General features: G+C 67.9%; 50 protein-coding genes and 7 pseudogenes (1 of these 57 running past the window's edge). 23 read left to right on the top strand and 34 right to left on the bottom strand.

The genetic code is table 11. The annotated features are described in order from the left end of the window. Positions 1–522, top strand: the 3' portion of a protein-coding gene (locus tag AB0412_RS30745; protein WP_366405860.1) for a replication-relaxation family protein. 345 nt of this gene lie to the left of the window's left edge; the window shows 522 of its 867 coding nt (coding positions 346–867); its start codon lies off the left edge, out of view; its stop codon occupies positions 520–522. Positions 523–744: 222 nt separating this feature from the next. On the opposite strand, the gene AB0412_RS30740 is transcribed toward AB0412_RS30745, so the two are convergent. The 5 genes from AB0412_RS30740 to AB0412_RS30720 all read right to left on the bottom strand — a co-directional run bounded on the left by AB0412_RS30740 (position 745) and on the right by AB0412_RS30720 (position 4996). Then, a complete protein-coding gene (locus AB0412_RS30740) occupies positions 745–1608 on the bottom strand; it encodes an ATP/GTP-binding protein (protein ID WP_366405859.1) in 864 nt (287 codons plus the stop codon). Continuing rightward, on the bottom strand, positions 1602–2153 hold the full coding sequence (locus AB0412_RS30735) for a hypothetical protein (RefSeq protein WP_366405894.1): 552 nt from the start codon (positions 2151–2153) through the stop codon (positions 1602–1604). Before AB0412_RS30735 ends, AB0412_RS30740 begins: the two co-directional genes overlap by 7 nt. Before the next feature lie 801 nt (positions 2154–2954). Beyond that, positions 2955–3350 carry an ATP-binding protein gene (locus tag AB0412_RS30730; RefSeq protein WP_366405858.1) on the bottom strand — a complete coding sequence of 132 codons (396 nt, stop codon included), beginning with the start codon at positions 3348–3350 and terminating at the stop codon, positions 2955–2957. 195 nt (positions 3351–3545) lie between these two features. Beyond that, the gene (locus AB0412_RS30725) at positions 3546–4415 is read right to left on the bottom strand and encodes an integrase core domain-containing protein (protein ID WP_366405857.1); all 870 of its coding nucleotides are present in this window, start codon (positions 4413–4415) and stop codon (positions 3546–3548) included. Beyond that, positions 4397–4996 carry a helix-turn-helix domain-containing protein gene (locus AB0412_RS30720; protein WP_366405856.1) on the bottom strand — a complete coding sequence of 200 codons (600 nt, stop codon included), beginning with the start codon at positions 4994–4996 and terminating at the stop codon, positions 4397–4399. Before AB0412_RS30720 ends, AB0412_RS30725 begins: the two co-directional genes overlap by 19 nt. 915 nt (positions 4997–5911) lie before the next feature. On the opposite strand from AB0412_RS30720, the gene AB0412_RS30715 reads away from it, so the two are divergent. After that, complete coding sequence (locus AB0412_RS30715) at positions 5912–6613, top strand: restriction endonuclease (protein WP_366405855.1); 702 nt, start codon at positions 5912–5914, stop codon at positions 6611–6613. Between the two features lie 1315 nt (positions 6614–7928). On the opposite strand, the pseudogene AB0412_RS30710 reads toward AB0412_RS30715, so the two are convergent. From AB0412_RS30710 to AB0412_RS30665, 10 genes and pseudogenes are all read right to left on the bottom strand, one after another. After that, positions 7929–7997, bottom strand: a pseudogene (locus tag AB0412_RS30710) (hypothetical protein); the annotation flags it as partial. Next, complete coding sequence (locus AB0412_RS30705; protein ID WP_366405854.1) at positions 7972–8220, bottom strand: hypothetical protein; 249 nt, start codon at positions 8218–8220, stop codon at positions 7972–7974. The gene AB0412_RS30705 and the pseudogene AB0412_RS30710, both read right to left, overlap by 26 nt. Before the next feature lie 1728 nt (positions 8221–9948). Continuing rightward, a pseudogene (locus AB0412_RS30700) lies at positions 9949–10218 on the bottom strand (serine hydrolase); the annotation flags it as partial. Next, on the bottom strand, positions 10109–10477 hold the full coding sequence (locus tag AB0412_RS30695; protein ID WP_366405853.1) for a hypothetical protein: 369 nt from the start codon (positions 10475–10477) through the stop codon (positions 10109–10111). The pseudogene AB0412_RS30700 and the gene AB0412_RS30695, both read right to left, overlap by 110 nt. Positions 10478–10737: 260 nt before the next feature. Next, the gene (locus AB0412_RS30690) at positions 10738–11535 is read right to left on the bottom strand and encodes an aminoglycoside phosphotransferase (RefSeq protein WP_366405852.1); all 798 of its coding nucleotides are present in this window, start codon (positions 11533–11535) and stop codon (positions 10738–10740) included. Between the two features lie 87 nt (positions 11536–11622). Next, positions 11623–11835, bottom strand: coding sequence for a hypothetical protein (locus AB0412_RS30685; protein ID WP_366405851.1), 213 nt, complete (start codon positions 11833–11835; stop codon positions 11623–11625). Beyond that, a complete protein-coding gene (locus tag AB0412_RS30680) occupies positions 11832–12950 on the bottom strand; it encodes a radical SAM protein (protein WP_366405850.1) in 1119 nt (372 codons plus the stop codon). Before AB0412_RS30680 ends, AB0412_RS30685 begins: the two co-directional genes overlap by 4 nt. Before the next feature lie 132 nt (positions 12951–13082). Continuing rightward, a complete protein-coding gene (locus AB0412_RS30675; RefSeq protein ID WP_366405849.1) occupies positions 13083–13481 on the bottom strand; it encodes a hypothetical protein in 399 nt (132 codons plus the stop codon). A gap of 321 nt (positions 13482–13802) precedes the next feature. Continuing rightward, positions 13803–14210 (bottom strand): DUF6415 family natural product biosynthesis protein, encoded by a 408-nt coding sequence (locus AB0412_RS30670; RefSeq protein ID WP_366405848.1) that lies wholly within the window; start codon positions 14208–14210, stop codon positions 13803–13805. Then, positions 14207–14551, bottom strand: coding sequence for an ATP-binding protein (locus tag AB0412_RS30665; RefSeq protein WP_366405893.1), 345 nt, complete (start codon positions 14549–14551; stop codon positions 14207–14209). The genes AB0412_RS30670 and AB0412_RS30665 overlap by 4 nt, the downstream gene beginning before the upstream one ends. A gap of 407 nt (positions 14552–14958) precedes the next feature. Between AB0412_RS30665 and AB0412_RS30660 the strand changes: the two genes are divergently transcribed. Together AB0412_RS30660 and AB0412_RS30655 are read left to right on the top strand one after the other, a co-directional pair. Next, positions 14959–16317: a hypothetical protein gene (locus AB0412_RS30660; RefSeq protein ID WP_366405847.1), complete on the top strand. Its 1359-nt coding sequence runs from the start codon at positions 14959–14961 to the stop codon at positions 16315–16317. A gap of 10 nt (positions 16318–16327) precedes the next feature. Further along, positions 16328–16897: a GNAT family protein gene (locus AB0412_RS30655; protein WP_366405846.1), complete on the top strand. Its 570-nt coding sequence runs from the start codon at positions 16328–16330 to the stop codon at positions 16895–16897. Here the strand turns inward: AB0412_RS30655 and AB0412_RS30650 are convergent. Beyond that, positions 16894–17316, bottom strand: a complete 423-nt coding sequence (locus AB0412_RS30650; RefSeq protein ID WP_366405845.1) for a hypothetical protein — start codon at positions 17314–17316, stop codon at positions 16894–16896. The genes AB0412_RS30655 and AB0412_RS30650 overlap by 4 nt on opposite strands. A gap of 1239 nt (positions 17317–18555) precedes the next feature. Between AB0412_RS30650 and AB0412_RS30645 the strand changes: the two are divergent. After that, positions 18556–18801, top strand: a pseudogene (locus AB0412_RS30645) (ATP-binding protein); the annotation flags it as partial. Between the two features lie 64 nt (positions 18802–18865). On the opposite strand, the gene AB0412_RS30640 reads toward AB0412_RS30645, so the two are convergent. Further along, positions 18866–19429: a cysteine hydrolase gene (locus tag AB0412_RS30640; protein WP_366405844.1), complete on the bottom strand. Its 564-nt coding sequence runs from the start codon at positions 19427–19429 to the stop codon at positions 18866–18868. A 343-nt stretch (positions 19430–19772) separates the two neighbouring features. Between AB0412_RS30640 and AB0412_RS30635 the strand changes: the two genes are divergently transcribed. After that, the gene (locus AB0412_RS30635; protein WP_366405843.1) at positions 19773–20963 is read left to right on the top strand and encodes an IS110 family transposase; all 1191 of its coding nucleotides are present in this window, start codon (positions 19773–19775) and stop codon (positions 20961–20963) included. 490 nt (positions 20964–21453) lie between these two features. Here the strand turns inward: AB0412_RS30635 and AB0412_RS30630 are convergent, their stop codons facing one another. The 6 genes and pseudogenes from AB0412_RS30630 to AB0412_RS30605 form a co-directional block, all read right to left on the bottom strand. Then, positions 21454–21963, bottom strand: coding sequence for a hypothetical protein (locus AB0412_RS30630; protein WP_366405842.1), 510 nt, complete (start codon positions 21961–21963; stop codon positions 21454–21456). 86 nt (positions 21964–22049) lie between these two features. After that, on the bottom strand, positions 22050–22298 hold the full coding sequence (locus AB0412_RS30625) for a transposase (RefSeq protein ID WP_366405896.1): 249 nt from the start codon (positions 22296–22298) through the stop codon (positions 22050–22052). 755 nt (positions 22299–23053) lie between these two features. After that, a pseudogene (locus tag AB0412_RS30620) lies at positions 23054–23122 on the bottom strand (hypothetical protein); the annotation flags it as partial. Positions 23123–23363: 241 nt separating this feature from the next. Beyond that, positions 23364–23519, bottom strand: a pseudogene (locus AB0412_RS30615) (transposase family protein); the annotation flags it as partial. Between the two features lie 87 nt (positions 23520–23606). Next, positions 23607–24176, bottom strand: coding sequence for a GNAT family N-acetyltransferase (locus AB0412_RS30610; protein ID WP_366405841.1), 570 nt, complete (start codon positions 24174–24176; stop codon positions 23607–23609). 10 nt (positions 24177–24186) lie between these two features. Beyond that, a complete protein-coding gene (locus tag AB0412_RS30605) occupies positions 24187–24447 on the bottom strand; it encodes a hypothetical protein (RefSeq protein WP_366405840.1) in 261 nt (86 codons plus the stop codon). A gap of 275 nt (positions 24448–24722) precedes the next feature. Here AB0412_RS30605 and AB0412_RS30600 point away from each other — a divergent pair, with 275 nt between their 5' ends. From AB0412_RS30600 to AB0412_RS30590, 3 genes are all read left to right on the top strand, one after another. Beyond that, positions 24723–24860 carry a hypothetical protein gene (locus AB0412_RS30600; RefSeq protein ID WP_366405839.1) on the top strand — a complete coding sequence of 46 codons (138 nt, stop codon included), beginning with the start codon at positions 24723–24725 and terminating at the stop codon, positions 24858–24860. Positions 24861–24872: 12 nt separating this feature from the next. Then, a complete protein-coding gene (locus tag AB0412_RS30595; RefSeq protein WP_366405838.1) occupies positions 24873–25406 on the top strand; it encodes a helix-turn-helix transcriptional regulator in 534 nt (177 codons plus the stop codon). Between the two features lie 822 nt (positions 25407–26228). Further along, complete coding sequence (locus AB0412_RS30590) at positions 26229–26702, top strand: diadenosine tetraphosphate hydrolase (protein WP_366405837.1); 474 nt, start codon at positions 26229–26231, stop codon at positions 26700–26702. Between the two features lie 162 nt (positions 26703–26864). On the opposite strand, the gene AB0412_RS30585 is transcribed toward AB0412_RS30590, so the two are convergent. Then, positions 26865–27407 carry a hypothetical protein gene (locus AB0412_RS30585; RefSeq protein ID WP_366405836.1) on the bottom strand — a complete coding sequence of 181 codons (543 nt, stop codon included), beginning with the start codon at positions 27405–27407 and terminating at the stop codon, positions 26865–26867. Positions 27408–28081: 674 nt separating this feature from the next. Between AB0412_RS30585 and AB0412_RS30580 the strand changes: the two are divergent. The 3 genes and pseudogenes from AB0412_RS30580 to AB0412_RS30570 form a co-directional block, all read left to right on the top strand. Then, a pseudogene (locus AB0412_RS30580) lies at positions 28082–28797 on the top strand (transposase); the annotation flags it as partial. A gap of 56 nt (positions 28798–28853) precedes the next feature. Further along, positions 28854–29707: pseudogene (locus tag AB0412_RS30575) on the top strand (IS5 family transposase). A gap of 205 nt (positions 29708–29912) precedes the next feature. Continuing rightward, on the top strand, positions 29913–30476 hold the full coding sequence (locus AB0412_RS30570) for a DinB family protein (RefSeq protein WP_366405835.1): 564 nt from the start codon (positions 29913–29915) through the stop codon (positions 30474–30476). Positions 30477–30618: 142 nt separating this feature from the next. On the opposite strand, the gene AB0412_RS30565 is transcribed toward AB0412_RS30570, so the two are convergent. The 3 genes from AB0412_RS30565 to AB0412_RS30555 form a co-directional block, all read right to left on the bottom strand. Continuing rightward, positions 30619–30936 (bottom strand): hypothetical protein, encoded by a 318-nt coding sequence (locus AB0412_RS30565; RefSeq protein WP_366405834.1) that lies wholly within the window; start codon positions 30934–30936, stop codon positions 30619–30621. A gap of 50 nt (positions 30937–30986) precedes the next feature. Continuing rightward, positions 30987–32462 (bottom strand): NF041680 family putative transposase, encoded by a 1476-nt coding sequence (locus AB0412_RS30560; RefSeq protein ID WP_366405892.1) that lies wholly within the window; start codon positions 32460–32462, stop codon positions 30987–30989. A 144-nt stretch (positions 32463–32606) separates the two neighbouring features. Next, a complete protein-coding gene (locus AB0412_RS30555) occupies positions 32607–32930 on the bottom strand; it encodes a hypothetical protein (protein WP_366405833.1) in 324 nt (107 codons plus the stop codon). 180 nt (positions 32931–33110) lie between these two features. Here AB0412_RS30555 and AB0412_RS30550 point away from each other — a divergent pair, with 180 nt between their 5' ends. The 3 genes from AB0412_RS30550 to AB0412_RS30540 all read left to right on the top strand — a co-directional run bounded on the left by AB0412_RS30550 (position 33111) and on the right by AB0412_RS30540 (position 36257). Further along, positions 33111–33824: a hypothetical protein gene (locus AB0412_RS30550; RefSeq protein ID WP_366405832.1), complete on the top strand. Its 714-nt coding sequence runs from the start codon at positions 33111–33113 to the stop codon at positions 33822–33824. Continuing rightward, positions 33817–34674 (top strand): hypothetical protein, encoded by an 858-nt coding sequence (locus AB0412_RS30545; protein WP_366405831.1) that lies wholly within the window; start codon positions 33817–33819, stop codon positions 34672–34674. The genes AB0412_RS30550 and AB0412_RS30545 overlap by 8 nt, the downstream gene beginning before the upstream one ends. Positions 34675–35615: 941 nt before the next feature. Then, a complete protein-coding gene (locus AB0412_RS30540) occupies positions 35616–36257 on the top strand; it encodes a hypothetical protein (protein WP_366405830.1) in 642 nt (213 codons plus the stop codon). A gap of 319 nt (positions 36258–36576) precedes the next feature. Here AB0412_RS30540 and AB0412_RS30535 read toward each other — a convergent pair whose 3' ends face one another. Beyond that, positions 36577–39930, bottom strand: a complete 3354-nt coding sequence (locus AB0412_RS30535) for a CHAT domain-containing protein (protein WP_366405829.1) — start codon at positions 39928–39930, stop codon at positions 36577–36579. A gap of 333 nt (positions 39931–40263) precedes the next feature. Here AB0412_RS30535 and AB0412_RS30530 point away from each other — a divergent pair, with 333 nt between their 5' ends. The 3 genes from AB0412_RS30530 to AB0412_RS30520 are packed head-to-tail and all read left to right on the top strand — an operon-like array spanning position 40264 to position 44817. Further along, positions 40264–42363, top strand: a complete 2100-nt coding sequence (locus tag AB0412_RS30530) for a hypothetical protein (protein ID WP_366405828.1) — start codon at positions 40264–40266, stop codon at positions 42361–42363. Beyond that, complete coding sequence (locus tag AB0412_RS30525) at positions 42347–44263, top strand: hypothetical protein (protein WP_366405827.1); 1917 nt, start codon at positions 42347–42349, stop codon at positions 44261–44263. Before AB0412_RS30530 ends, AB0412_RS30525 begins: the two co-directional genes overlap by 17 nt. Continuing rightward, complete coding sequence (locus AB0412_RS30520) at positions 44260–44817, top strand: hypothetical protein (RefSeq protein WP_366405826.1); 558 nt, start codon at positions 44260–44262, stop codon at positions 44815–44817. Before AB0412_RS30525 ends, AB0412_RS30520 begins: the two co-directional genes overlap by 4 nt. Before the next feature lie 720 nt (positions 44818–45537). On the opposite strand, the gene AB0412_RS30515 is transcribed toward AB0412_RS30520, so the two are convergent. The 3 genes from AB0412_RS30515 to AB0412_RS30505 are packed head-to-tail and all read right to left on the bottom strand — an operon-like array spanning position 45538 to position 48940. Then, complete coding sequence (locus AB0412_RS30515) at positions 45538–46065, bottom strand: hypothetical protein (protein ID WP_366405825.1); 528 nt, start codon at positions 46063–46065, stop codon at positions 45538–45540. Continuing rightward, positions 46062–48251, bottom strand: a complete 2190-nt coding sequence (locus tag AB0412_RS30510; RefSeq protein ID WP_366405824.1) for a hypothetical protein — start codon at positions 48249–48251, stop codon at positions 46062–46064. The genes AB0412_RS30515 and AB0412_RS30510 overlap by 4 nt, the downstream gene beginning before the upstream one ends. Next, on the bottom strand, positions 48248–48940 hold the full coding sequence (locus AB0412_RS30505) for a hypothetical protein (protein WP_366405823.1): 693 nt from the start codon (positions 48938–48940) through the stop codon (positions 48248–48250). Before AB0412_RS30505 ends, AB0412_RS30510 begins: the two co-directional genes overlap by 4 nt. A 72-nt stretch (positions 48941–49012) precedes the next feature. Between AB0412_RS30505 and AB0412_RS30500 the strand changes: the two genes are divergently transcribed. From AB0412_RS30500 to AB0412_RS30485, 4 genes are all read left to right on the top strand, one after another. Further along, on the top strand, positions 49013–49771 hold the full coding sequence (locus AB0412_RS30500) for a hypothetical protein (RefSeq protein WP_366405822.1): 759 nt from the start codon (positions 49013–49015) through the stop codon (positions 49769–49771). Positions 49772–49974: 203 nt separating this feature from the next. Beyond that, positions 49975–51237 carry an acyltransferase gene (locus AB0412_RS30495; protein WP_366405821.1) on the top strand — a complete coding sequence of 421 codons (1263 nt, stop codon included), beginning with the start codon at positions 49975–49977 and terminating at the stop codon, positions 51235–51237. Positions 51238–51834: 597 nt separating this feature from the next. Then, on the top strand, positions 51835–52425 hold the full coding sequence (locus AB0412_RS30490; RefSeq protein WP_366405820.1) for an RICIN domain-containing protein: 591 nt from the start codon (positions 51835–51837) through the stop codon (positions 52423–52425). A gap of 1018 nt (positions 52426–53443) precedes the next feature. Next, complete coding sequence (locus AB0412_RS30485) at positions 53444–53914, top strand: RICIN domain-containing protein (protein WP_366405819.1); 471 nt, start codon at positions 53444–53446, stop codon at positions 53912–53914. A 307-nt stretch (positions 53915–54221) separates the two neighbouring features. Here AB0412_RS30485 and AB0412_RS30480 read toward each other — a convergent pair whose 3' ends face one another. The 3 genes from AB0412_RS30480 to AB0412_RS30470 all read right to left on the bottom strand — a co-directional run bounded on the left by AB0412_RS30480 (position 54222) and on the right by AB0412_RS30470 (position 56632). Next, positions 54222–55187: a hypothetical protein gene (locus tag AB0412_RS30480; protein WP_366405818.1), complete on the bottom strand. Its 966-nt coding sequence runs from the start codon at positions 55185–55187 to the stop codon at positions 54222–54224. Then, positions 55184–55717, bottom strand: coding sequence for a hypothetical protein (locus tag AB0412_RS30475; RefSeq protein WP_366405817.1), 534 nt, complete (start codon positions 55715–55717; stop codon positions 55184–55186). The genes AB0412_RS30480 and AB0412_RS30475 overlap by 4 nt, the downstream gene beginning before the upstream one ends. 160 nt (positions 55718–55877) lie before the next feature. After that, positions 55878–56632 (bottom strand): IS5 family transposase gene (locus tag AB0412_RS30470; protein ID WP_366405891.1). Its coding sequence is split into 2 segments (ribosomal slippage): positions 55878–56353 and positions 56353–56632, totalling 756 coding nucleotides; the frame shifts between segments, so codons are not numbered across the junction. 24 nt (positions 56633–56656) lie between these two features. Between AB0412_RS30470 and AB0412_RS30465 the strand changes: the two genes are divergently transcribed. Continuing rightward, positions 56657–57079 carry a hypothetical protein gene (locus tag AB0412_RS30465; protein WP_366405816.1) on the top strand — a complete coding sequence of 141 codons (423 nt, stop codon included), beginning with the start codon at positions 56657–56659 and terminating at the stop codon, positions 57077–57079. The last annotated feature ends 49 nt before the right edge of the window (positions 57080–57128 follow it).

Genomic DNA, 57128 nt, shown 5'->3' with positions numbered 1-57128 from the left:
CGCCGTGGTGACGAGCACGGCTACCTGGACTGGACGCCCGAGGTCTCCCATCCGCTCAGCGACGGCGGGAAGATCATCGCGGACGCGTTGATGCACTACACCCTCACCGGTGACGATCAGCGCAGGAAGCTGCGTGCCTTCGTCGAGGTCGACCGGACCACCATGAGCAGCGAGCGGCTGGCGGCGAAGCTGATCGAGTACGCGCGGCTGTGGTCGTACGAGCCGCAGCTCGCCGGCCGTCAGCGGTCACGGCAGCCGACCGGCACGGGGATGGTCTGGTTGCGCTGGTATCCAGTATTTCCGCGGATTCTCTTCGTCCTGACCGGAGCCTCCCCGCACGTCCTGCACCACCGGATCAGCGACCTGCAAGCGATGACCGCCCAGCATCCGCTCGTGGCCGCCCTCGCCACGGAGGTACCCATGGGCGCCGTCACCCTGGAACACCTCGAACAACGCGGCCCCACCGACACCGTGTGGACACCCCTCACCGGCGGCGAACCCCGCCCATGGACCGAGCTCTGACACGGGCCGGTGCCTCGGAGACACAGCGAGGCCCCGCCCATCCGCCACGGGGAAAGCAGATGAGCGGGGCCGGTCAGGGGGTCGTCAGGCCTTCGGCCAGGTGATCTCTTGACCTTGAGGGTGACGATGACGCTGAAGCGGCTCGAGGGCCGGCGAGCCGCCTGCCGGGGACGTGCTGTCCAGGGCCCACGAGACAGGCTGCTTTTGCTCAAGGCGGAAGGGTTAGTTGAGGACTTGGACTTCGCCGACGCGGACGCCGACGGTGCTGCTGCGGGTCTCGGTGAACTCGCCGGAGTCGGTGCCGCCTGCGGCGACCTCCCAGGTGATCGTCCAGGTCGAGGTGGCGGTCAGCGGATACCGCTCGCCGGGCCGGCCGCTGCTGGCCTGGGTGTAGCGGTGCCCGCAGTCAGGGGAGTCGGCGATGCCCGTGCTCTCCCGGTAGGGGGTGCCGGGTCCGGTACAGGTGAGGGTGGTGCCGTCCCCCAGGTCCCAGCTGATCGAGGTGACCTTGGCGGTCGCGGTCACCGTGACGTCGCCCGCGGTCGCCGTCGCGGTGGCGGGCCCGTAGGTGGTCGGGCCCTGGCGGACCCACAGCCACATTGGCACCCCGACGGTGTACCGGCCATCCGCGCGCGGCGAGGCGATGTCCGGGCCCGTCAGCTTCATGGCATCCACCGCGCGCTGGGCGAGAACCTCCGGATCGATGGCGGGCTGAGCGGGCGCCTGCCCGCCGTCGGGGATCCACACCACGCCGATCCGGCCCGTGGCCGGGCACATGACCCGGTAGATCGCCCCTTTGCCGCCCTGCTTCCTGCCCTCCCGCACGGCGAGGTTCGTGTCCGGGGGCTGCGGGTTGAGCTTGGTGTAGGTGCACTTCGGTCCGTCCGAGGCTCCAGGGCGCGCCGCACTGGCTGTCCCGTTGCCGTCAGGCCCCTTCCTGCCGGGGGTCGAGGTGCTGTCCTTCGCGCACACCCGGACGTACAGCGACGTGCCCCGGCAGAGGCCGGTGCCGGAGTCGGCGGCGTGCGCGGCGGGGGTGAGGATGCCTGCGAGGACGGCCGCGGCCGCCGCTGCTCGTCTCAGCATGAGCCGCCGCCTTGCGGGTTGATGTCGGTCACCAGCCAGCGGCCGTCCCAGCGCTCTGCCTTGGCGGTGGCGATGTAGCGCAGCGGCTGCTCGGACGGCAGCGGGATCACCTTCTTCGCCTTCACGTCGTACGTCTGATACGTGGACAGGTCAACGCAGTCCGACAAGGTCGCTTTCGGTGTCGCGGCTTCCATGTCGAGGTCGGTGACCTTCGCATCGTGGCCTATCTCACCGCGCACGACCGTCCCGGCTTCCTTCATCCGGTACAGGTCCAGCTCGATCTTCGACAGAGCGTCCAAAGTGGCGTACTTGCGCAGGGCCGTTCCTTTCGCGGACGCCTGCCGGTATGCCTTGGCCTGCTCCGTCGTCATGCCGTCGTAGGCGGCCAGCACTGCCGCCTTCACCGCCGCGTCCGGGTCCGCCGGCGCCGACGTCGATGCGCGACTCGTCGGCTGCGCAGACGGCGACGCAGCAGCGCCGCCATGGTCGGCGTCCCGGCTGTTACTGCCGCCGGAACCGCACCCCGCGACAACCATCACGAGCATCACTGCGCAGACGCAAACGGCGCCTGTCCTCGGTGTGCTGGCCCTGCGCAACTCTTCCCCCTGTGCGACGACGTCACGGTGACCGTCACCGTAACCGCACACACACCCGCTGCCACAGACGATTCGACGCCAAACACTGGGCCCGACCACGCCCCTCCCCCACCCCCACCATGGCCGCTTTGCGCCCGACCATCAGCCCGACCATCGCAGGTCACAGCACTACGCAGACCATCCGGCCGAAAACCGCGCAACCAACCACCGCACTGCGCACCCGCCCCAGCCACACAGGCCGCCCAGCAGCCCGCGCACAACGACGCACCACCCCGGCCGGCGCGCACCACCGAGCACGTCGGCAGGCCCGTGCGCGCGCTACGCACCACAATGGTCACAGACGCGAATACACAGATTCGATTGCGCACCAGACCAGTGCGCAACCACCACCCCACCGCATCCCAGGGCAGCGGACGAGGCCGTGACCACGCACGCCCACCACCCCTCCCCCACCCAAAACGCCCTCGCAGCCATCAACGCGATACCGAAGGCGGATCGGGGCTGCCTGACCGGCACCTGATGTGTGGGTGTGGAACGCGTACGCGGAGATCGTGCCGCACCTCAAGGACGCGGATGTCATCTAACAGCAGCGGCTCTTCTCTCTCCCTCTGTCCGGCGTGGCGTCGAGTCCCAGTGGCCGGTACGGCGGCCCGGCTGGTTCGCCGTTCAAGGTCAATTTCTACGGCTGCTACGCGCTGAGTTTCGCCCGCCTGGGCATCAGGCCCCCCCCCCGCGACCGTTCGAGGATCATCACGTTTGGGTACCGCGAGTCACCATCTGCCCCGAAGCCACGGCCAGCACGACCCAGGCGGCCTTGGTTCCGCGGTCCGTCACCTGGAATCCCCACTGCCCCTGAGTCAACTCGTTCACGATGTGCAGGCCCCGACCTCGCTCCGTGAGCAGCGAGCTCGCTCCCCCCGTCGTGGCGGCTGCCCATGAGGGCGCGGCCGCGAGGTAGAGGTCCGTGGGGAGGAGAGGATCCCCGTCGTGGATCTCGCAGATGTACCTCTCGGCGGCCGAGCGCAGGTACACCTCATAGGGGCCGCACGCGTGTTCGTGCGCGTTCGCCACGAGTTCCGAAACCGCCAGGACTCCGTCACTGATGGCGTCACCGGCCAAGCACGTCTTTCCCGGACGGATTCGCACCCCCGTACGAACGCATCGGCTCGTCGTCCGTGACCACGACCAGCCGCAGCCGGGGCTCCCCGTCCCTGCCCACGCAGTCACCGTACGACCAGCCGCATGGCGCCCGAGGAAACAGGCCCTGGTGCCTCGAGGCGGGTCCGCGGCGCTCACGCAGATCTGCAGCAGGAACTTTCCTGGTTGGGCATATGACGAAGCTCACAGGACGACACAATGCTGCTGCAGGAGGTGCCCGTCGAGACGGAGGGTGATCGTGCGGCCGGCGAGGGCGAATCCGACCTGGTAGCGCCCTCCGGCCAGACAGACGATCCCGTCGCGCATGACCTTGCGGTCGACCTCGACCGGTTCGCCGGCCGCGAGGACGGCCTTTCCGCTGCGGGCTCTGGGCAGGGCGGCGGCTGCAGGTTCAGGGCCAGCCGGGCGGGCGCCATAGCGCATAGCCAGGTAGGCGATGTCCTCCGGCCGCAGCCGGGACGGGACCGTGGTGATGAGGTGCCCGTCGAGGAGGAAGTGGACGCTGCGGTGGTTCGCCCAGACGGTCAGCGTCCTGCCAGCCAGCGCCTGGTGGATGCCGACTCGCTGCCTGCCTGTCACCAGGGTGATCTCACCGCTGGACGGCACCCGCACTGCGAACTCGATCGCGGTCCCCTGCGGCGGCAGGACCGGTGGCTCGACAACCTCGATGGACAACTCCCGCTGTGCCACTACCTGTTCAGGATGCTCGTCATCGCGGCCGACGACGGCGTGGGGCCGGAAGAGACTGACGGGGGTGGCCATGTGCAGGGCCTGATGTGGGCGCTGGTGGTTATAGGCATGCACCCAGCCGTCGATCGCTTCCTGGGCCGCGGCCAGCGACTCGAACGGCACCACGTGATCGAGGAACTCCTCGCGCAGGGTGCGATGGAAACGCTCGATCTTGCCTGTCGTGGTGGGCGAGCGGGGCTTGGTCAGCCGCTGCGTGATGCCGTTCTCCCGGCAGATCCGCTCGAATAGCACCTCCACTGGCTGCGGACGGGTATGACGGCCGGTGAACTGCTTGCCGTTGTCCGTCAGGACCTCGAAGGGCACCCGTAGCGGCGCATCGCGGCGGTGAAGGCCGAGCACACCGCGCGGGCACTGGGCACGGCCACGACGGAGGCGATCACGACGAACCGGGAGTGGTCGCCGATGCCGGTGACCATCTTGCACTCCCGGCCGTCGGCCAGCGGAACCCCGCCGACCAGGTCCATCTGCCACAGGTGCATGGGCGCTTCGCGCTGCCACCGGCGGTACTTGCGGGGATGTTGCTGTTCCTGGGCGCGGACCAGGCCGTTGCGGGACAGCACCCGGTGGACCGTGGCCCGCGACGGCGCGGACCCGAGCCCGCGGTCGGCCAGCTCGTGGGAGAACCGACGTGCACCCCACCGGGGATGCCGGCGGCGCAGTTCGCAAATCTCGGTTTCCACCTCGGCCGACAGGCGGGTGGGGCTGTTCCGCGGGCGCCGGGAGCGGTCCAGACCGGGCATGCCCTCCTGCTCGAACCGCCGCCGCCAGCTGTGCAACGTCTGGCGCGAGGTGCCGTACCGGGCCGCGACCTCACCGACCGGAGACCCACCGAGCACCTCGCGGACAGCCCGGTAGCGGTACTCAGCCAACTGCTGTACATCCACGACTACTTACGGAAGCACCCCTACCCCACCGAGGGCCGCGAGATCACGGACGTTCAGCCGAACGTGTCAACCATGTCCAGAGCACAAACGGTCAAGCATCTCCTGAGACCTCACACCGACACCCCGCAACGGTGGGAGCAACGGTCGGGCCCCCTGCCGAAGCAACTCGCGGCCGTCCCCGGCCGACCCTGCTGTCATCTACCGCCCGGAAGCGGGCCGGGTCGGCGGCCGGGAAGTGGGGCTGAGACAGGAGCGGCGCTGACGCAGTCATCGGTTAGTGGTACTCGGCCAGTCCAGGCGTAACCCCGGTGGCCACTGGGGGCCTTCGCTGGCCCCCAGACCCCCGCTGGCCCGGCGTCCTGTAGCGCGGACCGGGTATCGCCTGGCGGACCGCCGTCCGCGCTGCAGAACACCGGGAAGGTGCTCACCCGTGTTAGGCGGTGGGCATGGCGGAGGCGGGCCGGAGGTGCGGGGGCGGAGCCCCCGCAGTCCTGACGTGCTGGCTGTGACCTGGCCTGTTCAACCCTTCCTTGATCGCTGCGAGCGGTGCTGTGCTGACCTGTTGTCAGTGCCTCCTGCCAACATGGCTGGTTGCGTGGGGAGTTGTTACGAGGGGGAGGCTTGTATGCCTTGGGTGCGGCCGTACGTTCGCTCTGATGGGACACCGGTGCGTGGACACTCGCGGTGGGCTCCGGGTGCACGGCGAGAGATGACGATCTTTGCCTTATTCGCGTTAGCCGTGGTGGCGATAGGCAACGGAAGCGCTTCGGCGGGAAGCGGTTCGGGTGCGACTCCGCGGCCTCAGTCGACGGTGCAGTACCCGATCAGGTTCGACGATGTTCCGGCGCTGCGGGCGCCGAAGCCGCAGCCCACGGTGTCGTATCCGATCCGCTTTCCGTCGCCGGAGGGGCATCGGTGACCCGGCGGCGGCCGCCGGCGCGGCGGCGCACGAGGCGGCCCGGCAGGAGGCAGCAGCAGAGGGATGTGCAGTTGATCGCCGTGGCTGTGGTGGCGGCGGCCGTGGTCAGCCTGGTGGTGATGGTGGTCAACTGGCTGCTGGCGCACTGGTGGGTGCTGGTCGTCGGTGCAGTGCTCGCCGTGCTGGCGGGGGGCGGCTGGCTCTACAACAGGCAGCAGCAAAAGCGTTGGGAGGCGGTGCGGGCGCGGGGTCTGCGCTATGGGCTGCCGCAGCTGGACGCGCTGCACCACACCAGGTTCGAGGACGCGGTGCGGGACCTGATGCGCCGGGACGGCTGCGGGGACGCCGTTCGGGTCGGCGGGCGCGGGGATCTGGGTGCGGACGTGACGGCCACGGACCCGTTCGGGCGGCGCTGGGTGATCCAGTGCAAGCACCGCCGCGACGGTGCCCGGGGCTCGGCAGTGGGCACGCCGGACCTGCAGGTGCTCAACGGGACCGCTCGGCAGGTGCACGGGGCGGACGTGGCGGTGCTGGTGACGAACGGGCGGGTGACCGCTCCGGCCGTGGTGTTCGCCCGGCAGCAGCGGCTGCATGTGGTGGACCGGCAGACGCTCGGCGTGTGGGCGTCGGGCTCGCGGCCGTTGTGGGAGCTGCTGCGAGCGGTGCCGCCCCCGCGGCGCGCCACACCTTTGAGTTGAAAGAGGCCCGTCTGTCGGCCTGGGTGGACGGACCGAGGCCCGTGGTTGAGGGGAACCCGGCAAATTTGCCGGGTTCCCCTAACGGTGCGGGTTCGTCGTGGATGATCTCCGCGTTGATGATGTCGTCAGCTGGGGCGCCCATCTTGGCGAGGATGCGGGACGGCCCTTGCGGAGTCGTTCGAATAGAACAGTGCCGGTCAGGGTCCGTCAGCTCCTCGTGCCGCTGCCCGACGATTCTCAAGTGCCGCACCGGTACCTCTGCGGTTACCTTCCGGGCCCACACACGCTCGTACTCCACTTGGTGGATGCCTCCTCTTTGGTAGCCCCCGCTGGAGATGACGATCCTGTCGAGCGTGGTTTCGACCTTGAGCCTTCGGCCGTGTCCCCAGGAGCCCACCCGGTAGCCATTGCCGCCGCAGGGCACGATGCCCTTTGGTGAAGGCACGGTTCTGGCTGTAGCAACAGCGGGGCGGTCCAGGACGCTGGCGAGAGGTACACCAGTCCCCATCGGCTTAGGGTGCAGAGCAGCCGACCGCGCACTCACGAATCCCAAGTACTGGTCGGGCAGCAGCATCCCCTCCAGCTCCTTGTCCCACATGTATCGGGTTTCAGCGTGCCCACCGCTGACGGACCAGGACCTCAGCTGAGCGTTGAAGTCGTCGGGTGACTGGAAGGACCGCCCGACGAAGAACTTCTCTTCAAGATCGCAACGCGCGTCCTGAAGTTCGGGAATCCGTGCTTCGGACGTGAACGACTGTCCTCTGAACTGGAGACAACGCTCATACGGCTCGAGCACCTGCCAGTGGGAGGCCGTGAGTGCGTTCTCCTCCCACACGAAACTCCAGGGCATTCGGCCCCAGCCGGCCAGCAATGTCCACTGCCCCAGCCACAGGTCTGCGAAGTCATGGCTTGGGACCATCACGGCGTGAACGGCCCGCGAGTACGGGAAGACCATCACCAGCACGGGGAGGCGAAGCCGCTGGCCGAACCCGACCGGCAGCGCGGGCGGTCGCCAGATCCCACACAGCACCTCTCGCCCCGGCGGTTGCCTCTCCCGAAGCGGTTCCGGTTCGACCTCAGGCACCGATGGACGAAGCTTGGCCACGTGCCGACGCAGCAACGACAGCGAGTACGGCCAGTCGATCACATCGGCAATCGTCGGCACCGACACCGCAGGATATTCACGCAGCAAACCGGTGATATCCGGGATGAAGGGAAGGACAACGGAGCCGGCCGACGCGCGCTCGTACCGCGGCGGCGCGTCGCTACGCAGGGCCCGCCGGACGGTGTTCGGTGCCACACCGACGGTCCGGGCGATCCGCTTGATCGAAGTTCCCGCCTGATGGAGCGCACGAATCTCAGCCCACGTCTCGCCCGTTATCACCGGATCCGGCACCTCCCTCTTCGAGAGCAGCGGGTGCGGACGCGGGAGGGTTCGAAGTGAACGACTCCCGCCATGCTGCACGGATCTTGCCGATGGCCGTGATGACGGGCACGACCGACAGCATCAGGTCGGCCACTGCCTCCATGATGCGCTTGCTCGCGACCAACACAGCGGCCAGAGCTGTCACCAGGCCCGCGATCAACACAATGGATTCGGCGCTCATCGCCCACCCCTCCGCCCGCAGGTGTCGCTGACGGACGGGGAGATGCGCTTTGCTGGGGTCATGGAGCCCTTCCCGGTTTCCGGGGGTCCGCTCCCTCGCCAGTCTGTGGCGCAGCGTCGAGGCGAGCGGACCCTGTCAAACAGTGCTGGTGGGCCCCGGACATGCCGATGGCCCCTCGTGCTCCGCGCATACGTCTCCATTTGCGCGGAGCACGAGGGGCCATCTCGTCTCCAACCGCGAATTCTGTCAGCAGCTCCGGCATGCCCCCAACAGATGCGCTACACGAAAGTTGAACCCCCCTGACTGTCCCAGGTACCTGAGACAGTTGGCGGCACTCAGTGCCGCGGATAGAGGTGTCGCGGCATCCCGGCCTCGGGCCATCAGTAGCCACGCTGAGTGGGCTGAAGAGGCAGTCGTGACCGATCCGGTCTTCCGCATCTGCCACAGCCGGCGCAGTCTGCGCTCGTCCGTCGTCTCCTTGGCATCAGCCACGACCGCTCCAAAGTGAGTCAGCGTTTTGATCCGTTCTGGTGGACAAAGCCACACGTCAGAAGAGGACAGGGGGAACACCGGAGGGAGCCCCGGTGCTGGAGCTGGAGCTTCGCCCTGGACACTGCCCAGAAGGCCGACGTCCGGCTGTGCTCGCTCTGCGGTGACGCTCACGAGTCGGAGCCGCTGCAGCACGGCTTCGGCGCAGAGCGCTGACCATGCCATGCGAGCGCCCACGTACGAAGCCTCACATGCGCCTCACGGGCGATCTTGCCCTCACCAGCATCCCAACTGCTTCATCTCCAACGCATCTGAGGCGTCGGGGCCTCAGACACGCCGAGAGGCCCCGCCCATCCGCCACCTCGATCTTCGACAGAGCGTCCAAAGTGGCGTACCTGCGCAGAGCCGTTCCCTTCGCGGACGCCTGCCGGTAAGCCTTGGCCTGCTCCGTCGTCATGCCGTCGTAGGCGGCCAGCACTGCCGCCTTCACCGCCGCGTCCGGGTCCGCCGGCGCCGACGTCGATGCGCGACTCGTCGGCTGCGCAGACGGCGACGCAGCAGCGCCGCCATGGTCGGCGTCCCGGCTGTTACTGCCGCCGGAACCGCACCCCGCGACAACCATCACGAGCATCACTGCGCAGACGCAAACAACACCTGTCCTCGGTGTGCTGGCCCTGCGCAACTCTTCCCCCTGTGCGACGACGTCACGGTGACCGTCACCGCAACCGCAAGCACCCGCTGCCACAGACGATTCAACGGCAAACCCCGCCCCCGACCACACCCCTCCCCCACCCCCACCAGGACCACCACGACCCCGACCATCAGCCCGACCACCGCAGGTCACAGCACTACGCAGACCATCCGGCCGAAAACCGCGCAACCAACCACCGCACTGCGCACCCGCCCCAGCCACACAGGCCGCCCCGCACCCGCGCACAACGACGCACCACCCCGGCCGGCGCGCACCACCGAGCACGTCAGCAGGCCCGTGCGCGCGCTGCGCACCACAATGGTCACAGACGCGAATACGCAGACGCGATTGCGCACCAGACCAGTGCGCAACCACCACCCCACCGCATCCCAGGGCAGCGGACGAGGCCGTGACCACGCACGCCCACCACCCCTCCCCCACCCAAGACATCACCGCGGCCCTCAAGCCGACGCCGACCCCGGATGCAGGCGTTCTTGGACGGTGGACAGCTGAGGCGAGTAGTTCCCGTCCACGACGTGGAGCCGCCGTTAGGTAAAGGCGAGTTCGCGGAAGCTGTTGCGGATGTCCGTCAGCGGCTGGCGGTCGCGGGTGTAGTAGAGCTTGTTGGTGAGCAGGACGGCCCACTGGTTCTTTGCGGGAGAGATCCACATGCCGGTGCCGGTGAACCCGTAATGCACCCAGATGTCGTCATCGTCGCTGGTACCAGGCGCCGGGTACCAGAACAGGCCCCGCTCGGGCTGCAGACCACCGGTGTGGATGGTCAGCGAGCAGGAGGTCCACTCGGCACCGAATCCGGCTGCGGCCGCCGGGGACGACGCGGGCGTTCTTCGGGGGAACGGGGGTCTTCTGTTTGGCGCGGGTGCTCTGGTCTCCGCCGATGAGGTGCCGGTTGTCGAGCTTCGCGGCGCAGTCCTCGCCAGCGACCTCGTCGTAGGGGCGGCGGCACCCCTTGTAGACCTCGAGCGCTTCGATGCGCTGATCCTCAGTTTCCTTGAAGCTGCCTCGGTAGTCGGCCATCTTCGCGATCTCCGGGATGTCCTCTGTCACGGTGGCCACGTGGGATAGGTCCGGCTTCTTCTCCTCGGCGGGCGGTACAGGCGGCCCCTCGGGGTCCCGACTCCACCAGGGTCTTGGTCTCGGCCGTGGGCGGCGCGCTCTCCGGGGCAAGCCAGGAGAACAGAGACTCCTGCAGGTGTGACCTGCCGGTCTCGGGTGAAAGGGGAGCAGTCGCGGTAGTCACCGTTCCTCCGGAGGGCTGCGGGGTTGACGTAAAGCGCAACCCCCTTCACAGCCCAAACGTCAACGGCTCAGTTCTGTTACATCTGCCGCACGTAGTCGGCGAATGCGATGGCGTGGCGTGCCATGTCTGACTTCCAGGGCGCTGAGTCCGTGCGGGCGATCTCCGCCCACAGGGCGGCGTTCGCGGCGGTGAAGGCTCGTACGGCGTCTGCGGGAGCATTGCGCCAAGAGGGGATCTGGCTGGCTACGGCCTCCGCTGAAGCGTGGGTGTGCCCGGCTTCGAGGAGACGGAGGATGAGCACGGCGGGGTCGATCCAGGCCGCGCCGCGGGTCGGCCACGCCCAGTCGATGATGTGCGCTTGATCGTCGACGAGCACGTTGTGCGGTGCGAGGTCGGTGTGGAGAAGGGTCGGCCCTGTGAAGAGAGCGGCGGTGCCGTCGGGGGCGTAGGCAGCCCAGCGCTGTTCGGCCGCCTTGATGGCGATGCCTTTCGGCGCGTCGACATCCTGCAGGTCCCTGATGGCTTCCATGACCAGTGGTAGATCTGCGGAGCCGGGGGAATAGTCGGCGTGCCGGCCCTCGAGAACCTCGTACCCCAGGAGGTCCCAGCCGCCGACTTCGATGTGCCAGAACAGGCGAGGGCACGCGGAGGGAAGGTATGGGTTGATCGCGGCCTCACGCCGCTGGGCCGGGGCCTGGGGGTGATCGACAGGGATGCCTTTCACGAACAGGGTGCCGTGCTCGGTGTCGATGAACGCTGCGATGCCGGAATTCAGCCCTGCCTCAGCGGTGCGGGCGGCGTGTACGGGCCCGGTCTTGTCGCTGATTGCTTGACGTACGTCGGCGGGGAGTTCGTGGAAGTTGCGGCGGGGCATGGACAAGGCGCTGTTCCTCGGGGGTGGAGAGGCGGGCTGCCCCGGCCAGGGTACGGCCGGGGCAGCAGATGAGCGGGGGTTTGTGGACTAGTAGGGGTTGTCGTCGCTGGCCGAGCAGTTGCAGCCGGCGGATTCGGCGACGTCGGCGTCCAGGTCGGTGATGATCAGGAACTCGCCGTCAGCGACCTGGGGCGGGTTGATCGGCAGCGGAAGGGCCCCGGTGGTCTCCGCCGGCGGGCGAAGGCCGATGGTCACCGGCACCGGTTCCGGCCGGGTGAGGGTTGCGTTCGCGTGCGTCATGCTCCGTAACCTCCGTGTTGGCAGTAGAGCGATCGGTTGTCCCCCGCCTCCTGGTAGAGCTTGGCCAGTGGCCGGCAGGTCCTGCAGGTGCCCACCTTGGTGCAGCCGGAGCATCCACCGGTGCGGAGCTGAAGGGACTCAGCGATGCCGCTGAGTCGGGATAGGGCGTCTAGGCCCTCCGTCATGAGGTTCACGCTCGGGTCTCGGCCGATCTTGCAGATCGAGGCGATACCGTGCGGGTCGACGTGGAAGAACGTGTGTCCGGCGTTACACCCGGTGAAGATGCGGCGCGGGCGGATGTACTTCTGGGCCTGCGAGACGAGCGGAGTCACCTCTCCGTTGATGGTCGGGGACATGTTGGTGAAGACCTGGTACGGAAACCCCCAGCGGTCTTCGGCCAGGCGGACCATGTCGTCGACCTCGTGTGCGTTCTCCTCGGCGACGACGATGTTCAGCCGAACGGGCAGGCCAGCTCCCCGGGAGGCGTCGAGGCCCCGGGTGAACCGGTCGAAGGCGCCGCGGTTGCGCGTAACCGCGTCATAGGTCTCCCCGGTCGCCCCGTAGAGGCTCACCGTGAGCCGGTAGGGCCGCAGCCGCGCGAACAATTCCTGCATGCGCGGCTTGTGGAGCTGGCTGCCGTTTGTGGAGATCTGGATCATCATGCCGAGTCCGGTCGCGTACTCATAAGCGGCTGCGAACTCGCGGTCGATGAGAGCCTCGCCCCCGGTGATCTGCAGCCACAGCACGCCAGCGTCCCGCAGCATCGTGAGCAGACGAACCTTGTCGTCCCACGGCAAGCCCTCGAACCGCTTCTCCCCGAGGTAGCAGAAACCGCAGTCGTGGTCACAGCCGAGGTTGATCTCCCACGACGCCTTCCCGTAGCCGTACGGCGAGGGATCGCGAACCAGGACGGCATCCCCAAGGCTGCCGGAAGGCAGGGGCATCTTCCAGGCGGCCTCTGTCGCCTCACCCAGCCAGGGAGGAGCTGGCCGCCCATCGGTGACGGCTGCGCGCAGCTCCTCGTAGCGAGTCTCCGGGATGCCGATGCCCTTGGCGTGGCCAGGCCGGAGGACGAGGTACTGCCCCAGAAACGGACTGGCGATCAGTTTGTGCACGTTGCCTCCAGAGGTAGAGGGAAGCCCGGCGCGGGGTGACTGCACCGTGGGGGAACGGTCGGAGTGGACCCCGCGCCGGGGGTTGTGCTGCCCGAGAGCCAGAGCCGATTGGCGCCGGGCCGCCGGGCAGGTCTACGCGGCGAAGTCCAGCTCATGCAGCAGCTCCTCCAGGCTGAGGACGCGGAAAGAGCTGAGTCGGCGGATGAGCTGCGACGCCAGGAGTGTGCGCACATTGGGATGGCTGAACGGCAGCGCCACGTTCGGCTTGGCGACGACGTGCACTTCGCCTTGGGCGTTGAGGCCGTAGATCGTGCCGTGCACCCCGTACAGGGGAGCGCTCCGGGCCAGGAAGACCATCGGGTTCTTCTCCAGGTGGGGGCAGAGCGCGGCGGCCGTGCGCGCGTGCTTGGCGCACACGGGGGGCTGGTTGGTGATGACCGTGGGCTGTGTGGGGTCTTCGTCCTTCGGCCCGGCGAGGAAGATGCAGCCGAGCGAGGTACGCGCGGGCTCCGCACAGACCTGGCAGCGCATGGCCTGCATCGTTCAGCATCTGCCGGTAGGGGTGCATGAGCTTCCACTGCGGTACGCCCGTCGGCATCCGTCGCGCGTCCGAGGGGTTGAAGCCGCAGCGGGCCCACAGGATGCCGCGCAGGGGCCGGTCCCGGGGGTCCTCGTCGCGGTAGTACAGCCGGAGTCCAGAGGGATGCGTGTAGATGACGAGGTTGTCCGGGGCGGCTTCCTCTCCCACCCGTTGGGTGACGAAGGGGACGAGGCCGGGCTCGGGCACGGTACGCACGGAACGGTTCTTCTCCATCGGCGGTCTGTACGGGCTGTAGGGCAGCGGGGGCACGATCACGCCGCCTCCTTGACGCACTTGATGGCGGTCAGCCGCTCGAGAAGTTCGTTGACGGACCAGGCCATCCGGCGCAGGTGCCCCACGGCCGCCATGTGATCGCCCGGCATCTCCGCGGCGCGCACATCCCGGGCCTGGTGCACGAGCCGGTCAGCCTCCGGGTCGCTCTGGCCGGCCTCCTGGGCGACGGCGATGGCCACGAGCCTCATCAGGTGGCCGCGGAGGCGCTGGGCGTGGTCGGCGAGTTCGTCTTCGCTCGGTACGACGTCGTCCAGCACGGCGCCGACGTCCTCGAGCAGGGCGTCGTCGTCGTACGGCGTCCACTGCCGGATCTTGTCCACGACGGCGGCCAGCTCCGCCGTGTCGAGCGGCGGCGCCCATGCCGGGGCGTGGGCTAAGGCGGTCACCGCTGACTCTCCCCGGGGACCGGGAGCGTGCACCAGGTCTCCGCGCCGGCGTCACTGATTCCCCACTCTCCGCCACATCCTTTGGCGAGGGCGTCGACGAGCAGCAGGCCACGGCCGGACTCGGCGGTGTCCGTGGGGTGCTGGGGGGTGAAGCCGCCCGGCATGCCGTCGCGCACCAGGACGCGCAGGGCCCCGTCCTCCACGGTGATGTTCAGGCTGATCTCGGTGGTGCCGCTGTGCTGGAGGGCGTTGGTCAGCAACTCCGAGACGATCAGCATCACTTCGTCCGTCATAGCCTCGAGGCCGCAGTAGCGGAGCCGCGCGGCCGCGATGCGACGCATGATGCCGACCCGGCAGGCGTCCTCTCGGCAGGGCGGTAAGCCGCTACGTGGGGCCGAGACCTTGAAGCGCTCGCTCATCACATCCCCGCCGCGGCGGGTGACCGCGCGAGGCGTCCGTACGGCTGTCGTCGTCATCAGATCCTCTGGGGTGGGTAGGCCGGCCGGACGGTGGCCGCAACTCTGGGCTGAGCCGCCCCTGATCCGCGCTTCGTACGCGTCTGGGCACTCTCTGCTAGGGCTGACACGAGCGTTGCAACAGAGCTGCGACGGCTCTACCCCCAACTCGACCCCTGCTTGGGATCGAGAGATTGACGACTTCCTCGGAATTCCCCCGGATCAGCCCCGGGGCCGCTAAGTACATGAGGAAGAGGGCAAGTTGAAGTCAACAGCGTCCTACCGTCGAGGCAGTGACGGGCGAGTCGGATGGAGGCAACGCCGTGTTGTTCTTCCGCTACCTCCTCGGAGAACGCGGCATCAGGAACCCCGACGACTTCCTTCCGCCATATCGGAAAGCAGCCGCACGGCTTGGCTTACCGAACGCGGAGCCAGCCCCCAAGACCGTTGAGGGATGGTTCTACGAAGGGAGAAGGCCGCAGCGAGCGTTTCGCCCGGTCATCGTCGAGATGCTGGGCTACAGCATCGACGACCTGTGGACCGAAGTGCCCGAGGGCTCCACACCGCGCTTCGTTCCACTGGCCGGCCCGTCACCAACTGCACACCACGCCGATGAAGGCGTGGACCTGAACGAGATGAAAAGGACGGGCGCGATGGCTGTGCAACGCGCGAAGGACTTCCTCCTGGGGAAAGACCGCGAGACGGTCGGTGAGGACACTCTCGGCCTGCTCGATGACGAGGTGGCCCGCCTGGTGGCGGCCTACCCGCGGGAGCCCCTGGCAGCGATCTGGGAGGACCTTCTCACCACCCAGGACCAGGTGTTCCGGCTCCTGGAGGGCGGCCGGGTCAGGCCGTCCCAGCTACGTGACCTGAACGTCAAGGCGTCCGTCCTGTCGTTCCTGGTGGCGAAGGGCTTCAACGACATGGAGGCGCCGCACCAGGCCATGACGATGACCCGCGTGGCAGCGTCCTGCGCCCGCGACGCCGAGCATCCCGGTCTGATGGCGCTGACCGACGGCCTCAAGTCACTGATCGCCTACTGGGCGGAGAGGCCCGACGACGCTTACCACTACGCAAGCAAGGGCGCCGACCTCTCGAGGGACCTGCGTGGGACTGTGGGCCTGTGGCTGCTCGGGCTGCAGGCCCGTGCCGCCGCCGTGCTCGGTGACGAAGAAGCGGTACGCGTCGCCAACAGGGAGGCCACCGACCGGCGGGAGCACGTCGTCCTGGACGACCTGGACCAGCTCGGTGGTCTGCTGACCTACTCGTGGGAGAAACAGCTCTACTACACGGTGGAAGCTGAGACGCTTCTGGGTCACGGTGACGCCCAGCTCGCGGTACAGGCTGAGCAAGCCGTGGCGGGATTTAACGATCCGGCGTCGCCTCACTGGGCGTTCGGTGATCTCGCCGGCTCGCAGTGTGATCTCGCGCTGGCCCGCCTGTTCAGCGGTGACGTGGACGGGGCAGCCGAGGCCGTCCGGCCCGTGCTGGACCTGCCGGTCTCACACCGGAACCACGGCATCGTGGTGTCCGCGATGCGCGTCCGCCAGGCCCTGATGCGCGGCCCGGCCAGCACCGCTGTCGTCGCACGGGATCTGCGAGCGGAGATCGAAGCCTTCCCGGCGAGTCGGCCGGCTCTGCCCCGCGGGTAGAGTCCGGAACATGTACCCGGTCAAGCGCTCCAGTTCACGACTCGGTCTCCGCGAGCTGACTGCTGAGGACGTCGACGCCGTCCATGCCATCTACGGCAGCCGGGAGGCGACAGAGCACCTGTCGTTCGAGCCACGCACCCATGAACAGGTGGCGCAGATCATCGACCGGTCCACGGCCTCCGCCACGGTCGCCTCCCGTATCGAGTACGCCCTCGCGGTCTTCGAGCGCACCACGGATGCCGTGATCGGCTTCGGGCGCCTCGCCCTCGATCCGCACCAGCAGCGCGGAGCCACCATCGGCTTCGCGCTGCGTCCAGATGCCTGGGGAATCGGATACGGCCGCGAAACCGTCAGCCTTCTGCTCGCCTTGGGCTTCGAGGACCTGGGTCTCCACCGCATATGGGGGGCCCGTTCCCCCCTCAACGAGGCATCGGCGAAGACGATGGCCGCCGTCGGCATGGTTGAAGAAGGCGTGATCCGCGAGCACGTCCTCAAGGCCGGCCGGTGGCGTGACTCAGTCGTGCACGCCATTCTCGAGCGGGAGTGGCTGGCCCTCTCACCGAGCAACAGCCACCCCTAAGAGATCGGGTGGACGTCGAGCCAGTCGGACAGCTTGTGAGCGGAGCCGAAGACGTCGTCCCGGTTGGTCGACTCCAGGAGCGTTGCGGCGCCGTCCGGGGCGCCCTGGTCGTCGCCGACCTTGATGCCCTTCTCGATGGTGTCGATCAGGGTGTACGCCTCGGTCCAGAAGTCGGCGCCCACGGACTTCTCAGCGTCCATCGCCTTCCGCAAGTCGCGGGCCGGTTCCATGAGCGTCACCATCGGGTCCCAGCACGTACCGGCCGCCTGGTCGGGGCATCCGCCGTTCGTGTCGTGCTGAGTGACTGCGTCCTGGAACGTCGTGGCGGCTTCCTCCACACTCACCGTCTTCGCCCTCGCGGCCGCCATCGGCTTCCCGCTGGCCTCGTCGTCCGAGCTGCTGCGCGGGCGGCGCGGCATCTGCGGTCACCCAGGCGATCGGTAGCGGGGAGGCGAGTGCGCGCAGCACTATGGCCCTGGCCGGCTCTGGTTTGGTGGCGAAGGCCCGTTCGTCGGGGATCTTGGCGTGGCTGAGCCAGGTGAACGGGGCTATCCAGGAGGGCTCCGACGCCGTGATCACACCAGCCACACCAAGATCATCCCAGGCCGGTTAGGGTGCCTTCTCCCAGCCGACGTACTGGAGACGGGATGATGGAGCAAGACGAGGCCCTGCAACTCGCATGGCATTTCTCGCGCACAGCCAACGCGATGACGAGCCGCCTCTCGCCATCGACGCAGAGCGGGCCCGTGAGATCAACGGGCTCCTGATCGTGCCCTACAACTCTGTGCACTACCTCGCCTCGCGTGATGCGAGAGAGCAACTGCTGGACTGCTGGCCCATCCTCGTCGACCTAGAACACGGAGACGCGCGATTCGGGACCCTGGACGAGCGACATCTGTGGAGGAACCCCAGCGCCTGAGGGCTGTCCCGCAACCACAGTTACGGGACAGCCCTTAGTTCATCGATCCGCCAGCCAACGATCCCGGATGACCCAGCTAGGCCTTCGACATCAATCTTGATCCGTGCCGGGGCATCGGTAATGCGTTGACGGGCTGGGACACTGTCACACGCCACGGTCTGACGCACGGGACTCTTTCCCGTCACCGTGAGACGGACCTCCCCTGCTCCCGAGCAGGAAATTGACAGCGTGTAGGATCCGCCCTTCGACAGAACTGAGCTGTTGTGGATTCCATCGCTCACTCGCTCTAGTCCTGACGCTACGAACAGGTCACCCGTGTCGTCCTCGTCCTTCTCCCCGATCCCCAGTGCCTTTTCCACCCGCTGCTCCAGAACCTTCTCCTGGTCAGTCGTAGCAGAGGATGAAGGGCTCGGCTTGGGGTCCGTCGACGGACTTCTCCTGCTCTCGGAGTCGCTGCTGCATCCAGCGATGAGGGCAGTGGACAGAATCGAGACGAGTAGGGCGGCACCACGGCGTGTCAGCCGTGAGTAGTGGATCACGACCGAGTTTCCCAGTAGCGCCATCCGACCTCTTTCGTAGGCATCTTCGCGGTACCTGATCCCAGCTTCTTCTTGCCGCAGCGGTCGGCACTCGTTTCCCACTTGGTCCAGTTGGTCATATAGCCCCACGAACCGTACTGCACGTGCCCGTAGCGTCCGCTCTTGATCTCTTGGGAGTATCTGTGCCCGACCGTGACGCCGAGCTGGACCGCAGGGGCGCTGAGCTGCTGTTCCAGGTGCTGACCGAACGCGAGGAGAAGAACAGCGTCGCCATCGCCTCGAGGGAGAGTTTCAGTGGCTGGACCCAGACCTTCACTGATCCGCGGCTCTGCGCGGCCATCGTCGACCGGCTCACCTTCGGCGGCAGCCTCATCCAGACCGGCACCGAATCCTACCGCCTGGCCCTCACCCAGGCCCGGGCAGCAGCGCAGAACGCCGCCGGCTGACCTCCCCCGGCCTATCGGAGCGATGCCGGCTTGCCCCACTCGCGAGGGTCCGGGCGGCGTTCCGCTAGTGCGGTGCGATGGCTTTGACCCAGTCCTCGACCGCGAGGACATCTGCCCACTGCGGGAACAGCTTCTCGGTGAGCATCCGGTGCACCTCGGGGTCGGTGTCGAGGCAGGCATCCGCCAGGACGGTGAGGCCGAAGTCCAGGTCGATGGCGTGCCACAGGGTGGACAGCACTACAGCGCTGGTGGCGATGCCGGTGAGAACAAGGCTGTCGATATCGCGAGCCCTGAGTACCAAGTCGAGGTCGCTGCCCGAGAACGCGCTCCCCCGCCTCTTGGTGACCACGACGTCGCCCTGCTGGGGCGCGACGTCGCCATGGATCGCGGTGCCAGGGGCTCCCTCGGTGAACAGGCCGGCCCGCACAGCGTTTGTCATCACCTTGTTGCGGGGGCTGACTTCTGGATCGCCCGGCCGTAACCCGAGCACCACGTAGATCACGGTGATACCTGCAGCCCGGGCACCGTCGATCGCCCTTCGCAAGCGCGGCAGATATCCGGAACCGTCATCGGCGATGGCCACGACGTCCCGTTGGACGTCCATCACCAGAAGTGCGCTGTTTGCCATGCCTGCCGTCCCTTCCCCGTCGGGACAAGTCTGGTGGATCAACCGAGCTGCGGTGGAGGTTTCGGAGATCTTCGCAGCGTCGCGCCGCAGTGCCCCCACGACCGGCGTCAGTTCTCCCTACGTTGTCCTGCGGGACGCGGTGGGCCCTTCGTATGGTTCACCCACCCAGGGGCGTCGGGTGTGGGTATCAGTTCTCTGCCATGTGTGGCCATCGATGATTGGCCGCCCGACGCCCCACGACGACTCGGCTGCCAATTAGGAATTGCGAATGATCGCTCGTAGGGAATCGACAGCGAGGTCGTCCGTCGGGAGGAACCAGCAGCACACCGCACGGAGGCATCACTTGGCCGCGATATGGGCCGGCATCGACGCTGGCAAGACCCATCACCACTGCGTCGCGATCGACGAGAGCGGCCGTCGGCTGCTGTCCCGACGCGTCGCCAACGACGAGCCCGAACTCCTCCAACTTCTCGCCGACGTCCTGGCCTTGGGTGACGAGGTGACCTGGGGCATTGACCTGGCCGACGGTGGTGCCGCCCTGGTCATCGCCGTCCTCCTCAACCACGGCCAGCCGGTGCTCTACATCTCCGGCCGGGCCATCCACCGCGCCTCCGAGGGCTACCGCGGTGAGGGAAAGACCGACGCCAAGGACGCCGCCGTCATCGCCGATCAAGCCCGCGTCAGACGCGACCTGCACCCCCTACGCGCCGGCGACGAGACCGTCATCGACCTCAAGATCCTCACTGGCCGCCGCGCGGATCTGGTTTCCGACCGCACCCGCATCGTCAACCGACTCCGCGCCCAACTCACCGGCATCTTCCCCGGCCTGGAGCGAGCCCTGGACCTCACCAACACCGGGCCGCTCACCCTGCTGACCGGCTACCAGACCCCGGCGGCCATCCGCCGCATCGGCACCACGCGGCTGGAGACCTGGCTGCGCAACCGCAAGGTCCAGCGCGCCGACCAGCTCGCCGCGACAGCCCTCCTGGCCGCCGAACAGCAGCACACCAGCCTCCCCGGGGAGAAGCTGACCGCCCAGCTAGTGCACACGCTGGCGAAGGAGGTGATGGACCTCAACCAGCAGGTTGCCAAGGTCGACAAACTCATCGAGGCCCGGTTTCGCGAGCACCGCGACTTCGAAGTGATCACCAGCATGCCTGGTCTGGGCGTCATCCTCGGTGCCGAGTTCCTGGCTGCCACAGGCGGTGACATGGCGGTCTTCGGCACTCCCGACCGGCTCGCTGGCTTCGGGGGCGTCGCTCCGGCCCCACGGGACTCCGGCAAGATCAGCGGAAACCTGCGACGTCCTCAGCGATACAACCGCAGACTCCAGCGGGTCTTCTACACCTCTGCGCTGTTCAGCATCCGCCACAGCGAGGAGTCCCGCCGATATTACGACCGCAAACGAGCCGAGGGTAAACGCCACACGCAGGCCGTCCTCGCCCTGGCCCGTCGCCGCGTCAATGTCCTGTGGGCGCTCCTCCGCGATGGACGGTGCTTCGAACTCACACCGCCGACCACCCTCGCAGCTTGACAGACCGCATTAGGAATCACCGACATTCTCTTGCCCTGCGATCACCAAGTGCTCCCCGAACTCGGTGACAAACGGTGTCGCACGTCAGTCACGAAGCCAGCCTAATCCGTAGTCATGAGCGCTCCGTAGGAGCATGGGCTTCTCGGAGCGTTCGAGTACCAGACCGTGACATCCAAGTGCAGCCGGGCCGTGGAGGCCTCAACGTAGATCGGTGCGCGGTCTGGTGCGAATGGTGGTGGCGGTCACGTGGGCGCCGGGCGGATGCCTCACGACCGCCGAGCCTCGACGCCTAGCAGGACCAGGCCATGCGTGCCCGCTACCAGCGCGAGCACCACGTGGCGAGCTATCACAGGCAGTCTCCCTTTCGGCGCCGCGGGGTCAGGGGGTTCAGCCGGGCCACGGTTCTGGCTCAGGTCTTGTGGTGCGACCACGTTGAGTGACCGGATCACCTTGCGGCTGACCGATCCCGATGGCGCGAAGGAGCCCCGGGTTAGTCTCCCGCCTGGGCCGCAGACCTCTTGCTGAGGAACTGCTTCGCTGCCTCAACCGCTTCTCCGTTGAGTTCCTCGACGGTGACTCCCCAGCTCTCCTCCCAGCCGACTAGGTTGTGCGCGCAGTTCACAAGGGGTTCTAGCTCTTCGGGGTAGCCGAGGTCATAGGCGATGTCTGCCCAGATGAGGTGAGTGCCGACGGCGGGATCCAGGGATCCGTCGACGATCTGACCGGCGATCCAGTAGGCCATCGCCCACTTTGCGGCACGAGGGTCCGCGGGCGGCTGGAAGTGCAGTCCCAGCTCCTCCAGTACTTGGTCGAAGAGCTCCGGCGCTTCCGGCTCTTCGCTCCGGAGGAGTCCAGCCAGCATGGCCAGGGACGGGCTCTCGACCCCAGCAATCAGCGCGTCCAGACCTGCCTGAATAAGCCTGTCCGATCCGACATGCCTGCCGAATACCCTCTCACGCGCGATGTGTCTGAACTGATCGAGGGCGTCGTCGCCGGTCATCAAGGTCTTCTCCGTCGGCTTCTGGGAGGGGAAGGCTTACACATCCGCCACCGCCGCTGCCATCGAGTTCTTCCCGTCGTCGGCGATCACGACATGAGGACACGCTTCCACAGGAGGGCGAAGCCTGCGCGGCCGAACATCTGCGGCTTGAGCATCTTGACCCGGTTGACGTGGCCTTCGACGACGCCGGAGTTCCAGGGCAGAGTCAGGCCGGCGATGACGGCGTCGCGATCTCGGTCGATGCCTGCGGCGAGGGTGTGGAGGCTGGGCAGGTCGTCCTGCCGGACGGCGTCGAGCCAGTCCGGCAGGCGCTCGCCCTGGCGCTCGGTGAGCATGGCCGCGAAGAGCGGACATGCCCGGTGAGGGCGTCCAGTTCGGGGCAGTGGGCCCGGACGGTTTTGAGCTGGAGCCGTTCGGACTCGGTGAGGGTGTCCGGGTGGCGGAGGGTCCATCCGGAGACGGCCCGGGGCGAAGACGGCCGGGCGGTAACCGGCCGCGGTGAGGTGCGCTTGTCGTGCAGGTAGGCGCGGACGCGCTGGTAGCTGCCCTGGTAGCCAAGCGGCACGATCTCCTCCCACAGCTTCCAGGCGTTGGTGTAGCCCTCGCTCCAGCGGTCGTCCAGGAGAACTTGTAGTCGTCGAGGACGGAGGGCCGGTTCTGCCACTGACCGGTGAACAGCTCCTCCGGGCTTGCGGCGTCGGCGAACTGCTTGACCGTGCGGTAGGTCATCCTGGGCTGCCGCTGGATGGAGCGCCGACTGTGTCCTGCCGTCAGCAGGGCGTGGACGGCGGCGTGCCGGAACCCGGGTCCGGTCGGCGAACCGGTGCCCCGCGCGGCCAAGGCGAAGCGGACGGGTCCGCGGCTGGGACCGCCTCGGGTCCAGGTTCAGAAGGTGTGGGGCCAGAGCCCGGAGGCAGCGCTCAGGTTGCGCCAGAGGTGCCACCGGTCCGCGACCTGGACAGCCTGCGGTGCACCGGTGGTGGCGCCCTCGGCGAAGAACGGTGCCCCGTCCCGGCACACGGACGCCGGGCCGCTGGGCGAGCCAGGCGGCCAGGCTCGATGCCTCCCGGTCCGGGAGGAGATCGATCGGGCGGCGGGTTTCGACGTCGACCAGGACGGTGCCGTAGTGGCGGCCCTTGCGGGTGGCGTACTCGTCCACGCCGACCACCCGCGGCGCGGGCGCTTCGGGCTCGGGAAGGGCGTCGATCAGGCAGGACGGTGCCCCGGCTCACGGACACGCCGAGGATGGCAGTCGGCCGGGCGCCGGCCCGGTCGGCTAGGGCGAGACCGACCGAGGCCAGTGTCGAGCGCAGCCGCTCGGTGCGCTGACCGTGCCGACGGGTCAGGCCGGGTATCTGCTCCACAAAGGTCCGTCGCGAGCCCAAGGTGTTCCGGCACCGGAACCGCCGAACCCGGAGCCGGAGTATGACGCTTCGTCCGGCGCTCGGTACGTCGGCGGGAAACCGCAGGTAGCAGCTGTGGACCCGGAGCGACCAGGCCCCGCACCCCGGACAGACGGCGCCAGCCGTGGTGCAATGCGCATCGACGCGCACCATCTCGGTGTTCAACGTCCCGCAGCCGGACGCACGCCCGGCGTGACAGGCGGAGGACCGCCGCGCTCTCGCGATGACACGGCCAGGCCGTCAGGCCAGATCCTGCACGTGCAAGAGCAGTAGGTCGAACTCTGGTCCCTCGGGGGTGTTGCGGTACGGCCCTGCGTACCTGTAGCCGAGCCGGGCGTAGAGGTCCTGGCCGCGCCGGTTGGAAGGAAGTGCGAGTAGTGAAGACCACGTCGGGTTGACGGCCTGGAGCAGGGCGGTGTATAGCCGCGTGCCAATGCCCCGGGACTGCCATGGCGGGCGGACGGCCAGTTCACACAGGCCCATCAGCCGTTCGGTGCGGGCGCCTTCCGGGACCTGGTCGACGAGGGGACCGAACCAGTAGTCGGGCGAACAGGGGAATACGTAGCCGAAGCCGACGGCGCTGCCGCTGGCGTACGCGATGACCAGGACGAAGCCGGGGTGCTTGAGGTGGCCGGTAACCTGGCGATGGAGCGCGGGCACCGACAGGCCCAGCGCTTCCGCGCCTGGGTTGTCGACCAGCTCCGGATGACTGTCGGCCCAGATGTCGGCAAGGGTGTCGATCAGCGGTGGGACCTGGCCGGGCCCGTACGTGCGGATCACCACGTCGGTGCGGGTGCGCGGGGTGGTCACCGTCTCCTCCTCAGCTGACGCCGGCGATGGTGCGGTACTCCTCCAGCCAGTCCGCGACCGCCGGGACGGACGCGTGCCGTTGCAGAGCGCTCGAGACGTTGTGCAGCTGCTGCAGCAGCCGGTCGGAGCGCACGTCCGGAAGGTACGCCAGGACGCGCCCGGCGGCCTCGGCTGCGGCCTCCGGCTCCGGACGTTCCCTGATGGCATGCTGGATGGCGACGTCGGCGGTGTACAGGGCGCGGTTGCGTGCGAACTGGTCGCCGTGCAGCAACACCGCTTGTTCGGCCCCGGCTGCGGCCCTCTTACACGAGCGGCGACGCCAATCGCCCTTGCATATAAGGGATTTGCAGCCAGTAGCAGTTCACCCGCCCTGGTCCGCTGCTTTGGTACCGGGGCCGGCGAGAGGACCTTCGCATGTCGAGCAACAGCCCCCGTGTGCCGCGATGCGGGGCCGGCCGAACAGATGCTCCGTCCCGGTTTGGCGCGCCGCAGGCCTTTACCGCCGTCTCGTTCCCCGCCCTCGGTGCCGCCCTGCACATCACCGGGATGCCGCTCGAGGACATCTTCCTGCTCCTCGCGGGGTGTGGCGCTCTGGGCGCCGCGGCGGTCGTCGCCGTAGGGGACGGCTGGCGTCGCCTGGGCGGCTTGGCCGCTGCGGTGCTGCGTGCCACGGCCGGGAAGTAGGCGGCAAGCAGGATGGGGCGCAGTGAGAAGCCCGTTGATCACAGTCGTCCGGCACGTGGTCGGCTCGCTGAGCACCTGCGTGGATGGCGGCACTCGGCCGGGATGACGTACGAGACGCTGTCCCGCCGCACGGGGCTGTCGCCTGCCACGCTGAAGCGGGCGGCCTCTGGTGGTGCGGTGCCCCGGCGCACCACGGTCGAGGCCTACGTCGAAGGCTGCGGCGGCGGGCAGGAGGCGGTGCGGGCCGCGGACGAGCTGTGGCGCCAGACGCGCGTCGAGGAACGTGCTCGGCTGGCGCAGCTGCGGGCACCCCGACCGGAACTCATCCGTGACGAAGGGGACTTGAGCCGGACGCTGGAAGTGGTGTGGGAGCAGGCCGGAGCACCGAGCCTGCGGGAGATCAAGGACCGCTCGGAGAACCCGCTGGCGCTGCCGGTCAGCAGCGCGGCCCGTATCGTCAAACGCGACGCCATCCCCGCCGATGAGCAGCAACCGCAGGCTTTCCTGACCGGCTGTGGCGTTCCGCCCGAGCGGCACACGCCGTGACTGACCGCCTTCACGAAAATCACCCGCCGCTCCGCTGCGGCCGCAGCCGGCGAGCTGCCGGATGAGTGGAGCCGGCTTCGGAGCCAGGCCGCGCTGCGACGGCTGCCGCGGGAGACGTCCCGGCTGGTGAGTGGTCCGCCGACGGCGCAGCACGCGCACGCCACGCGCTCGGGCGACCGGCAGTGGATGCACTTCCTGTCACTGCTCGAGTCGACGATGGGACAGATCGCGGCCGGCGGGGTGCACAGCTACCTTGCCTCGCAAGCCACCCGAAACGGCAAAAGTACAACGGAGTTGGAGCCCTGGCAGCCCGACTACCTGGTGCACCACAACGGCAGGCACATGGTGATCGAAGTCAAGAGCACGTCCAATCCACCCGGCCGACCTCAGGCGGGCGGAACGGCGGGCACCGCACCGCACAGACCGCCCGGCAGCGGGAGCGGCCCCGCCGCGCGGCGAAGCCCCCGCACGCTCTCGTGGCAGCATCCTGACCACACGCCAGCCGCAGATATCACTGCGCGGCCGGCCCGCGGCAGCCTCAGCAACCGCGCGGGCGGCCTGGGTCGTGCGCCGAGCCGCCACCTCTCAACGCATCAGCCAAAACAAGGCCGAAACCAGACACAGCCCCCGGGCCAGCGATCCGCGCCCGCGCCATCCGACCGTCACAGGGGCTCAGCAGTGACGCTTCCCGTCAATAGCTTCGACCTTGAACGTGTGTGTGGGGCATGGCGAGCAGGCGGCTGCAGCGGCGCGGGCACGCGCTCCCGCGGTCCGACGAGCAAATGGTCGCGCTCGGTTCAATGGTGGATAGAGTCGTCGATCATGACTGACGACTGGCGCAGGGACCGGATCGGCAGCGCGCTTCGAGGCGGGAACCCCACGGTGCTGCGGAGACTGGAGGCCGGCTTCGCGGTGATCGGGGACGTCCCGTTCCTCCCGGGATACTCGGTGCTCCTCGTCGATGATCCCTCGGTGCAGCGACTGTCGGACCTGCCCAAGGGCACGCGGCTGGCATTCCTGTCCGACATGGACCGACTGGGCGAGGCCGTCGAGCGCACCTGCAAGCGGCTGGATCCAGCCTTCCGGCGGATCAATCTGGAGATCCTGGGCAACACCGACCCGTTCCTGAATGCACACGTGTGGCCGCGGTTCGACTGGGAGCCCGCCGACCTCGTGGGCAGGCCGGTGTGGCTGTATCCACGCCAGCAGTGGAACGATGAGCACCACGCGCTCGGCCCCCAGCACGACATGCTGCGCCGGGCCATCAGCGAGGAACTGGACCGACTCGCGGCCTGAACGCCCATGCCCGCTCGGCAGCCCGCTCACGACGCCCAGCCGGAAACAACCAGCATGCGGTCAGGCACTCCTCCACAGCCGGATGACCGCCAGTCCGGCGGGCAGGGCGGCTGTCGGCCGCTGGGCGTTTACGGAGTCGTTCCTGCCACCTGGCGGGTGTGCTCAGCAACACGACCAGGCCTCCCGGGGCAGGAAGTGAGGGAGGTCGTCCAGGGCCTCATGGGGGATGAACACCGGCCGTGTGAGGAGGTGATCGCCTGCGCGCTGCACATCCAGGAACACGCCCAGGGATTCCGACCCGGGCACCCCGACGTCCATGTAGGTGAGCTCCGTATACGGCTCGCTGGCCCCGGCACGCTCCAGCATCCACTGCTCCAGCACGGAGGGAACCCGGCCGACCAGGGCCACACCCTCCACCGAGACCTGGGGCCCGCGCAGCGCATCGACCACGACACCGGCCAGCCGCTCGTCCCGGTAGTAGAGGTGCAGACCCAACTCCGGGTACTCCCCCTGCTCCACCACGTCGACAGTGCTGTTCGCAGGACTGCTCAGCCGGTACCGCTGAGCTTCGCGGGTGACACCGCTCAGGGCCTCCGACACCTCACCAGGCCCCATACCGAACATCAGCGGCCCCACACCCACGAACGGATCCAGCGTCCACTGCTGCCGTTCGTCATCCGCCAGCACATGCCACCACGAGAACATGACCACGCAGGCTACGACAGCACCACGACAACACGACCACCGGCCGCAAGAACCCGCTCGACAGCCCTTAAAGCGACCACCTCAAGACGTCCCGCAGGGAGGCCGCCACGGTACTTCGACACCCCTGCGCGGAACCGGGCATGCGCATCGCCCCGGCCGGGAAGCTCACGCCTGCCGGCAAACCCGGACCGCGGCGCCAAGCCAAACGACCCCCACGGGGGCTGCACGTAGCAGGCCCTCAGGAAGGCGAGAGCCTGCATGGGAGCCACGGGCAGGGTCCTGCCCGCGATGATGCCGCAGGCAGTGCTCTTCGGCAGCCTGCCGAGGCCTGCCCCCAACATCTCTCCCGGGGAGGGACAGCCGACCCACACATGCTGGTCACGCAGGGCCCGGCCGAAGTCCACCCGGTTACTGACGAGTGCCGGATCAGGCGCTTTGTGCAGGTGGTAGGGCGCTCGGGTCGCCCGGCGCGCCCTGATCCACAGCTGCGTGCCTGGTCGGGAGACGAAGCCCAAGGGCAGCAGCCAGTAAGCGGGATAGACGGCCCGACGCAGCCGGCCGCGCACGTCTGGACGCGGGCGGCATCCCCGAGGACCGCCAGAAGCAGTCCAAGTGCAAGATGGACGTCATATCCCATGGGGTTGCCAGCCCTTCTTCGTCGTCGCCGACTCCATCACCCCAGCCTGGAACGCGTCCTCGGCCCCCGCCTGGACCACCCCGCCGTCACCCGGCTGCTGGAACGCTACGGCTCCCCAGCCGCCCTGCGCAAAGCCGGCCGCCGCAGACTCGTCGAGGTGATCCGGTCCAAGGCCCCACGCATGACCGCCCGACTGATCGACGAGATCTTCGACGTGCTCGACGAACAGACCGTCATCGTTCCCGGGCACCGGCACCCTCGACGTCGTGGTCCCGTCCCTGGCCCACTCCCTGGCCGCCGTCCACGAACAGCGCCGGGCTCTGGAAGCCCAGATCAAAGCCCTGCTGGAGGAGCACCCTCTTTCCCCGGTCCTGACCTCGATGCCAGGGGTCGCGGTCAGGACCGCCGCCGTTCTGCTGGTCACCGTCGGCGACGGCACCAGCTTCCCCACCGCCGCACACCTGGCCTCCTACGCCGGCCTCGCCCCGACAACGAAGTCCTCGGGGACCTCGATCCACGGCGAACACGCCCCCCGAGGCGGAAACCGACAGCGCAAGAGGGCCATGTTCCTCTCCGCCTTCGCCGCCCTGCACGACCCCGCATCCCGCACCTACTACGACAAATGCCGAGCCCGCGGGAAGACCCACACCCAGGCCCTCCTCCGCCTCCCCGCCACCGCATCAGCGTGCTCTTCGCATGCTCCGCGACGGCACCTTCTACGAACCACGAACCCCCGAAGCAGCCGCCGCATGAGCAACTCGGACTTGACGAAGGACATAGAGGCACCCCCGTCTTTGAGGGAGGCAACGATGCCGCGCAGGCGCTGCTACCCCTCTGACACCTGGGCCGACGAATGGGCGCTGATCGAACCACTGCTGCCGGTCCCGGCCTGTGAGACCCCGGCCGGCAGCCGTCCGGAGAAGCACCCCCGCCGGGAGATCGTGGACGCCATCCGCTACGTCGTGGATACGGGCTGCAAGTGGAGGCCCTGCCCAAGGACTTCCCGCCCTGGCGCACGTGTTACGGGTTCATGGCCCGCTGGGCCGCCTGCGGCGTCATCGGGCAGATCCGTGACCAGCTCCGCAAGCGGATCCGCCGCGAGATGGGCAAGGCGCCCGGAGCGGTCGCCACCGTCATCGACTCGCAGTCGGTCAAGGCCGCCGAGACCGTCGGCAAGAACTCCCGCGGCTACGACGCCGGCAAGAAGATCAACAGCCGCAAGCGACACCTGGTCGTGGACACCAAGGGCCTGCCGCTGTTCGTCATGGTCACCCCGGCCGACATGACCGACCGCAACGCGGCCAAGGAAGTGCTGTTCCGGCTGCGGCTGATGCACCCCGAGATCACCATCGTCTGGGCCGACTCCGCCTACGCCGGACAGCTCGTCGACTGGGCGAAGACCTTCCTGGGCCTGACGATCAAGACCGTCAGCCGACCGAAGAACGTCCCCGGGTTCGTCGTCCTGCCCCGGCGCTGGGTCGTCGAACGTTCGCATGCGTGGGTCATGCATGCCCGCAGACACGCGCGCGACTACGAACGGCTCGTCCAACACTCGGAATCGCTCATCACCTGGGCCGCAATCACCTTGATGACCAGGCGCATCACCCGCCGAAGCTCTCGCAGGAGCGGACAGCCGGCCTCCCGCGAAGCCCACCGCGACTGATCCGATCGGCACTGACGGTCAGCAGTGCCACCGAGAAGTCACCGGGCCCTCAAATCAGCCCAATTCTCGCACCACCACGACGACTTCATCAGCGCAACCGGCAACATCGAGAAATCCCAGGTCGTGCTGCCGGACGGCATAGCCGGAGTCTTCCCGCGTCCACCAGGCCGGCACGCTCTGTTCGACGGGTCTGTAGTGTGCGGCAATGACAAGGAGCGAGCGGCTCGCGGAGCAGTTGGACTGGTACTGGTGCAAGAACCTGCGGCCACGGCTGGACGGTCTTACCGACGAGGAGTACTTCTGGGAGCCGGTGCGCGGCTGCTGGAGCATCCGCCCACGTGGCACGTCGGCCGCACCGATGTCGGCGGGTTCAGGGGAGTGGACGATGGACTTCGCGTCCCCTGCCCCGGAGCCGGCGCCGGTGACCACGATTGCCTGGCGGCTGGCGCACATCATCGTCTCGTGCCTGGCCTATCGGGTCGAGTGGTACTTCGACGGCCAGGACTTCGACGCCGAGGCGTTCGCCTACGCGGGGACCGCTGACGAGGCGCTGAAACAGCTCGATGAGATGTACGGGAGATGGAACGCGGGGGTCCGCGAACTCTCGGACGCCGACCTAGACAATCCGCCCGCGATGGGTCCCGAGCCGTTTCCCATGGAGAACAGGGTCCTGCACGTCAACAGGGAGCTGATCCATCACGGCGCCGAAATTTCCCTGCTGCGCGACCTCTACCGCTGGCAGGACGGAGCCGCACCGCACCGAATATGAGCCAGGCGCGGTGCCAAGCAACAGTCGACCAGCCGCCCCCGCCACCCAGACCCCGCCGTTCGAACTCTGAGCTGGGCAAACGCCCAGACGTCGCAGGTGGTCATGTCATGCCCAGCTCAGAAACAGGCACTCACCTTGTCGTTTAACCAAAGACGTTCGGCGGGGTCGCGGCAACGGTGACCTGGGCGGTCCAGGACCCGGGTTCCTGGGGCGGATCCCAGGTCACGTCGACGCGCACTTCGTGGAAGTCGTGTGCGAGTCTCACCACCATGGCCGCCGCGGCGGCCCGTGCCTCGGCTGGGTCGGCGTTGACCGGGACGTCGGCGAGGCGCCCGCAGAGCATCCCGCCTTCCACGGTGAGGACACTGTGGCGCCAGCCTTCCGGCGTCGCGAGCAGGACGATGCCCTTCGGCATGCCGAAGGGAGGTCGCCTCTTCTTCTCCCGCTTTCGTCTCACCATGGAGCCATCCAACCTCGTCGGCTTCCTGACGGTTCCAGGCGGGCGGAGCTTCAGGTGCCGCGGCGGGGTTTGGTGCCGACTTTGTGGTGGGCGGGACGGCTGAACGCCTCGCCGGTGGCGAGGACCCGCCCGACCTCGTGGCGGGTGGTCGGTCGCTGGTTCTTCGAGCCTGGCGGCCTGCCTGGGCCGGGGCGGGATGGTTTCGGTGCACCAGCTGGGGAGCCGGTCTTCGCGTGCAGGTTCCGGAACACTCTGCGGACGCGGGCGGGCGTGAGCTTGTTCGGATCGGTCGGCTTCTCCCAGGGCCTGCGGAGGTCGGTGGCCAGCGGTCGGGCGAGCCGGAGCTGGGCATAGGCGGCGATCACGAGCCAGGTCCACCGGTCGGCCGCTTCCGAGCTGCGAAGCCGGGGCTTGGTCCAGCCGAGGGTCTGCTTGAACAGGCGAAACGTGTGCTCGATGTCGAAGCGCCGCAGGAACGACTGCCAGCAGCGATCGACGTCCGCCATCGTTGCGCCAGCGCCCGACCACCACAGCCAGACCGGCTTGTTGACTCCGCCGCTGGGAAGCTTCTCCACGACCAGGCGGATGACGGTGCCCTCGATGATGGGCAACGGCCCGCCGTGGTCGAGCCATGCGGCCCGGCGGGTCAGCCGCGGGTGCAGCCGGTCCCACGCCTGCGCGGCCGCCTTCCCATAGAGGCGGGTGTCCGTGACCGCCACGGCCTGCTCGGTGCCCCAGGTTGCGGGGTCGCCGAATACGAACTCGCCGCCGTGCTTGGGCGGCCGACCGCCCCTGGGGTTGGCCAGGTGGAACTCTTCGCGGGAGGGTGTCGGACGCCGCATCACCCGATCTGAACGGAGCCGGCCGAGGATCTCGACGGGCAGGTCACCCAGCAGGTGGGCGATGCGCGGGGCGTCGTATCCGGCGTCCAGCACGACCAGGACCTCCGGGTCACCCGGCCGCCACTGGCCGGCGGCGACCAACCGCTCAATGACTTCACGGATCTGCACGGTGGTCACCGCGGCGACGTCGGCGCCGGGCTCGAGACGGATCGCGTCCAGCACCGCCGTCCAGGACGTGCGGCCGGTCTCCAGCGCGGCCACCACCGAGTACGGCCAGCCAGGCACCATCTGATGCTTGCCCTCACCCCGCCCGAAGGTGTGGCAAAAGGCCCGGTCGGCACACGTGTTGGCGTCCGGTCGCAGCCACGGCGAGACATCCACCGCCAGCACGAGCCGGCCGTCCCCCGCCCGTGGCAACGGCACTCCAGCCAGGGCACGACGCAGCCGGGCAACGTCGATCCGGCCCTTGTTGAGTCCGCCGTACAGCGCTCCGTGCCCACGGCGGTGCTCGGGAGCGAGCGCGAGATCGACCAGCGTTCGCACCGGCCCGTCCGTGCACAGCAGCGCGTCGCATAACTCGAACAACGCGTCGCCCCGCACGGTCAGACACGCGTACAGCTCCGACCGGAAGCGTGACACTTCCGCGAACGCATCCCGCAGGGCGTCCTGATGCACCAAACTCACGACCACGGCCTTCGCGCTGATCCACTCTGTGACGGAGCACAGGATCAGACGGAGGCCGCTTTCACGTCCGCTGAACTGCGAAAACGCCGACCAAGTTCGAGGTAGTCGTTCGATGTCCCGGCGCGGCGTGCAGGCAGGCATCTGTCACTCGTCGTCCGTACGCTCCGCGGGAGTGTCGAGGTGCCTGTCGAGAAAGCCGTTGATGAACTCCACTCCGAAGGCGTGTGTGTCATGCGAGACATCGGAGGGCGACTCGCCGAACCAGAGAACAGTCTCCGGGTTGCGCTTGGCCTCATCCAGCCACATGCGAAGCCTGCCGAGTCGTCCTCCGCTCAGCCGGACAACAGCCTGATGCACACGTTCACACTCCGTGCCCGCATAGAGATCGAGAAGCGCCAGAACGCTCTCTGCTTCGGCATCCGGAAACGTGGCGTTACAAAGCTGACGTGTTGCTGGTGACACAGCCATGCCCATCAACCTGCCAACCCCTACCGCGATCGGCAACGGCCAAGATCGGACAGAGGTTAAACGACAAGCTCACCCCTCGCGGACGGGGGTGAACACTCGCGTTTGTGGTCGGCGGCGGACGCGCAACCCACTTCGTACGCGGAGGGTACAGGTACGGCTACCAGGCGATACCTTGGAGCGGTGGATCAAGGAGTAGCCCATCCCGAGACCGCTGAGCGGGTGACGAGCCGGGAGCAGGATGCCGTGCGGCTCCTGCTGCTCATCGACGGGGCATGCGAGCCCGTGTCCGACGCCGAGCGAGCTGACCCGGGGCTGGAATCAGCTGTGGGGGTTGTCCGCACTCAGGTCCGCCTGCAGAAACTGGACTTCTGGCTCCGCAATCCTGACTACCTGGCCGATGAGCTGCTGACGAAGTACGAGGCGACCACCGAGGCCCGCCTGCTGGAGCTGGCCGGCCGCATTCTGGATTCCGAGGAACCGGAGGTGCGGTGCTATCCGATGCTGCGGCACCACTTCGGGGCCTACGAACCGTTGGACGACGCCCTCGCCGTGCTGCGCAGTGCTGGTCTGGTGGCGCGTCGCCGACGCGGGACTGTCAACCGGGTACGACAGCACGACTACTTCCTGCTGGAGGCCGGGCGGAAGGTCGCACGTGAGGCGATTCAGGAGGCACCCGCCTTCCAGTACTACGTGGACCGGGTGCAGCTGGTGCTGGATCTGGCCGACGGACGTGGTGGCAACCAGCTGAAGAAACAGCAGTACCTGCAGCGTGAGTACGCCGAGGCTGCCCGCGGGGATCGGATCGGTTGGGTGAGCGTGCGAGCGCGAGCGCGGCTGGAAGAACTGCGCAAGCAGGCAAGGAATGGGGATGCGGAAGCGGGGGACCATGGCTGATGACGTTGCGCTCGAGGATCGGATCGCCGCGCGCGCGAAGGTGACTGTCGATGACGTGCGGGCGGTGTTCGAGTCCCAGGGAATCCCGCGGGGTGCACCTCCCGCACGACCGCGGCCTCTGCGGATTCACCGGCTGCGGGTGGCCGGGGTGCGCACCGGAGCTCTCGAACCCGGCCCGTTCAACACCACGTTCAGGTTCGGCGAGGGGCTGACCGCCCTGGTGGCCTCGAACTTGCGCGGGAAGTCCAGTGTGCTGGAACTGGTGACCTGGTGCCTTCGGGGCACCCCGCGGGAGAAGAGCGGCGCCATCCACTGGCTACGTGAGGTCGACCTCGACGCCACAGTCGCCGGCCAGCCGATGGCCTTCCGGCTGAACCTGGACAACGAGGAAATCACCTCCGCGGTCGCGTTTTCCGGGCCCGATCTCGCCGTGCTGGAAACCCTCCGCTCCCCGGACCCCGCGCAGGGAGTGCTGCCGCTGCTTCGCCCCGCGACCTCGGAGAGCTACGCCGAACAGGTGCAGGCGCTGATGATGAAGTGGATGGACCTGCATCTGCATCCCCTGGTCAGTGCCAAACAGGGGACGTCCGCGGTGGCGCACGGGTGGCCCGCCTACTTCGGGGCCCTGTACCTGCCCGCGGCCCGCTCCCCGGCCTTGCTGGGCGATGTACTCATGAGCGGTCTGCCGGGACGCCTTCTGCAGGTGTTCCCCGACCTCCCGGCCGCCGGTGTACTGACCAAGGTCAAAACGCAGGCGGAACTGATGGCAACGGCCCGCAAGCGCCGGCAGAGCGCAGCGAAAGAGGCCCAGGAGGAGCGAGCGGCGCAGCGACAGCCGCGCTCCGCTTGACCTGCGGCCGAGAAGTACTTCATCGCCTGATCGACTGTTGCGTTGTCAAGCAGGATCCGAGAGACGTGGCCTGGCACGTCACGTCCCGCCGTTGCTTCCTGCAACACGCTTGCCGCATGCACCGGATCGTTGAACAGCCGCCGGAGGCATGCATCGTCCTGTGCATACTCCTCTGCGCGAGTCCTCATGACCTCATCATGGGCGATCGGGGCCTCCCGTACGGCGAATCCTAGGAACCTGTCCGGTCGATCACGGTCGCCGAGCGCAGCGCCGAGGCCACAGGTTCGACGCGGCGATGGCAGTTGAGACAAGCGGCAACTCGCATGCGAAGCCCCACCCATCCGGTGATTCGCGTCCGGGTTCCCGTGCCGCGTGACGCAGGATTCTGCGAACCCGTGTGCTTCCGACCGAGCGATGTCCAAGATCCGCAACGGCGAGCGCGGCGCCGGCGGAGTCGACCGGCGTCTGATCGCCTCGGCGCCCGCCCCCGTGCCGAGGGCGAGCCTGGCCGGGCGTGGCTGGAGGAAGCCCTGCAGGCCGTCGGCGCCAGGGTTGTGTCGCACGGCGGCAACCACCGGTTCTGCGGACGGTTTCCACGTGTTGCCGCGCGGCCGACGACGCTACCAGAACCAGGGGCCCATCGCCGATGAATGCTGTCCAAGACATCCTGCTCTTCGACGACTTGCTGAGAGCGTGAACGCATCGGAACGGGTGGCAACCTTGGCTCGGGAGGCGACAGACGTGGTGCCGCCTCAACGAGCCCTTCCCGCCCTGGCACCGCGGTGGGCGCCTCTGGGTTCGGCAGGTGAAGTCACCTCTTCCGCGCCCTTCATCCCCACCGCCCGAGAACGGACCGCTACGTGGACGAACTCTGGTGAACCCTCCAGAACACCGATAGCAAGGCGCCGCACGTCGAGGAACTACTCTTTACACAGCGCGCCGTGACCGTGACACTTGGTGCTCACGATCGCGTCGTGGAGGGGGCATCGACGTTGAGCGACACCTCGCCGGATTGGGCGAAGCCGACACCACTCGGGTACGGAATCGCCTCCGAGGCGGCGCACTTCGTCGCCGCCCCGCTGCTCGCCGGGGCCTGCATCGCCACTATTGGTGTCCTGGGTGCCGACGGCGACAAATTCCGCTGGCCCGGCCCCGCGATGCTGCTGCTCACCCTGGCCTTCGTCGCACTCATCGCGAGCGTGCAGTACGGCTTTCACGCGCGCAGCCACTTCTACTCCCCTACCGATGTCGACACCTGGTACCCGCCCGATCGACCCCGCCCGGACGAGAGCACCCTGCGCCAGCACCAGCAGCGCGACTTCCAGCAGTGGCGGCGCCTAAACCGCCGAGGCAGCACGGCCTACAACGTGGGAATCGTGTTGCTGGGGGCGGCCGCCACCCTTGTGCTTGCCCCACCCGAGGAAGTGTCACTCGGGCATACCGTGTGCCGTTGGACGGCAGCCGCCGTAACGGCGCTGGGCAGTGTGGCGGAGCTGGAGTGGATCCTGCGCGGAGAGCGCGTACGCAGGATCCTTGCCCGTGCGGCTGACGGCGAGACGACTGGGCGGGATCCTCATGTCTGATTCGCATTTGGATTCCTTCGGGGCTCCTCCGGAGGGAGTCAGGACACGCTGTTGCGTGTGCGACGGCCCCTTGCTGTTTCGGGGCCGCCACTTCAAGGCAGAGTTGGGCATGTGGTTCATAAGCAGTGACCGGCTGTTGGCCCAGTGCTCGTACGAGCATGCGGCCGACTGCGAAGTCTCGGTGGTCCCGGCCGTCAAGCTGATCGCGATGGACAAGGACCAAGCCCTGGCGGAGGCTCGCCGCATAAGGTCGGAAGGGGACAGCGGTTCACCGCCACCGTCGGCTCGGTGAACCGCGAGGGGCGCACGCTCGAGCGGATCACGGAGCATTCCCGACGGTTCTCGTCAGCTCGTCGACCAGGCTCTGAGCGGCTGCGGCCTGTTCACGGCACGGCTCCCCCAGCAACTGGTAGTCATGCAGCGCCTTCTGGGCATACAGGAGAGCATCCTCGACTCGGCCCCCGCGGTGCACGAGAAATTCCGCGAAGTCCATCCGGCTCTGCGCGGCGCGGAGGGTGTCGCCAGCGAGGTCGTGCGCCAGGACGGCGTGACGGTAGTGCCGCGCGGCCTTTTCGTTCGCGCCGACCATCTTGTAGATGCCGCCCAACTGATGATGGAGCGACGCCCTGAGCTCGTCGCTCTTCCTGTCATCTCCTTGGAACAGTTCCAGCGCTTCTGTGTAATAGCTTGCCGCGAGTGCGAGTGCGTCGAGTGCCTCCTTTGGAAGGGGAACAGTGATCCGGCCAGGGCGGCTCGTGTCGATCGCCCCGGTCTGTACGAGCCGTTGAAGGTGTTCTTTGTTGAGTCTGCTGACACGGTCGAGTTGAAGGGCTCCGAGGCCGTCCAGGGCGCGCGCGGTGGTGAGGTGGTCGGTCTTCCCTGCAAGGGTGCAGCTCTTCTCGAAGCAGGCTTCCGCCATGCGCTCGAAGCGCGGCTCGCGCTGAGCCCGGTACCAGCGACCGAGTTGGATGAGCGCCGTCGCCTCCAGTGTCCGGTCATCGATCTGGTGCGCGAGGTCGACCGCCCGCCGTAGGCTCAGCTCGGTCTTCTCCGCGAGCAGGCGCTCCACCTCGTGGCGGGGGTTGCGATGCGTGGCGGTTTCCGGCGGCGCGGACGCCGTCTCTGTTCCGTCGCTCGTGTCCGGCAGCGCTCCGCCGTCCGGCTTTGCGGCCGTCCGGCCGGGTCGTGCCTGATCCGTCTCGGTAAGGTACTGCGCGAGCACGGCGTGGAGGGCAGTATCCCGGAACCGGAGGTCCGCGCGTGGGGCGCCGGTGGCGGGGTCGAGCAGCGTGGGAGACAAGCCCTCGACGAGGTTGCGCCAGCGCTGCCGCTGGCCCCTTTCCAGGTACAACATGCGCAGCGCCTGCATGGGGCCCATGACCTCATCGACCAGCGCGTGGTCCAGGGCGAACCGTCGTGCGTGCAGCAGGTTGTCCTCGTCGAGTGCGATGAGATCGAGGATCTCGCGGTTGCCGTGGTTGTATGTCCAGAACAGCGCGTGTCCGTGCTGGTCGTAGTGCTCGGTGAGAGCCCTGCGTATCGTCTCTGACAGGTTGTCTGCCCAGGCAAGTAGCGGCCGCAGGGCGAAGGGCAGCATTGGGTGGATCGCGTGGAAATCCGCGCCCTGGGGGGTGAGCCAGCCCAGGGCGGCGACCGCTGTTAGGAGGCGGGCGGCGGAGTCTTTGTCCAGGGCGGTCACGTACTGGCCGGCCTCGGTGTGTTCCAGTCGTCGGGTCAGAGCGGCCAGATGCATGGCGGCGACGCTGCTACGGAAGAACAGCAGGAGAGTGAGCAGGCGCTGTTCCTGCGCGTCGAAGACCGTGCGAAGGCTCGCGATGGTGCCGGCCAAAGTGGGTGCGCCCTCGCCGGGTTCGAGCGGGCGGCCGGTGCCGGTGTGTAGAGCCTCCAGCCAGGCTTCCAGCCCTCCGATCCGTTCGGCGTCGGGCAGTTGGCGGCACAGGGCCTGGAGCACCAGGGGATTGCCCTGGCTGAAACGAAGGACCGACTCTGGCAGGCCAGGCGCGTGCGATCCCAGAGCCAGTGCCGCGAACTCGGTTCGCTCCACGATGCTCAAGGGTCCCAAGATGACGCGCTCGATCCGCCCTGGCAGCCACGGCGCTCCGTCCGTGGCGATGAGCAGTATACGCACGGGGCTCCCAGACAGCTCGGCGAGGAGGACCGCCAGGCGGGCACGCTCGGCGCCGCTCCAGGTGGCAGCCGATTCCACGTCGTCCCAGACCCACAGCGCGGATGCCGGCGATGCGCCATCGGGCGGGGTAGGTGTCAGGGCGTCTAGGCGCCGTCGTGTGGCGTCGAGTCCGGCGCAGGGGGTGGTCCGAAGGGAGGTGAACACCACCGGGCCCTGCACGCCTGCGGTGCGGCGGTACCAGCGTGCGAAGTCCGCCGCTGTGGTGGTCTTGCCACTGCCGACCGGGCCCTGGAGCAGAACGGGCCGGACGTCGTCGAAGACCCGGTCCACTGTGATGATCAGGTCGTCGCGGCCCACGCATCCGATCTCTGGTGGCACGGGCAGCGGTGTGTCCAGGGGATGGGCGACCGGATCCGGCGGTGCACTCCGGCCGTCACCGGCCGCGTGGTGCGTCGCGTCAAATAGACGGACGGGACAGCGCTCATAGACCACGGGCACCAGCCACTCATCCGTCTGCGGTCCGGGACCGGTCGACGCGGCCAGATCCCTCCGGGCCGACGTGACCGCCTCAGCCAATTCGGCTCCATCTACGAGACGTTCGTACAGTGCGGAGACGAAGTTCGCGGCTGCGGACACATAAACGTCGTAGCGCATGGCCACCACCGCGCCCAGTCCCGACCGCAGGGCATTGCGGGCGAGGGATCCGAAACTGTGCAGTTGCTGCGAGGCAGACTCCGGATCGGCGGCCTCGGCGCCGTTCCTGTCGGTCCGGTCTGAGCCACACGCGTTCAGGGTGAGGCCGAAGACACCCGTCGCGGTGAGCAGTTCGCCCAGTTGTCCTCCGGTGACGAGCCTGCGGTTGTCCGTGGAGCTGGGATCCTCGAAGACGGCGAAGCCCTGTGGGGTTGCTCCGCCCGCGTTGTTGAACGAGCCGTGTCCGTCGAAGTGGACGATGTGGAAGGGCTCGCCGCGGTTCTTGGCCGCCTGCAGGGTGCGGTGCAGTTGCTCGTACGTCGGCGGACGTAGAACCTCTATCCGGACATCCGGCCGCCGCTCAGCCGACCGGATTAGCCGGCCAGCGACCGACCGGAAGGCCACATCGCGGTCATGTCGTGGCCGGCAAATGGCGAGCAGAATCCTGATCGGCCCGTGACGGATCGGCGTCTGCCCTTCGGCGGCGTCATTCCCAGGCGACCACACGTGGACGAAGGAGCGAGCCGTCAGGGACAGGGCGGGCTCCCTCGGCTCCCGCAGCAGCTCGAACGGCACGGACACCACGGCATCCAGGCCAGCATCCACCTCGACGCGAAGATCTCGCACCCGTGCCCTGGCCTGCCTCCACAGGGTCCGCGTTTCCTCAGAGAAATCGAACAGCGCGCGGAAGAGCGATTCGCCGAGTTCCGCCAGCCGAGCGGAACAGCGCGTCGCGATGACCGGTGCGGGGTCGGAGGGGAATTCGCGGTACTCCTCGAGATACCACCGAACTTCCTCGTAATCGTGCCGGCTGACCTCCAGGTCCGGCACCGGAACCTCGACCTGGTACCGTGACTTTCCGTCACTGAGAACGATCCCAATTCCGGGACCCGACGTCGCGACGGCTGATCGCAGTTTGATTCCCAGTACCCACTGCACACCTTGTGACAATGCCCTGCCCCTATCTCGGTCACCCTATGAAGCCCATGTGCCCATGGCTGCCCCGCAACACGGTCAGCCGGGCCGGAGCGGGTCGGCGAGTACACGGTGTCGTACTGCTGAGGGGAGCGACATGCTGGTCGCCTCCTGCCAGGCCTGTCGCCCGGACAGCCAGGCCCGCATCGTCACGCGGGCCTCTCACATGCATCCTCCGAGGGCACGGACATGGATGAACAGGAAGACGCCGACGGTCGTTTCGTCAAGGCGGAGCGACTGCTGCAAGGGCTCGCCATGGCGCTGATGCGGCTCGGCGTGGAGCTCGACATCAGGGGTGCCGACAACAGCGACTGGCTGCTTCTCGTACGGCAGCTCTACGTGCTGAGCTCACTGGGCGAGCAACAGTTCGTCTCGATCGCTGGCGAGCAGGGTGCCGGCAAGACGCTGCTCGCTCGCAACCTCTATCCCCTCGCGGGCGATTGGCTTGAGGACAACACTGGCCTAGGTGAAAAGTGCCCGGTCGCCGTCGTCGAGCGGGCTGGTCTCCAGGAGCCGCGCGGGGTGGTGATCTTCCGGCGGCCTGGCGCACACGCGGAGCGCAGCGGCCAGTTGGTGGAGCGGCGGTACTACTCCGCCGAACAACGTGAGGAGTGGCGTCGGCATGTGAAGAGCCAGGATGCCCGTGTACTGCTCACCCAGCTCGAAGTCCCGCTGAGCTTCTGGCAGCTGGAGGGCACCGGGTTTGTGCTGCTGCCCGGCCTGGAGCGGGGCCGGGCCCAGGAACAGTGGCAGGAGCTGATGAAGATTGTCTTGGCCACCAGTCCGGCTGCCCTCCTTGTCGCCGACGAACGCCGGCTGGCCAACGCTGGACAGCCCGAGCTGTTGAACCTGCTGCGCCGGGACGAGGACGAGCTGCGCCTGGTAGTGGCGGTGACCCGATGCGAGGCTTCCACGCCTGAGGCGATTGAGGAGCGCACCGCTCGCGCGGTGGAGGTGTTCGGGGTCGACCCGGTGGACGTCGTACCCGTGGGCAAGGACGGCAGCAGCCCGAAGGGCTGGATCGATACGCTCAGGGCGCGCATCGACGCCAAGCGCGGAAGCGCCCGGGACAGCCGGCGGCTGGAGACCGACCTGATGCGTGTGCTGATCCGGCGGGATCTGGCGGGTGTCCTCAGATCGGCGAAGGCGGCACGTGACCGCAAGGCCCTGGACAGCGAGGTCGCCGAGCAGATCAAGGGTCTGCTGGACGAGTTCGACAAGGCCTGCGACGGGTTGCGGCGCGCGCTCACACCCAAGGTGGCCGAGCACTACGGCCGGCACATGGATCGGGCTTCGACCATGTTGGCGAAGCTGTTGCAGGACAGTGGCGGGTGGAAAGAGAGGAAGAAGCGCACCGAAGAGACTCTCCGGCTGCGCAGGAACGAGCGCGACGGCCGCTTGGCCGAGCTGGTGCGGCAGGCGTGGATGACTCCCGCGGAGTCGGAGAAGCCGGGGCTGCCTGGGCCCAACGCCGCCTATCTGGGCAGCATCGAGGCGACCGTCCAAGTGCAGCGCCAGATCTATCTGGGGGCTTTCACCGGGTCGCTCACCCAGGGCCGTCTCGGCCGCGATGTCGCGCTGGTCCTGACGGGCCGGCCGCCCGTCGACGCCGCCGATGCGCAGCCGGACGACACGCGAAGCGTCGACTCACCCGCCGTGAACGTAGGTGGACGACTCGTCGAGGCCGTAAAGGCGCTGCCTTGCATGACACTCGACGCCCGGGCCTTCGCGGTTGGCGAGCTCGCGATGCCCGACGGCACACTGGAGACGACCAAGTCACCCGAAGAGCTGTCGCACCTGCTTCGGGGTCTCGCGGACGAGCGCAAGGCGCTGCTGGGCACCGTCGGCCTCCTGTTGGGCACGGACCGGTTTGTCGACGAGGACATCGACCTGCTCGCGAATGTGGGACAGCTCTCAGCGGGCCTGTTCGCTGGGGGCATGAAGACGGCCGGGCTGAGCGCGACAGCCTCGACCCTGCTGCTCACCGCGCTCGGCGCTGGTGTCGTCGGCGCTACGCTCCTCAATGCTTTGAACCACACGATGGAGGAGCGCGACCGTCTGGCCCAGTCGCTGCTGGCCCGGCATCGGGAGGCGGCGGAGCGGCAGGTGCTGGAGAACGTGGACGAACTGCTGCGCGTGACCCGGGAAATCCTGCAGTCCCGGCTGCAGCGGGCGCTAGGGGCGGACAACGAACTCAACCGCCAGTTCCGGCTGGTGTCGGCCACAAGTGCGGTGGAGAGCTACCGCGAGCGGATGCTGGAAGCGCTCGGGCATGACGAACTCGGCTGACCTCGACCGGCTGCGCTGGTCGTGGTCGGCCGAGGCCGTCGCCTGGTTGCGGGCCAGGCTGCGGGGCGTGGACGAAGCGCTGGAGCAGTCCGACCTCGCCCATGTCATGGTGCTTGGAGACTCCCAGGTGGGCAAGACGACGCTGCTGCTGAGGCTGCTCGGCGTGACGGACCCGGAGATCGCGGCCGAAGCAGCCGTCCCCTTGCGGGCCGGGCGGGGCCGCGGCCGGTCGGCGACGCCTGTGCCCATCCGATACCAGTGGTCCGGGGACCCGGACCACTGGTCCCTGGCCTACGACGACCCATGTGACGCGCCCGGGGCCAACCGCGGGACCGCCTGGCTGACCTCTGAGCAACTGGAGGAACGGCTGGGGTCGTTCCGGACCGGTGCCACGGGAGATCAGCTGCGCTGGGAATCACATGCCCGGCCGCTGGAGATCGGGCTGCCCGGCCGCTACGCGGGAACCGAGCCGAGAACGGACCTGCGGATCTTCGACCTGCCGGGGCTGCACAGCGCCGGGACCGAGGAGCAGGAGGCAGCCAAGAGCCTGCTGGCCGTTTACGCCCCCGTCGTGGACCATGTCGTGTTCGTGGTGTCGGCGGACCAGTTCGCCGAGATGGTGCGAGACCCGGCGATCACCGAGAACCCCTTCCTGCTCGGCTGGGGGGAGCAGGCGCACCGCTTCAGCATGGTGTTCACCAGGGCGTTCAGCGGTGACAGCGTGCGTAGGCACCTGCACGCGGCGCTCGGCGAGCCTGGCTCCCCCGGCTGGAGCCGAGACCGGATCGTCGCGGCCGTCCAGGAGCACTTCGCCGACCAGTTGCTGGTGTCCGAGCTTCCCTCGGTCGCTCCGAACGCCCTGTTTCCAATCGAGATCGGCGAGTCCTGGCAGGAGTTGCTGGACAGCGCCCCCCACTACGCCGAGGCGGTGGCCCCCGTCTGTGACGAGCTGCTGCGGCGACTGAGCGACACCGTCGCTCGCTACTCCGACCCAGACCGCAGGCATCTGGCCGCGCCCGAAATCGCCGCCAGGGTCGAGATCGTCGTACAACACAACGCCAGACGCCGTAAGCAGGCCCTAAACACTGCGGCGCAGGCCCGACGGCGGGCCAAGCACGCGCACAAGGAGGCGCTCACCTTCGTGGACCGGGCTCGGGCGGCCGCGAAGACCGCTCGCCAGAGGACCAAGGCGCTGCGGAAAAGCCTGAAGAGGCTCGCCGAGTGGCCGATCGCCTACGCCCGCCCGGCCGCGCCAGAGATGAAGGGCAATCTAGTCCGCGCGAAGCAGGAGGAGGAGCGCGCCGCCTGGACGGAGGCCGCCCGCAGGGCATGGACCGATTGGCGGGAAACCCTCCAGGAACCGGCAGTGCCACGACAGCCGCCACACGACCTGAGCACCCGGATACGGAAAAAGTACGATAAGCTATGCAACTGCTGCGAACTGTGCGACGAGAGGTGGTTGAAACGCCTGTTCCGGGAATCGGACCCACCGGACCACTGCTACGAGAAGATGGCCGGCGTCGGCACGCTCATGCCGACCTGGATCCGGAAGACCCTGTGCACGCACGCCGGTTCGGCGACGACCCGGCTGGCCCAAAACGAGGCCGATGCCGAGCAGCAGTGCGCGGTCGCGTCCCGGTACGCCGATCAGACCGCCGAGGCACTGGCCCACGCGGACATCGAGTTGGACGACTTGCTCGAACGGGTGGCCGCGGAACAGGCCGAGGACGCGGCCAACCTCACAGTGGCCCGGTCGGTACGGGCTATTCACAGCCAGAGAAATGAGACGTACGTCCAGCACTTGCTGGACCGGGCGGCACAGTCGGACGGTGACGAGCGGTCCTGGCTCTTCCTCGCCGCCTTGCGCGGGATCCACGATCTGAACCGGATGTTTCCATGACCGATGAGCCCTCCGCTGCCGAGCCGCTGTGGGCCTCTTTCCAGGATGTTGTCGAGCAGCTAACCGGACCGCTGGCCGCAAGTACGGTCGAGCGGGTCGCCGAAGAGGTGGGGCGGCTCGACAAGTCCCTGGCAGAGCTAAGGAAGGACCTGAGCGGGCTGGCCGTCGAGCAGGATGACGCTGCCCGCGCGCTGAAGAAGCAACAGGAGGCGCTGATCCGGGAGAACCAGCAACTGCGTTGCCAACTGGAGGCCCTCAAGAACGACTTGGCCGAGCAGCTGAAGCTGAGCCACGAGGCGCAGTCGGCCGCTGCGCGCGAAGACACGGCCGGTGTTCTCCGTGAGGTGAGCCGGGCGGTCGAGGAGGCCCGGTCATCCGCGACAGTGCTTGAAGCGGCAGTCGGTGAACGGCTGGCCCGGCTCCGCGCGTCGTGGGCCGCTGACGTCGAGGCCCTGCGCGCCGGTCAGTCCGCCACCCATCGGCTCGCGAGGGTCACGGTGATGCTGCTCTCCCTGGCGCTCGTCCTTGGCGTCGTCGGAGTCGTTCTGCGGTGACCGATGCCACCAGTCGTGCTCGATGAACAGCAGTGCGCTGCGCTGACGCACTGGCACACCGATACGGCCTGTTCCGTGGCTAGGGTGAACGGCCCGCACCGATCTGCAAGAGGTGTCCAGTGTGTCCATAAGCCCCCAGGAGATGAAGACAGTTGAGCCAAGTCGCGGTCGTTGTGCGCTGTGAATCCCCCTACGTTGGTGGACAGGAGTCAGACGAATGCGCGAGGGAAGATGCGCGACGCGGGGGCGCGGGACCGAAAGATTGGCTTCCTGACGAGGGACCTCGGTGAGGAGATTGCCAGGATCGGCTCGGACCGCCGATGCTGCGGCCCTACCCCAAGAGCCGGATTGTGCGTGTGCGTCCTCGTCGGGCATGTGCCCCGACGTCGGCGGGCAGCCAGCGGTGTGTGAAATTTGTGGTGTCGCTTCGGTCGCCGGGCCGGACGCGGTCAACGGCAGGGAGCGCGTGGTGACGCGGCCGGGGTGGGGTTCGTCGTGCTGCTGGACACCACGCTGCTGGTGACCTCGTCATCTTCAACAAGTTGGCGGCGCCCGCGAGCGTGGCTGGGGCTTTGCGGGTACGGCGCCGGCCGTCAGCCCGGCTAGTCGCCACTGGTCTGCTCGTCCTCATCAAAGGAGGCGCCTTCGACCTGTTGAGGTTCGGCGCACGAGGGCCAACAGCGCCAGTCGGTGCCGCCGCCAGCGTTGGAGGACACGGCCCTACGGCGGCAGCCGTCGGCTGGCGAGGTCCGGAACACCGACGCGTGCGGCCAGCTGCTGTTCGAGGGCCTCGTTGGTCTCCCTGAGGCGGTGGTTCTCGATCTCCAGGACCTGAACGATCCGGACCCGGAGCCTGGCCTGGGAGCGCAGGTCGTCGCGTTCGGCGCGGACGCGCGCCAGGTCCTCTTGCTGCTTGCGGCTGCGGGGCCGCGCGGCTTCGGAGACCAGTTCGGGGATTTGGTCGCGGGCCTTGACCAGGGCATAGAACAGGTCCTTGAGTCCGGTGTGCTTGTGGGTGAGTTTGTTGCGCCGCAGCCCCGCCTCGACGGCGAGGGAGACGATGGTCAGCTTGCCGTCGGAATGCAGCGGGGCACCGATCAGCAGGCGCACCATGGCGTCGGTGATGGCCAGGACCTCCGCGGCGTCCTCGGTTTGGCTATCGGTGGGTGCGTGGGCGAGGGCCTCGCCCACGATCCGGGCCAGGTCCGCCGCGCGGTTCGTGTCGGCGTCAGGGGCTGGTGCGGTCATCGCAGTTCCTGGGTGTCGAGGCCGGCCGGGGGCTGTGCTTCATGGCGTCGGATGATCTCGGTGAGGAGGGCTTTGCGCTGCTGCTCGCGGGCCGCGATAGGGTAGGGGTCGAGGTCGGCTTCGGCATCGGCGTCGATCCGGGTGACCTCGCGGCGCAGGGCGACGATCTGGCTGTCGGTGCGGCTGATGTTCGTGCATGCGGGATGGCAGCGGGAGTGGTTGGGGGTCGCCTGGTCTCCATCGCGTGAGCGGCCGCGGTCCGGGTTGCACAGGGCGGTAAACGCGTCGTGATTGCAGGTCAAGAAGGCCTTCGGGTCTTCGTAGACCTGGAGGCGGGGGTTGGCGACCAGCGCCCGCAGTTCCCGCTTGCCGAGGTAGGTTCCGGCGTAGCGGTTGGAGAACTCGGCGGCCGCGGCGCGGTAGCGGTCGGCAGCCGGTCCGGTGACCTTCTCGCCGGCGGCGATGCGCTCGCCGGCCTCGGTGAGCGTCTCGGCCAGAGCCATGCCCTTCTCCTGATCTAGGACCTCAAGCATGTCGGCCTTTGAGCGGCCGGCGTATGACTCGCTCATGGCGGTGGCCGCGTGGCCGTACTGCACTGCGAGGGCGATCCGGCCGCCGGGTTGGCGATAGATGAACCAGGCAATGGTTCGGCGGAAGCGGCGCAGCGCCACGGCGCCATCGGGGTCGGCGGGGATAAGCTCGTGGGTGCGGCCATGGGCAGCGGCGAGCTGGTTGGCCCACGCGGTGAAAGCGCGGATCCGCTCGACGGCGGCGTCGGAGGACAGCTGGGTGCGTGTCTCGATCGTGCGCCGGGCGCCACGGAAGAGGGTGCGAGTGAACAGCAGCTCGCCTTCTTCGAGTTCTTCGGCGACGGCGATGGCTCGGGCGACGGGCTCCAGCACGACCCAGGGGTCCGCGCGCATTTCGCCCTCGGGGATCGCGTTGCCGTCCTCGTCCAGCACGCCTTTGAAGTGCTGGCCTCTCACCTCGAAGCGCACGGTGCCGTCGCTGCGCTCGGTGCGGCTGCAGCAGCCGCGGCGCAGGGCCAGGACCTCCTCGGGCCGCATGCCGGACAGGTAGGCGCAGCAGATCAGCGCGGCGGTGGACAGGTGCAGCACCAGGGTGTCAACGTCGTCGAAGCCGATGGCCGGCGTCCATAGGGAGTTGCCGATCCGACCGGAGATCGGCACGTCGAGGGCCGCGCCGGGACCGAAATGCTCGGGCCCCAGCTCGATGTTTAGGGTGCCGCGAGCCCGGGAGACCTGCCCGAGGGTGACGCCAAGGGTGCCGGCCAGGAAGGTGCTGGCCATCGGCGGCAGTGTGCCGGGGTAGCGGGCGGTCACGGCGGTGGCAGCAGGGCCGGTGCTGGTGGGCAGCCGACGGCCGACCGCGAGCAGGCTGAGTAGGTGGGTACGGACGGTGTCGGTGCCGCCGGGGGCGGCCCGGGCGGGGATGGCAGCAAGCAACCGGCGGTGCTCTTGGGCGGCGGCCAGGATGTCTCCTCCGAGGTCCAGGACCGTGCGCAGCGCCCATACCAGCAGCGGGGACATGACGGCCGGGTGGACGATCGGGATGTTGTTCTCCCCATCGGGGGCGTCGTCGTTGGTGCCGAGAAAGTCGGACATGACCGCGGCCGGGTCCTCCCACGGAGGCATGACCAGACGGTCGCGTTCGGGCAGGTAGGGCGCGTAGGCCCACAGGCGGGAAACAACGCCGAGGGCCCTCTGGTCGGTGCGCCAGCGCCGTCCGGCAGTTCGAAGGTGTTCGGCGTACGCCTGGAGGTCTTCGGCGGTGGCCTGGCACAGTTCGGTCACACCTCGCAGGGCGAGCCACCGGGCGAAGCCCACCCAGAGGAGGAAGTACCGGCGTAGGCTGGACGGTTGAGTCTGAGAGCGGGAGGCCCGTTGCTGGAGCAGCACGGCCGGTGTCGGCACGTGGAGCTCGGCGAAGGCCGCGCGCATCAGGGCAGCGCGCAACATGGTAGGGCACCGGCTCCAGTCGATGACTAGGGAGCGGACTGACTCCTTGCGGTTCATCAAGGACAGCCGCCAGGTGAGGTCGCCGAAGCGCGGCAGTTGCAAGGGATTAACGCCCGGCCGTATACGGGCGAAGGGCAGCACGAAGGTGTCGGGCGCCGGGTCGATCAGGCCGGGCTCGGCCGGTTCGGCGGAGGCGGGTGTGGTCACGGGTCGAGCCTCCTGTCCAGCATGCGGTGGATCAGCTCCCGGTCCTGCTCGATGGCTGCGGCGACAAGACGAGATCTGCTGTCGGTGGTGGTGTAGGTGGACAGGAAGTCGCCGATCCGGGCGTGATGGCCCGCCCAGTCCGCTGCCCATACCGCGGGCGTCACCGCAGAGCGCAGCGACTCCAACGCCTGGTGGAGGTAGGCGATACGGGGCAAGTCCCGGCCGGTGGCAACCGCGTTACGGCAGGCGAAGCACAGCAGGAACGACACTGCACACGGCGTCTCGGCGACTTGGTGGTCGGAGTTGAGATAGTCCGCGCACGAGGCAACCGGGGTGCTCTGTCGGCCGGACACGATCCGGCGCGCCACCTCGATGCCGACCCCGGTCTCCTTCGCCACCAGCTCCGCGTCCACCCCGGCATCGCCGTCGGCCTGGCCGACCATGCGCATGGCCACCGTCTGTCGGGCAGAGCGCACCGCCTGTGCGAGCCCAGCCTCCACCGCGTCGCGGGATGCGTCGCGGACGTCGTCGTCGAGGAGCTGGTAATCCCGCTCGTGGGTGCCCTGGGTGTTGTTCCGCGCCCGGCCGTGGTGCGCCTGGGCGCTGTGCCGCAGGGCCTGGCCTTGGCCGCCTGACCCGCACCCCAACTTCGGCGGGCCCCGACCTCTCGTCCAGGGCCCGCCGATCACCCCCGCCACTCAGGTGCGGCAACGCCTGAATGACGGCTCCACCGACTCAGCTAACGAGACGGAGCCCCGCCCATGTCCCACAAGACCAACCGCGGCCGCCGACCCCTCACCGTCCGGCGGCACGTCGTCCAGTTCAGCGGCGGCATCGGGTCCTTCGCAGCCGCTGTCCGTGTCGCACGGAAGTACGGCACCCGCAACCTCACCCTTCTGATCGCCGACACAGGCATCGAGGACGACGACCTGTGGAGGTTCGCCGACGACACCAGCTGGCTTCTCGGCGTTCCGCTGACGAAGGTCGCCGACGGGCGCACCCCCTGGGAGGTGTTCCGCGACGTCCGCTTCCTCGGCAACGACCGGCTGGCGCCCTGCACACGTCTGCTCAAGCAGGTGCCGTGCCGGGAATGGATGGATGAGCACGCCGACCCCGCCGACACGCTGGTGTACGTGGGGATCGAGAACACGCCGCGCGACCGCGCCCGGATCCCGGCGATCGCCCGCAACTGGAAGCCCTGGATCACGCGCTTCCCGCTGTGCGGGAAGCGGGAGCCGATCCGGACCAAGGAGCAGCTCCTGGAGGAGGCGCGAGCCCTGGGCGTCACACCGCCCCGCATGTACGAGCTCGGCTTCTCCCACAACAACTGCGGGGGCACGTGCGTGCGCGCGGGTCAGCGCCAGTGGAAGCACCTTCTGCAGGTCCTGCCCGAGCGGTACGCCTACGCCGAGGAGCAGGAGGAGGAACTGCGAAAGTTGCTCGGCGACGTCAGCATCCTGCGCGCCCGCCGCGGCGGCAAGAGCCGGCCCCTCCCGCTGAGCCTGCTGCGCGAACGGTAGGCAGAGCCGACTAAAGCCGAGCAGGGCCGCTGGCTGCCCCGGTGGGCATACGACCCCATCGTTTTTGGCCGTAATCGGAGACGATCAGGACGGACTTGAACACCGACGCAGGAGGTCACGTGAACATGGGCATGGATCCCTCTAGTCCCGCCCCTCCGCGACCGATGCGATCACTGTCCGTGTCGTTGCGATCACTTAAAGGCATGTCGTCGGCTCCTGTATCGCGGTTGGCCTGGCTCGACGCGCTGCGCGGGATCGCGGCACTCGTTGTGGTGTTCGACCACTCGTCGTACTCGTTCATGGCGGAGTTCCGGCGGCAATTGATACCGGAGTTCAACACCAGCCGGTACGGCATCATGGTGTTCTTTCTCGTAAGCGGTTACATCATCCCCGCTTCGCTGGAGCGCCGGGGGTGCGTCCGGACCTTCTGGGTCGGACGGTTGTTCCGCATCTACCCGTTGTGGGCCGCGGTTGTTACCGCATTCCTCGCCGCTAACCTGTTGGGTCTTGCGCAGGTCCGCGAGTTCGGCAGCCAGGGCACGGCATCGGTGGCAGTTGCCCATATCACCTTGCTCCAAGAGCTGCTGGGAACCCCCAATCTGCTTCTTGTCCTGTGGACTCTGTCGTATGAGATGGCCTTCTACTTGCTGGTCGTTGCTCTCTTCTCTGTCCGCATGCACCAGCGGTCTGCTGAGGTCGCTTTCGCTTTGGCGATGCTCGCCGCCGTGAGCGTGGCGATAGGCAGCACGGTGCCCGTAGCTGCTCTTTCGGACTCGGTCGGCACCGACCTGCTGGTGGTCGCCGCTGGCTGCGCCATGGTGGTAGCCATCGGCTGTGCGAGTTCCGGGTTGCCCGTACTCCGCGTGTTCGGTGCCGTGTTGGGTGGTGTGCTGGCGCTGGTACTGGTCGCTTTCAACGGTGCAGTGCCTACGTGGGAAGGGCTGGTGATCCTTGCCGTGATGTTCCTCGGCACCGCCATGTATCGGGCCGAGAGCGGCAAGACGACCTGGTGCTACGCCGCATGCACTGCAGTCGTGGTGGTGGCGTGCGCGGTGGGGAGTGCCTATCGTTTCGGGGACGGGGACCATTTCACACGGCGTGCTTGGATCCTGTCGTTCCTGTTGGCGGTGCTCACGTTCGGTATAGGACTGGCCTTGCGTCGGCGACGGATACCGCGATGGCTGGCCTGGCTGGGAACCATCAGTTATTCGGTCTACCTGGTGCACCCGGTGCTGCTGGCGATCTCTGACGGAACTATCGGCAGGTGGCAGCAGGACAATCCCGCTCTGGCGGTGGCGTTCTACGCTGTGCTGCTGCCCTTGTGCGCGCTGACCTACCGATACGTCGAGGCGCCGGGACAAGCCCTGGGCAGGAAGCTGGCGCGCCGCCCGCGCCGCCAGGACGAGGACTCGGTCCACGCGGGTGCCCCATCCCCGCCAAGGGCACCGGACGCCGACGACCGATGAGATGCGATACGGCGCCTTCCAGGCGGGATGAGCAACTGTCGGGCCAGCTCGAGAAGCAGGGCCCTCGAAAAACCGTCCAGGAGGTCCAAGCAAGGCTTCGCGTACACCGCCGTTTCGCCGGGATAGATCCCGAAGGCAAGCTTCCGGTCGGCAGCGATCCCCGCGCACTCTGCCATCTCGCATACCAAGGACTGAGTCCACGGGCCTGCCCAGGACTCCGCGCCATGTGACCAACTGTCCATATACCTGTCGCCTTGAGCTGTGGGCGGCTCGAACGCTCAGCCCTCTTGGTCTACCTCGTTCACTCGTGCGGATCTTGTCCGCGACGGTCGTGCTCTTGTGCTGTGCCGCACCCGAGACCGGGTGCGGGCGGCTTGTGCAGGGGATGACCCGGATAACACACATCGATCCAGCCGGCCGGGGTCCGACTGCCACCTGAACCTTGCGACTCGCGAGTGTCGAGCAGACATGACGGCGATCCCTGGTCTCGTCATGACACAGGTCCAGGACCCGCTTTCCGCCATCACATCGGTTATGCGCATGTCAAGTAGGCGCTTTCAGTCTAAGTGATCGAACGTCCTAGCGAAATTGCCTCGCGTGCTGATTGAGTTCTCCACGCAAGATCAGCAGAGTCCAGGCAAGGGGTATGTCATGCGCGCAACACAAATGAGGAACGCCGGCGCGGCGATACTGGCAGTAGCACTCCTGGCGGTGGCCAGTCCAGCGGTCGCTGGCACACCGTCGCCCCAGAACAGTGAACCGTCGTCGCCCCTCCTGGCCGGCGCTGCGCGGCTCCAGAACCTCAAGTCCGGGAAGTACCTGCAGGCTGTGAGCACCGCCAACGGGGCCGCAGTTGTCCAACAGCCCTACGAAGGCACTGGCCTGCAGACGTGGGAAACCTGGACGTTCGACGGCTACTTCACGTTCGAGAACTTCTCGGCGGGGCGTAACCTCGGCATTGACGGCGCCAGCACCGCGTCGGGCGCGGGGGCCATCATCGCGAACGGGTCCAGCGATCTGAACCAGGACTGGGACAGAGAATTCCTCAACGGCGACTACTTCAGACTGATCAATCGCAAGAGCGGCAAGTGTCTGGGTATCTCAGGTGCCAGTACCGCCAACGGTGCACGAGCTGCGCAGTTCCCCTGCGACGGGTCGGCCAACCAGTCATGGCGGTCGCTTAGTTGAACGGCAGGTTGTCGAGGCCTTCCGGGCGTCGCTCCTGTCATGTACGGTCCGATGCTCGACTGAGGCCTGCTTCGCACCCTCGTGAGCTAGTCGGCGTGCTGATGTAGCTGCTCTCTGTTCGACGGGGCAGGATCGTGGAACCTGTCACTTAGGTGCCGACGCACGCTGAGGCGTGGCCCAAGGCCGTCAGCCTGGATGTGCTGCTCCGGAACGTCGGTGACCCGCGGACGGGATGCTGAACGCGCGAGGGCCTTCTGAGTTCGCTGTGCAATGGCGACATCTGCTACACCGCCCGCAGGAGGCCCTCGCCTTCCCGTAAGGCCCCCGCTGACGTCGACCGATCGCCTTCGGCCCGATGCGTGACGGCTGGCGCTGGACCCCTCGCAGGCCAATCCCCACGCGCTGGCCCGCAGCCGGCAGCATGTGACGACTAGGACGCGTCGACACCCGCCACCCGGCGAGGGATCTCCCTGCGGCGTCGGCATGTAGGGCTCTTGGCGAACTCGCCGCTCCTGGTGCTGTAGTACGTGCCGAGCTGGTCCTCGAGCTCCTAGAGCCACCGGTCCGACGGCACGTTGCTGCAGCAGGCCTCGGAGCAGGAGTGCGAGAACGAGTCAGCCAGCATCTGGGGCATGCCAACGAACTCGATGTCGGCAAGGGAAGTCACGGCTCAGGGTCCTTACCATAACCAGCACCACCAGCCGACCCTGCCGTGGCAGCGGTGACGGGCCTGCCGTTGACGATTGCCAGATCAGTGCACGCCGGAGTCCGCAGGGCACAACATGCACTCGTCAAGTATGGCCTTTCAGCCGAGTTGTTCGAACACTGTAGCGAACTCAGCGTAAAGCCTGATTGAGTGCTCTCAGCAACATCAACAGCACCGAATGCAAGGAGACATAGCATGCGTATCAGACGAACCAGGAATGTTGTCGGGGCGGTTCTGGCTGGTGCACTGTTGGCAGCGGTCAGTCCCGCAGTCGCGGAGACCCAGTCCTCGAAGAGCGGCGACCATGGGCCCGTGGCGATCCGCGACGTCAAGTCCGCGACCTCGGATGCCAAGTCCGCAGAGGCGGTCGCCTGGTACGGCATCCGGAACGTCAAGTCCAAGAAGTTCCTGCAGCCGTTAGGCGGCAGCGGCGCCAACGGCACCAAGATCGTTCAGCAGCCGTTCAACGCCGACTCCTTGACGCAGTTGTGGACGCGCGTCCCGGACGGCAACTACCTGACCTTCCAGAACTACTCGGGCAGGAACCTGGGTATCGACGGCGCCAGCACCTCGGCAGGCGCGGTAGCCATCCTGGCGAACGGTTCCGGCGATCTCAACCAGGACTGGCAGCAGATCGCACGCAACGACACCGTCTTCGAAATGAAGAATCGCAAGAGCGGCTTGTGCCTGGGCATTTCGGGTGCGAGCACCGCAAACGGCGCGCAGGCCGCCCAGTTCCGCTGCGACGGGTCCGCCAATCAGGGCTGGGAGTACTTCCAGTAAACAAAGCTGGGCCGTAACGCCCTGACAGACTGGTCACCGACGGCCTGGGCCCCGGAGTTCCGCCTTCGTCGGAGGTGAACCTCTTCAGGCTGACCCTGACCGAAAGCTGCTCACAATCTTGCCAAGGGGCTGTCCGGGCGCGGCCCGGGCGGCCCCTCCTGACGCTTGGACGTCGCTTCCTGAGGTTCGTGTTGTTGACCGGCCAGGTTGGTGTCAGTGCGGTGTGACAGCCTCCGGGGCATGAGCTACGACCTTGCTGTCTGGGAAGGCGAGAGGCCGGCAGATGACAAGACCGCCGGCCAGGTCTTCAGCGACCTGTACGACCGCTACATCGACGGTGGGGGCGGGCACTCGGCGTGGGTTCGGTCGTGGGCATCAGGAAGGTTCCCTTCAGCGGGCCTGCGCTGGACTTGTGCTGAGCTGTCGTCGGACGGACGCCCGATGGATACGGGCCCCGTGGCCGCACTGGTTCGCGGGGCTGGCCGGCGTCGGCTGTGCCGGGCCCGGTGGCGGTGCGTTGCAGGAGCTGGGCAACCTGGTCGACGAGTTGGAGCATCAGCCGCTCTCGGTTGATGAGTTCGGCGGGGGCGGAGTGGGTGCCACGGGTTGTCTGGAGCAGGTCCGCGGCGTCCCACAGCAGGTTGTGACCGGTCTCGGCCGAGCGGCGCAGTTCGTAGCGGTCATTGCCGGTGGCGGCCTGGACGAGGTAGGTGTGCAGGGCGGCGAGGCGCTGCAGGTAGGGGACGGCATCGTCGCCTTCGACGCTGCGGACGTGTTCGCGAGCCCGGGCGTCGAGTCGGCCGGGCAGGTGCTCAGCGAGGATCGGAGCGAGCAGCATCGCCGGCAGGACGACATCGACGGGGATGCCCTGGGCTATGGCGGACAGGCCGGCGGCCAGGCTGATGAGGGCAATGACGGCGGCGGAGAACCGCAAGGACCCGGGAACGGGTGACAGGGCGATGCGCTGGGCGGGACGCCTGGTCAACCAGCGCAGGGCCAGGCGGTGCACGCGGGTCGCGCCCGGGGGGAGCACCCCGATCTGCAAGGGAATCTCGGGCGGGCTGCCGTCGCCGGGAATGGTCCAGGCGAACCAGCCCCAGCCGGTGCGTTCGTGGACGATGACGACTTCGCAGGCGTCCGAGCAGGTGTGGTCGCGGATGTGGCCGGTCCGTAGGGCGCGGGAGTGTTCCTTCTCCCACTGCCCAGGATCTCGGGGGAAGGGACGCTCGTGGTGCGCGCCGGCGGAGGGTGAGGGGCGGAGGGTGTCCGTCACGGGCTGCTTCCTTCTGGGTCTGTCAGAGCGGAGGCGCACGTGGTGCAGCGGCCGTCGCCGTCGGGGTGGGCGCGCCGGGGAGTGGGGCCCGGGCAGGTGCGGCACAGCGGCCAGCCGAGGCAGGCCGGGCAGAGGTCTTCGCCGGGAGCGGTGCCGGGCACGCCGCAGCCGGCGCATTCGACGAGAGCCCGGTAGGTGAGGGCCTCGCTCACCGTGCGCGCGGCGGCGGAGTCGCCGGATCGCCGCGGCGGTGGGTCGTCCCAGGCGGGTGCGTCGTGGTGATCGGCCACGATGGCGGGCGGGTAGGCCTGAGCGGCACGGAGTCGGGCGGCGATGATCGCGCCGACGGTGGTCCGTACCGGGTTGGGCAAGGGCCGGTCGGCGATGACGTGCAGCAGCTGCTCACGGCTCCAGCCAGCTTCCAGCATCACGGTCACGACGCGGCCTTGATCGGTGAGGGCCTTGCCGGTCAGCAGTAGCTCGGGGCCTTGTGCCCCGAGGTCGAGCAGCAGTCGGATGCCTGAGGGCATCTCATCCGCAGTGGGCGACGTGGGCAGAAGCTTCGGTGTTGCCTGCTGGTCCTTCCGTCCAGGTTCCGGCGCGGCGCCGCTGCTGCCGCACGGACGGAGGGGTCTAGTCTTCTGCTTCTTGGTCTTCTTTCTGTTGGTGTTCTTAGAGCTCGTAACACGATCATGGGCGGGCCTTCATGAGGCGTCTCCAGCAGATGAGGCTGCAGGCCAGTGAGACGAGGGCGTCGTGCAAATCAAGGCGTCGTTCCCAGCGGACGGCCAGGCGCTTGAAGTGGTGCAGGAGCGAGAAGGTCTGCTCTACGACATAGCCGAGCTTTCCCAGGCCCTGGATGTTCGGGGCGCCCTTGCGGGAGATCACCGGCAGGATCCGGCGCCTGCGCAGTTCACGGCGGTTGGGCTTGCTGTCGTAGCCCTTGTCGCCGAGCACGGCGTCCGGCCGGCGCCGGGGGCGACCGGGCTTGCCGGCCACGGGCGGGATGCTGTCGACCAGGGCAAGGGTCTGGGTGACGTCGTTGACGTTGGCCGCAGTAGTGATGACCTTGAACGGGGTGCCTCTGCCGTCGCAGATCAGATGGTGCTTACTGCCCGTCTTCCCGCGGTCGACCGGTGACGGGCCGGCTGCTTCACCCCCTTTTTCGCGCGGATGTGGGAGGCATCCACGCAGGCCCGGGACCAGTCCAGCTCGTCGGCCGCGTGCAGCTCGGCGAGCAGGAGACGGTGCAACTGGTCGAAGACGCCGGCCTCGTGCCACCGGCCCAGCCGGCGCCAGCAGGTCTGGCCGGAGCCGAACCCCAGCTCCGGTGGCAGCAGTTGCCAGCTCACGTCGTTGTAGAGCACGTACAGGATGCCCTGCAGACACAGCCGGTCGTCCACCGGCTTCGGGCCGGGCGCCTTCTGCGGCCAGGGCGGCAGCAGCGGTAGATCAAGGAGGTGTGCTCAGTGTCAGCTCTGCGTGACTGGGTTGACCGCATCCTTACGGGCTCGCGAGGGACGCCTCCGCCGACGCCCGAGGGAGAACCGGCGGAAGCTGAGGCTGCCGAGTTCGGCGCCCCGGAAGTGGCAGCCGTGGAGGATTATCCGGCCGCCATTGCAGCGTATCGTCAGTGCGCTCAGTGGCTCACTGCTGCAATCGCCGCAGTCGCTGCCGTCTTCGTTGCAGGGCTGCAACTGTCCGTGCTGCAAGACTTGACCGTGGAGCGCGCCGTGCTGGGGTTCTTAGCGGCCGCTGTTGTGGTGGGCTGCGCCGGCTACATCATCAGCCGCGCTGCCAACGTTCTTTCTCCCGCAGAAATTACTATGGTGCAGTTGGCTCGAGACAGTGAGCTTCTTCGAGTTGGCCATCGATCAGGTGATGACTTGTGAGGCGCAACGAGCGAGGCCCCCGGGCTGTTGATCGAGATGTCTGACGTCT

Origin of the sequence: Streptomyces sp. NPDC052012 (assembly GCF_040689265.1) — a bacterium.
In the GTDB taxonomy this organism is placed as follows: Bacteria; Actinomycetota; Actinomycetes; order Streptomycetales; family Streptomycetaceae; genus Streptomyces.
This window is presented reverse-complemented; position numbering and strand designations above follow the sequence as displayed.

What these genes read in the sequence shown, in the direction of transcription:
- AB0412_RS30740 (WP_366405859.1), bottom strand. Translation starts at nt 1,608, where the DNA reads ATGCTGAGACGAGCAGCGGCGGCCGCGGCCGTCCTCGCAGGCATCCTC.
- AB0412_RS30735 (WP_366405894.1), bottom strand. Translation starts at nt 2,153, where the DNA reads ATGCTCGTGATGGTTGTCGCGGGGTGCGGTTCCGGCGGCAGTAACAGC.
- AB0412_RS30705 (WP_366405854.1), bottom strand. Translation starts at nt 8,220, where the DNA reads ATGAGCGCCGAATCCATTGTGTTGATCGCGGGCCTGGTGACAGCTCTG.
- AB0412_RS30690 (WP_366405852.1), bottom strand. Translation starts at nt 11,535, where the DNA reads ATGCCCCGCCGCAACTTCCACGAACTCCCCGCCGACGTACGTCAAGCA.
- AB0412_RS30685 (WP_366405851.1), bottom strand. Translation starts at nt 11,835, where the DNA reads ATGACGCACGCGAACGCAACCCTCACCCGGCCGGAACCGGTGCCGGTG.
- AB0412_RS30675 (WP_366405849.1), bottom strand. Translation starts at nt 13,481, where the DNA reads ATGCGCTGCCAGGTCTGTGCGGAGCCCGCGCGTACCTCGCTCGGCTGC.
- AB0412_RS30665 (WP_366405893.1), bottom strand. Translation starts at nt 14,551, where the DNA reads ATGCGTCGCATCGCGGCCGCGCGGCTCCGCTACTGCGGCCTCGAGGCT.
- AB0412_RS30655 (WP_366405846.1), top strand. Translation starts at nt 16,328, where the DNA reads ATGTACCCGGTCAAGCGCTCCAGTTCACGACTCGGTCTCCGCGAGCTG.
- AB0412_RS30650 (WP_366405845.1), bottom strand. Translation starts at nt 17,316, where the DNA reads ATGCCGCGCCGCCCGCGCAGCAGCTCGGACGACGAGGCCAGCGGGAAG.
- AB0412_RS30640 (WP_366405844.1), bottom strand. Translation starts at nt 19,429, where the DNA reads ATGGCAAACAGCGCACTTCTGGTGATGGACGTCCAACGGGACGTCGTG.
- AB0412_RS30630 (WP_366405842.1), bottom strand. Translation starts at nt 21,963, where the DNA reads ATGACCGGCGACGACGCCCTCGATCAGTTCAGACACATCGCGCGTGAG.
- AB0412_RS30625 (WP_366405896.1), bottom strand. Translation starts at nt 22,298, where the DNA reads ATGCTCACCGAGCGCCAGGGCGAGCGCCTGCCGGACTGGCTCGACGCC.
- AB0412_RS30600 (WP_366405839.1), top strand. Translation starts at nt 24,723, where the DNA reads ATGCCGCTCGAGGACATCTTCCTGCTCCTCGCGGGGTGTGGCGCTCTG.
- AB0412_RS30595 (WP_366405838.1), top strand. Translation starts at nt 24,873, where the DNA reads ATGGGGCGCAGTGAGAAGCCCGTTGATCACAGTCGTCCGGCACGTGGT.
- AB0412_RS30590 (WP_366405837.1), top strand. Translation starts at nt 26,229, where the DNA reads ATGACTGACGACTGGCGCAGGGACCGGATCGGCAGCGCGCTTCGAGGC.
- AB0412_RS30585 (WP_366405836.1), bottom strand. Translation starts at nt 27,407, where the DNA reads ATGTTCTCGTGGTGGCATGTGCTGGCGGATGACGAACGGCAGCAGTGG.
- AB0412_RS30570 (WP_366405835.1), top strand. Translation starts at nt 29,913, where the DNA reads ATGACAAGGAGCGAGCGGCTCGCGGAGCAGTTGGACTGGTACTGGTGC.
- AB0412_RS30565 (WP_366405834.1), bottom strand. Translation starts at nt 30,936, where the DNA reads ATGGTGAGACGAAAGCGGGAGAAGAAGAGGCGACCTCCCTTCGGCATG.
- AB0412_RS30555 (WP_366405833.1), bottom strand. Translation starts at nt 32,930, where the DNA reads ATGGCTGTGTCACCAGCAACACGTCAGCTTTGTAACGCCACGTTTCCG.
- AB0412_RS30545 (WP_366405831.1), top strand. Translation starts at nt 33,817, where the DNA reads ATGGCTGATGACGTTGCGCTCGAGGATCGGATCGCCGCGCGCGCGAAG.
- AB0412_RS30530 (WP_366405828.1), top strand. Translation starts at nt 40,264, where the DNA reads ATGGATGAACAGGAAGACGCCGACGGTCGTTTCGTCAAGGCGGAGCGA.
- AB0412_RS30525 (WP_366405827.1), top strand. Translation starts at nt 42,347, where the DNA reads ATGACGAACTCGGCTGACCTCGACCGGCTGCGCTGGTCGTGGTCGGCC.
- AB0412_RS30520 (WP_366405826.1), top strand. Translation starts at nt 44,260, where the DNA reads ATGACCGATGAGCCCTCCGCTGCCGAGCCGCTGTGGGCCTCTTTCCAG.
- AB0412_RS30515 (WP_366405825.1), bottom strand. Translation starts at nt 46,065, where the DNA reads ATGACCGCACCAGCCCCTGACGCCGACACGAACCGCGCGGCGGACCTG.
- AB0412_RS30500 (WP_366405822.1), top strand. Translation starts at nt 49,013, where the DNA reads ATGTCCCACAAGACCAACCGCGGCCGCCGACCCCTCACCGTCCGGCGG.
- AB0412_RS30495 (WP_366405821.1), top strand. Translation starts at nt 49,975, where the DNA reads ATGTCGTCGGCTCCTGTATCGCGGTTGGCCTGGCTCGACGCGCTGCGC.
- AB0412_RS30475 (WP_366405817.1), bottom strand. Translation starts at nt 55,717, where the DNA reads ATGCCCTCAGGCATCCGACTGCTGCTCGACCTCGGGGCACAAGGCCCC.